Origin of the sequence: Reyranella sp. (assembly GCF_004297405.1) — a bacterium.
Classification (GTDB): Bacteria; Pseudomonadota; Alphaproteobacteria; order Reyranellales; family Reyranellaceae; genus Reyranella.
In genome coordinates this window covers 341,757-399,427 of the sequence record NZ_SCVC01000012.1, presented here as the reverse complement: position 1 = coordinate 399,427, position 57,671 = coordinate 341,757, and the positions used below count along the sequence as shown (strand labels likewise).

Here is a 57,671-nt window from a genome sequence, read left to right as displayed (position 1 = left end):
GTGATGATGACAGCGGAAGCCTCGTAGTAGATGTTGGCCGTGCCGTCCGGCAGCACGCCCGGCGCGAAGGTCGCAACGACGGAATAGGCCCAGGCCGCAGTCGAACCGACGACGACCAGCGAATTCATGTCGGGGGTAAGGCGGACAAGCGCCGGTATGCCCTTCTTGTAGAAGCGCAGGCCGGGACCAAACTGGACGATGGTCGCCAGGACGAAGAAGGCGATGTAGAGCGATTGATCATCGACATTCGCCATCAGCCAATGGTGCAGCGGCGGGAAAACGTGGGAACCCATTTCCAGCACGAAGATCGGCAGCGTCAGTACGGCGGCGATACGAAAGTCGCGCTTGAGGGTGGCGTACTCACGGTTGCGGGCGTCCTCGCGACCGTCGGTTCCTGACGAAGTCGCCGTTGCCTCGGCGCGACGCGGCTTATAACCGGCCTTGCGGATGGCGGCGTCGATCGTCGCGCGTGGCGTGGAACCTGCCAGCAGTTCGACGGTCGCGCGTTCGGTGGCGAGATTGACCGAGGCGGACTTCACACCCGGAATCGCGGCAATCGCCTTTTCGACACGGGTCACACATGACGCGCAGGTCATGCCCTCGATATCGATTTCGATCTTCTCGACGGGCACGTCGTAGCCGACGCTGCGGATCGCAGCGATGATCCCATCGGAATCGATGGCGCCGCTGAAGGTGATGTCGGCGCTCTCGGTGGCGAGGTTGACCGTGGCGGCTGTAACGCCCGGCACGGCCGCGATCGCCTTCTCGACACGGCGCACGCAGGATGCGCAGGTCATGCCCTCGATCGGGAAGTTTTGTCTGGCGGTTGCCGATGGTATTTGGGGCACGACATTCATCGTTCCTGTCCTCTGTTCGAATTTGATGAACGGAGGCTAGGGCTTCCAGTCACTGGAAGGTCAACAGGAGTTCGGAGAAGGATTGCGAGGGCAATACGTCGCTTGACCTTCCACTGGCGGGAACGCGCAGCTTCAGGAAACGGCGCTTGTGCCGGTGCCAATCCAGGAGTTTCCAATGTTGAAGTTGAACGTACCCGATATGACCTGCGGTCACTGCGCCGGGGTCATCACCAAGGCCATCCGGAGCGTCGACGCAGGCGCCAAGGTCGATATCGACCTCAAGATTCAGACCGTGACCATCGAGACCAAAGCGGACGGTTCAGCCTTTGCGAAGGCACTCGACGCTGCTGGCTATCCGGCGATGGTCAGCTCCGCGCAATAGATTTCAACCAAGTATGTTGACGAAGCGAGGTTACATCTGCCTCGTTAACGAAAGAAGCTAAGGGGCTCCGCCGTGCTAGCGGCGGAGCCCCTTCGATCGTCCTTTTCTACTGGCCGGGGTGAAGGCCCGGCGCCTCCTGGCCTGTGCGTGCCACATATTCCGTGTAGCCACCGCCATACTGATGAACGCCGTCGGGCGTCAGTTCCAGGACACGATTTGAGAGCGCGGCCAGGAAGTGGCGGTCATGCGACACGAACAGCATGGTACCTTCGAATTCCGCCAGGGCAGCGACCAGCATCTCCTTGGTGGCCATGTCCAGATGGTTCGTCGGCTCGTCGAGGACCAGGAAGTTCGGCGGATCGAACAGCATCTTGGCCATGACCAAACGCGCCTTCTCGCCGCCGGACAGCACACGACAAGGCTTCTCGACATCGTCGCCGGAGAAGCCGAAGCAGCCGGCCAGCGACTTCAGCGCGCCCGTCCCTGCCTGCGGGAACGACCCGTCCAGCGACTCGAAAACCGTATCGTCGCCGTCCAGCAGGTCCATGGAGTGCTGGGCGAAATAGCCCATCTTGACGCTGGCGCCGACGTTAACGGCGCCCTGATCGGGCTCGGTCGCGCCCGCCACCAGCTTCAGCAAGGTGGATTTCCCCGCGCCGTTGGCGCCGAGCACGCACCAGCGTTCCAGGCGACGCAGCCGGAAATCGAGCCCCTCATAGATCGGCTGGGTGCCATAGCCCTTGTGAACGTTCTTGAAGCTCACCACGTCGTCGCCCGAGCGCGGCGGCGCGCGGAACTCGAACTGGACGGACTGGCGACGCCGGGGCGGCTCCACCTTCTCGATCTTGTCCAGCTTCTTCACCCGGCTCTGGACCTGGGCGGCATGAGAGGCCCGCGCCTTGAAGCGCTCGATGAACTTCATCTCCTTGGCGAGCATCGCCTGCTGGCGCTCGTACTGCGCCTGGCGCTGCCGCTCCCCGACCGCGCGCTGCTGTTCGTAGAAGTCGAAGTTGCCCGAATAGGTGGTGAGCGACCCGCCGTCGATCTCCACGACCTTGCCGACGATGCGGTTCATGAACTCGCGGTCATGCGAGGTCATCAGCAACGCGCCTTCGTATCTCTTGAGGAAATCCTCCAGCCAGATCAGGCTTTCGAGATCGAGATGGTTGCTCGGCTCGTCCAGCAGCATGCCGTCGGGCCGCATCAGCAGGATGCGGGCGAGCGCCACGCGCATCTTCCAGCCGCCGGAGAGCAGGCCGACATCGCCGTCCATGCGTTCCTGGCTGAAGCTCAGGCCCGCCAGCACCTCGCGCGCCCGGGCGTCCAGCGCATAGCCGTCCAGCTCCTCGAAGCGCCCCTGCACCTCGCCATAGCGCTCGACGAGGGCGTCCATGTCGTCGGCCTGCGCCGGATCGGCCATCGCCGCCTCGAGCCGGGCGATCTCGACGGCCAGCTCGCTCACCGGCCCGACGCCATCCATCACCGCCGCGACCGCGCTCTTGCCCGACATCTCGCCGACGTCCTGGCTGAAATAGCCGATCGTCATGCCGGGATCGATCGTCACCTGGCCATCGTCGGGCTGCTCCTGGCCGGCGATCATCCGGAAAAGCGTCGTCTTGCCGGCGCCATTGGGCCCGACCAGCCCCGCCTTCTCCCCCTTCTGGATGCCCATCGACGCGTCGATGAACAGGATCTGATGGCCGTTCTGCTTGCTGATGTTATCGAGACGAATCATGGGCGCTGTGCTGGCCGGAAAGATCCGGCAACGCAAGCGACAGGCGGATCACGGCGTTGCGGCTGATTGTCCCCTCCACTCCCTACGCGATGGTGCCGTGCGGAGGGTTATTCGAGTCCAGCGCCGACAGCTCGGCGCCCAAGCACTGTCGACTAGCGGACGCGCTTGAGGTTGCTACTATCTCTCACGAGATCGAGAGATAAGATGGCCAAAAGTAAAACGCCAAAAGCTCAAGGGATAAAACCCCGTCCCGTGCGGTTACACCCAGCGGCCCAAAGTATGCGCCGCGAAATCAGCTGGCTAGCCGAGCAGCGACGCAGAAGTAACGAACAAACTTCCGAACGCTTCCTCAGACGAGTCATCGGCATCGTAGAAAAAGAAGGCTTCGTCGCCCTTCCTGGACCAAAGCCGTTTGATTTTACGTTTAACTCTCAGATCAAACAGTCGCGCTCCATTTCGACACTGGTGGGACAAGCTGAACAGCGGTTCGATCAAATGAACGACGGCTTCTTGAGTTATTCAGAGGTAGATGGCGGCCGCCTTGTTCTTCTCGTAGATGAGCGATTTTCGTCCAGATTTCTTTCCCGGGTCGGTGAAAATGAAGGCGTATTCGCGATAACCACACCGTCACTTCGCCAGTGGCTACTCACACTTAAAATACCGCTAAGCCCAAGACCAAAGCGCACTTCTGAGCAGCAAACTCCTCGAGAAGCGACGAGCACGACCCGTAGCCTCACAATCCGACGCGCCATTCGGACAAACACCGATCAAATCATCGTCTCTACCGAGGCGATAGCGCGGACCGTTGATGAAAAGCTGAAGCAGCTTCGCGATTACAAACCTAACTCTCCGGAGGCGACAGCCACGCGTAATGTAGAGATCTCCGAGTATGAGGCATTGAAGGCGAAGGTTGTCGCGCTTCAAGCTGAGGTTGCTAAGTTCCGAGTGAAAAAGACGACTGTCGCAAAGGCTGAGAAAGCTGCGCGTACATTTGGCGACACCGTTCATGATTGGTGGCAGAAGGACCATGCTCGCGTCCTCGGCAACGCCGCTGATGGCATAATCTCCAGTGGCAAAGTTGGTGTTCTATTAAGTGCGGTCGGGCTTTGCCAGCTTATGAACATCCACTCAGAAGTCCTCTATGCCGCAGCAGGCGCAATCTTGGGCGGTCGCGATGTGGCTTCAGCAATCACGAAAGCATGGCGGCACAAATGATCGGATAGCTTTCACGGCATGTGCCACTAGCCATCCTTGTCACTTTGAGCAAAGGATTTGCGCATTTGAGGCGATTTGACGTTCAGCGCGCAGAGTATTCAAGGATGTAGACAGCTACGCATGCAACAGGCCCCTTGCATCTGCGCCCGATCATGTGACGCCCGCCGAGCTGACTCAGTTGCCTTCGAATAGCTCCAACGTCTCTTCGTCTCGTCTTTGGGACAAGCTTTCACCCAAGTTTAGGCATGGATGCTTAACCCGAGTCAGCCCTTGCGCGCCTTCAAAATGGGCCCAGCCGCGATTTGGCATGTGGACGCTGATGATTTCAGCACCGCATTCAGGGCAAGGATGTCTATAGCGCCGGCTTTTCTTTTCTTGATCGTCCAGGAGTATCCAACACTCGCGCACGTGTGTGACGTGTCCTGACGGAAGGCGACGACTATGAAAGCGTCTCTTTATCCATCGGCTACTCATCGGAACTCCCGTGATCACACCGATCCTCTCAAAGACCAGAAACGCTATAGTCTTTAATGATCCTTCACTACACTCAAGATGATATTTCCGTGCTCACTCCCACTCAATCGTCCCGGGCGGCTTGCTCGTGATGTCGTACGTCACGCGGTTGACGCCTCGCACCTCGTTGATGATGCGGTTGGCGACGCGGCCGAGGAAGGCGTGGTCGAAGGGGTAGTAGTCGGCGGTCATGCCGTCGGTCGAGGTGACCGCTCTTAGGGCACAGGCCTGGTCGTAGGTGCGGCCGTCACCCATCACGCCGACGGTGCGCACCGGAAGCAGCACGGCGAAGGCCTGCCAGATCTCGTCGTAGAGGCCGGCCTTGCGGATCTCGTCGAGATAGACGGCATCGACCTTGCGGAGGAGATCGAGCTTGTCCTTCGTGATGTCGCCGGGGATGCGGATGGCAAGGCCAGGACCGGGGAACGGATGGCGGTTCACCAGGTCGGCCGGCAGGCCGAGTTCGCGGCCGAGCGCCCTCACCTCGTCCTTGAACAGTTCACGCAGCGGTTCCACCAGCTTCATGTTCATGCGCGCCGGCAGGCCGCCGACATTGTGGTGGCTCTTGATCGTCACCGACGGGCCGCCGGTGAAGGACACCGATTCGATCACGTCGGGATAGAGCGTGCCCTGCGCCAGGAACTCGGCGCCGCCGATCTTCTTCGCCTCGGCCTCGAACACGTCGATGAACAGCGCGCCGATCGTCTTGCGCTTCTTCTCCGGGTCGGTGACGCCTTCGAGCGCCTTCAGGAATTCCTTCGAGGCGTCGGCGTGGATCAGCGGGATGTTGTAGTGGTCGCGGAACAGGCGCACAACCTCCTCGCCCTCGTTGAGGCGCAGCAGGCCGTGGTCGACGAACACGCACTGGAGCTGATCGCCGATCGCCTCGTGCAGCAGCACGGCGACCACCGAGGAGTCGACGCCGCCCGACAGGCCGCAGATCACCTTGCCCTTGCCCACCTGGGCGCGGACCTGCGCGATGGCGCGCTCGCGGAAGGCCGCCATCGTCCAGTCGCCCTTGGCGCCGGCGATGTTCAGCGCGAAGTTGCGCAGCAGCTTGGCGCCGTCGGGTGTGTGCACGACCTCGGGATGGAACTGCACGCCGTAATAGCCGCGGCTCTCGTCGGCGATGGCGGCGAAGGGCGCATTCTCGCTGGTGGCGACGACCGAGAAGCCGGCCGGCAGCTTGGTCACGCGATCGCCATGGCTCATCCAGACCTGCTTGCGGTCGCCCGGCTGCCAGACGCCGTCGAACAGGCGGGTCGAGGCCTTGATCTCGACCTCGGCGCGACCGAACTCGCGATGGTGGCCGCCTTCGACCGAGCCGCCCAGCTCCTTGGCCATGGTCTGCTCGCCGTAGCAGATGCCGAGGACCGGCACCTTGGCGGTGAAGATGGCGGGATGGGCGGTCGGCGACTGGCCCTCGGTGACCGAGGCCGGGCCGCCCGACAGGATGATCCCTCGGGGATCGAAGGCTTTGATTTTCGCGTCGTCGACTGCCTGGAAAGGCAGGATTTCGCAGTAAACCCCGGCCTCACGCACGCGCCGGGCAATCAGCTGGGTAACCTGGGAACCGAAATCAACGATCAGCAAACGGTCGGTCATGGGGCGATATAAGCGTCAGGGCTCGCCGCAGCAACCATTTGTCGGTGTGGATGGTTCAGCCTTCTTCGGCCAGCCTGCGGCGCACCAGCGGCACATCGAGATTGCGCCAGGCAAAGGCGATTTCCTCGACATCGACCCCGGCCAGGGTGTCGGTGCGCTCGCCCACCCGCTCGCCGCCCAGCCCCTCGTAGAAGAAGCGTGTCGAATTCTCGGCCAGCATCCACAGCACGGCGGTATCGCAGCGGTCGGCCTTGAGCTGGCGGAACAGGGCGCCGAGCAACTGCCGGCCGAGGCCGAGGTTCTGGAAATCGGGCTCGACGTAGAGCGTATAGACCTCGCCGACCTTGATCTCGCGGCCGTCGAGCCCCTCGGGCGGATCGCGCACCGGGCCGCAGCTGCCGAAACCCACGACGCCTGCGTCCTGGTCGTCGGCCACGAAGACGCCGCGCGCCTCGCCGGGATCAGCCAGGAGCTGCGACCACCAGGCCGACTGACGCACATCCGACATGGCCACCAGCATTGCGTCCGGCAGCAGGCCGGCATAGGTCGCCTGCCAGGTCTCGACATGGACCCGTCCGATCGCCGCGGCGTCATCGCGCGCCGCGCGGCGAATGCGGATCACGCGCCCTCCTCGACGCCGGTTGCCTGCTGGATCGGCTCTTCCGGCGGCGGCTCGTTCTCGGATGTTGCTTCCTGCGATGCGGCTTCCTTCACAGGCTCCTTGCGGACCAGCGTCGCGGCAAAGAAGCCGTCGGTGCCATGCTTCAGCGGCGACAGCCGAAGAAAGCGCGCGCCCTCGAGGTCACCCGGCGGCTCGGTTGACAGCACGTCGCGCCAGATCGCCGTCACCGGCACCACCTCGAAATCGCTGTGGCGTTCGAGGAAGGCATCGATCTGGTGTTCGTTCTCCGCCGGCAGCACCGAGCACGTCGCGTAGATCAGCCCGCCGCCCGGCTTCACCAACCGGGCCGCAGCATCGAGGATCGCCGCTTGCTTGGGCAGCAGTTCCTCCAGATCCTTGGGCTGTAAGGTCCAGCGCCCGTCGGGATTGCGCCGCCACGTGCCTGTTCCGGTGCAGGGCGCATCGACCAGCACGCGATCGAAGGCGCCGCCCTGGCGCTTCAGCCACTTGCGATTGTCCGCATCGATGGCGCGGCGTTCGACATTGTGGGCGCCGGCGCGACGCAGGCGTTGCGCCGAGCGATCGAGCCGCGTCTCCAGCACGTCCATGGCGACGACGCGGCCCTTGTTGTTCATGCCGGCCGCCATGGCCAGCGTCTTGCCACCGGCGCCGGCGCAATAGTCGGCGATCTGCATGCCGGGCTTGGCATCGACCAGCGCCGCGACGAGCTGCGAGCCCTCGTCCTGAATTTCGACCAGACCGTTCTGGAAGGCATCGCCCGCAACGACCGAGAGGCGCTTGCGCAGCCGCAGCCCGTTGGCTGCATAACGCATCGGCTCGGTATCGATGCCTTCGCGCGCCAGGGCCTCGCGGGCCTCCTCGACGCTCGCCTTGAGACGATTGACGCGCAGGTCGACCGGCGGCGGCGTCTCCAGAGCGGCGATCTCGCGGCCCCAGGCGTCGCCATAGGCTTCCTTGAGATGCGGCGCCACCCACTCCTGCACATTGAGCCGCACCCAATCGGGCTGCTCGGGGTGAGGCAGCGAATGGCCTTCCATCTGGCGCAACGCGCGATATTCCGCTTCGTCGAGCATCGAGGGCCGATAGCGGCCGCCATCGAAGATCGCCTCGAGGTCGCGCATGCCCATGCCCTCGACCAGCATCAGGTCGGCCGCGACGATGGCACGGCCGCCGCGATCGGGATGGCGCGTGCGGTCGAGCCACCAGGTGAGCTGGCCGTAGCGGCGCAGGATGCCCCACGCGCGTTCGGACACGGCACGCCGGTCGCCGCCGCCGATGAAACGGCGCGCACGGAAGAAAGCGTTGGCGACGAGATCGGCCGGTCGCTCGGACCGGCTGACGATTTCGTCCAGGAGTTCTATGGTGGCGGCAACCCGCGCGCCCGGTGTCACGTCAGTTTTTCCTTTCAAAGCATGCCGCTACGATGAATACGCCCGACGCGCAACGTCCCCACCCGCCGCAGCCGGCGCCACCCACAACGCCACGGGCTCGTTCCAGCCTGCCGGGCCGGATCACTATGGTCCTGGTGGCAGTCCTGGTGGGCTTTGGCCTGCTCGAACTGGGCCTGCGCGCCTGGTACTGGGACTACCTCTTCTCCTGGCCGAACTTCGTGCTCGATGCGCGCACGGTCCTGGCCGGCCGTGACTCCAACCGCTACGTCCAAGACGACCGGCTGGGCTACCTGCCGCGTGTGGGTTACGCCGCACCGGGCATCACCATCGAAGCCAGTGGCCTGCGCAGCACCGGCGCCCCGCCCGCCGGCTCCCCGGCGCCGATCCTCGCGGTGGGCGACTCCTTCACCTTCGGCGACGAGGTGAGCGACGGCGAAACCTGGCCAGCGCAACTTCAGCGCCTCACCGGGCGGCCGGTGCTGAATGCCGGCGTGAGCGGCTACGGCTTCGACCAGATCGTCCTTCGGGCGGAAGCGCTGGTGCCCTTCTATCGGCCGGAAGCTGTGGTCGTGGCCTTCATCGCGGACGATATCCGCCGCACCGAGATGCGCCGCCTGTGGAGCGCCGACAAGCCCTACTTCGATCTCGACGGCAGCTCGGCCGCCTTGCGCAACGTGCCGGTGCCGCCGCGCGCCGATCCGCGGACCACGCTCACCTTCTGGCAAGGGACCCTGGGCTATTCGCTGCTGTTCGACTTCGTGCTGCGCCGCCTCGACCTGCTGCACGACTGGTTCGGAGACCATATCCGCGTGCATCCTGCCGGCACCGGCGAGCGCATCGCCTGTGCCCTGACGCAACGGCTCGCCGAGTTGCAGAAGACGAACAGCACACCGGTGCTGCTGGTTGCCGAATACGATCCCGTCGTGTGGGATGATCCGGCCTTCGCCACCGAACAGCGCCGGCTCACCTCCGGTTTGCTGGCCTGCGCGCGCAAGAACGGGCTGGCGACGCTCGATAGCTACGACGCGATGGCAGCCACGCCGAACCCGCGCCAGCTCTATGTGCTGTGGCACATGAACGAGGCCGGCAATACCCTGATCGCCCAGGCGATCAGGAATGCGCTCGACAAAGTCTCAAGTCACATGCCGCCGCGGTAGTTCGGCGCCTCGCGCATGATCTCGACATCGTGCACGTGGCTCTCGCGCAAGCCCGAGCCGGTGATGCGCAGAAACTGAGAGTTCCGTTGCATGTCCTTGATGGTGCCGTTGCCGGTGTAGCCCATCGCCGCGCGCAGGCCGCCGACGAGCTGGTGCAGGATGTTGCCGACGGGGCCCTTATAAGGCACGCGGCCTTCGATGCCTTCGGGCACCAGCTTCAAGGTACTCTGCACTTCCTGCTGGAAGTAGCGGTCCGCCGAGCCGCGAGCCATCGCGCCGATCGAACCCATGCCGCGGTACGACTTGTAGGAGCGGCCCTGGTAGAGCAGCACCTCGCCCGGCGCCTCGTCCGTACCAGCCAGCAGCGAGCCGATCATGGCGCAGTCGGCGCCCGCCGCGATCGCCTTGGCGAGGTCGCCGGAGTACTTGATGCCGCCGTCGCCGATCGCCGGGACACCTGCGGCATGGCAAGCCTCGGCCGCCTCGAAGATCGCCGTGAGCTGCGGCACGCCGACACCCGCCACCATACGCGTCGTGCAGATCGAGCCCGGGCCGATGCCAATCTTGACAGCGTCAGCACCGGCGTCGATCAGCGCCTGCGCGCCCTCGCGGGTGGCGACATTGCCGGCCATGATCTGCGTGTAGTTGCTGAGCTTCTTGACCCTGGTCACGGCTTCGAGCACGCCACGCGAATGGCCGTGCGCGGTGTCGACCACGATCACGTCGACCTCGGCATCGATCAGGAGCTGGGCGCGACGCAGCCCGTCCTCGCCGACGCCGGTCGCGGCGGCGGTACGCAGGCGGCCCTTCTCGTCCTTGCTGGCGCCGGGGAACTTGTTGGCCTTCTCGATGTCCTTGACGGTGATCAGGCCGATGCAGCGGTAGGCATCGTCCACCACCAGGAGCTTCTCGATCCGGTATTGATGCAGCAGGCGCTTGGCCTCTTCCTTGGTGGCGCCCTCGCGGACCGTGACCAGCTTGTCTTTGGTCATCAGCGCATGGACCGGCGTGTTGCTGTCGGTCGCGAAGCGCACGTCGCGGTTGGTCAGGATGCCCGCCAGCTTGCCGCTGCCCCGCTCGACCACGGGGATGCCCGAGATCTGATGGGTTTCCATTAATGTCAGTGCGTCGGCCAGCTTCTGCTCGGGATGGATGGTGACGGGGTTCACCACCATGCCGCTTTCGAACTTCTTGACCTTGCGCACCTCGTTGGCCTGCGCTTCGGCCTCGAGGTTCTTGTGGATGACGCCGATGCCACCAGCCTGCGCCATGGCGATGGCCATGCCGGCCTCGGTGACAGTGTCCATCGCCGCCGACATCAGCGGGATGTTGAGTTCGATGGTCCGGGTGAGGCGTGTCCGCGTATCGGTTTGGCCCGGCAAGACAGCCGAGGCGGCAGGCTTCAGGAGGACGTCATCGAAGGTGAGCGCTTCCTGGATCTGCATGCCAACCTCCGAAAGGAGAAAAGAAAACGGCGGCCCTCGGGAGAGGACCGCCGGGTTGGCGAGCCTTTATACACACCGCCGCGCCCAAGCCAAGCCCGGTGGCGCGGGGCCGTTATGCACAGGAAACCCTACGCCGGGCCGGTCTATTGGCCTTCGAAAGTTACGAAGCCTTGCTGCAATCGAAGGTAATCTTGCGCGGCGGGCTGGCGAAGACTGGCGGCATCGGCCCCATTTCCGGCACCGGCTTCGGCCATTCGCCGCTCGCCAGCTTCTTTTCGATCAAAGGCACGAGCTGCAGAAACACGATCCACGCCCGCAGCTTCACACCGGCTGGCGTGTTGTGGAAGGCGTCGCTGAACAGCTCCGGATCACGCGGCATGTAACGCGCCACGTCGATGAACGGCAGGTTGTGCGCCTCGGCGTACTTCTTGAACACGCGGTTCTCGAAATTCGTCATGCGCTCCAGATCGCCATAGCGATACGGATACATGCGGACGTTCAGCCCCTCGATCAGCGGCTTGTGCCGGTTGGCGTCGAGCTGCAGGCCATCCTGCGCCAGCCAGTGGAACGACGACACCGCGAGTTCGCCGCCGACCTTGTCGATATCCGTCCGGATCGACTCGAGGTCGTGCAGGATCGTGTTCAGGTTGACCGGAAGATCGGTCCGCGAGAGGTCGGGATTGGCCTCGTCGAGGCCCTTCGGCCAGGTGAGTTCATAGTCGGGTTTCGGCCATTCGCCGCCATCGGTGATCGCCTCCAGGCGACGCACCAGTGCCGAATGGTTGGCGGCGTCGCGCATCCAGCGCGCCAACTTGCTGGCCGGTTGCGGCACGCCCTTGGGCACGTCCTTCACGACGGTCGAAAGGTCGAGCTGATTGCCGCCCTCGTAGTAGACGACGAGGTCGGGATGCAGCGCGGCTACTTCCGTGTTCACGACGGCCGCGATGTCTGTCGAGTTGAGACTTTCGCGTCCTGCATTCAGGACCTCGAACTTGACGTCGAGCTTCTTCGCCGCCGCCCAGTGGTTCAGCCAGTTGCCGATATACTCGGCGCCCGAATAGGGATAGCCATGCACCTCCGCCGTCGTCGACGCGCCGACGAAGACGATACGGATGGTCTTGGGCGAGCGCGCATACGGCACTGGCGGTCCCCGCCAGCCGAACTCGTTGGTAACGAGGCCGCGCGGCGTCGTGGTGTTGGGCAGATAGCGGAAGACCGGCCGCGACTTGCCGTCGGGTGGATCGTAGATCCAGAGCTGCCCCGGCGCGCCCTTGAGATATTTGTGCTTGCAGACATCATCGCCGACGAACACCGAGTTCCAGGCCTTGAACATGTCCCAGTCCTGGAAGGGATTATCGGTCTTCGAGCCACCTTTAGCCGCGCCGCTCACGATCGCCTTTTCGAGGTCGTACCATTCCTTGGGCGGCTTGGTTCGGTTGGGAAGCTCCGGCGGGTTCAGGGCGAAAAGCTCGCGGGTGGCACCATCAGCGCGCGGCAGGTTGCCGAGATGGTTGGCCGTCGTATCAGTGCCTTCGGTGCCACCGACCGGAGGAAGATCGGCCGCGAACCACGGAAGGCCGTCGATCATCCTGGTCGCCAGCTCGGCTAGCGCCACACATACCACGACCGACACCGCGGCCAGCACCACATTACCCAGAAACTTCTTCATTCCTAACGCCCGACAGGAAATTGCAGCGGCCTTCTATACTGCGGTGACAGACCCCGATCCCCCGGGCAATCAGCCGCGGAACCCCGTCCCGATGACGTACATTTCCGCTGAATCGGCGCGGCTGGCCTCGGGCTTCACATGGCGGACCTTGGCGAAATCCTTCTTCAGCAGGTCGAGCAGAGTCCGCTCGGTGCCGCCGCGCAGCACCTTGGCGACGAAGGTGCCACCGGGCTTCAGGATCTGGCGCGCAAAGTCATGAGCGGCTTCGGCCAGACCCATGATGCGCAGATGATCGACCTGCGTTTCGCCGGTAGCGGAAGCGGCCATGTCGCTCAACACGACATCGGCTGGCCCGCCCAGCAGCGCCGTCAGCTCGGCCGGTGCATCCTCGTCGTAGAAATCCTTGGCCAGCACCGTGGCGCCGGCGATCGGCTCGACGGGCGTGATGTCGATGCCGACCACGACGCCGACGCCCTTCCCGGCTTTCGCCCCTGCCTTCACACGCTCGACGGCGACCTGGGTCCAGCCACCGGGGGCCGCGCCAAGATCGACGACGCGGGCGCCGGGCTTCAGGAACCGGAACTGATCGTCGAGCTGCAGGAGCTTGAAGGCCGCACGCGAGCGATAGCCGCGTTTCTTGGCTTCGGCGACATAGGGATCGTTGAGCTGGCGCTGCAGCCAGCGCTGCGAGGAGACGGTGCGGCCGCGCGCCGTCTTCACGCGCACCGTGGCGCGCCGGCCGGTTGGGCGGCTGCCGCTGGGATCGCGGGACATGATCAGTTTTCCCGTCGGCAGAGAGGATCGGCCTCGCGATCGGCCTGACGCATCAGGTCCATCAGCACGCCCTCGCGCAGACCGCGGTCGGCCACGCGCACCGTCGGCGTGGCCCATTGCCGGCACACGGCTTCGAGGATCGCCCCGCCAGCCAACGCGAGGTCGGCGCGATCGTCGCCAATGCAGGGCAAATGGGTAAGCTGGTCCACCGACATCACCGAAAGCTCGTCACAAATACGCAGGATCTGGTCGCGGCCGATGCGCGAGCCGTCGACCATCGTACGATTATAGCGCTTCAGGCCGAGATGATGCGCGCTCACCGTCGTCACAGTCCCCGAGGCCCCGACCATCTGGACCTCACCCCGGGCGATGGCGGGACCGATCTGGTGCTTGGCGCAGAACGGCCGCAGGTCGGCGCGAATGCGCTCGACCATGTCGTCGTAGCAGGCGCGGGTCAGCGGCCGCTCACGCGGCTGGCCGCTGGTGCAGGATTCGGTGAGGGTCACGACGCCCCACGGCACCGATGTCATGCCGATCAGCTCGGTCGTAACGCCGCCCTGCCGGTCGTTGCGTGGCTTCACGCGGACCCAGCTCACCTCGGTCGACCCGCCGCCGATATCGACCAGCAGGCCGTAGGGAATCTCAGGATCAAGGAGGTTTTCGCAGCTTGCCAGCGCCAATCGTGCTTCTTCGGCTGGCGCAATGACCTCGAAGCGCAGCCCTGTACGCTCCTTCACCATGCCCAGGAAGTCCTCGCCGTTGCAGGCGCGGCGGCAGGCCTCGGTGGCGATATGGCGCGCGCGCGTCACGCTGTTGCGGTCGATTTTGGCCGCGCAAACGCCCAGCGCATGCAGTGTGCGCTCGATGGCATCGCCACACAGCGTTCCGTTCAGCGCCACCCCCTCGCCCAGCCGAACCGGGCGGGAATAGGCATCGATCACCTCGAAACCCTCGACCGATGCCCTGGCCACCAGAAGCCGGCAATTATTGGTGCCGAGATCTATGGCGGCAAAAGTGTGCGCGAACCGACCGCTGTGCCAGCCTCCCTTTGGCTTGGAATCCCCGGCCATTTAAAACTCTTTCCTTGGCCGGATGGTAACTTATGAAACGGCCTGGGGCGAGCGCCGCTTGCCAATTCGGTTGGTCATCGCTAAATCGTGCGCCCGACCTGCCCGTCGCCGGGCCGTTGGGGGATAGTTTAACGGTAGAACAACCGGCTCTGACCCGGTTAGTCTAGGTTCGAATCCTGGTCCCCCAGCCACTCTCCAGAAACGCTGATTTTATTGTCTTTTTTCGGCGTGTTCTACGATTTGTTCTACGCTTGACACGTTGATGCAGGGGGTCTGAATCGGGTCTGCGCACCCATGCCGACCGATCCTACTCCTCGCCTTCTGCACATCTTCGGGGATGAAAGCTCCCACAGAGGCAACCACAGGTTCCTCGTCTGGGACGGTCAGTTGCGAGCGCGACAAGGTCCCTCTGATCGTCGAGGAAATCGAGAATGCCAAGCAGGGCAAATCGATGGAGTGGCACTGGAGTGAGTTCAGTTACCCGGAGCTGTATCCCGGCCTGATCGACACGATATTCCGGTGTCGCAAGGAGCACGGCCTGAGATTCCGCTGTCTCGTGGTGAACACGCGACATACCCGGCACAAGGAATACAGCAACAACGACCCCGATCTCGGCTTGGAGAAGTACGTCCATCGCCACCTGATGACCTATGCCAACGATCAGAAGCTCCCTGCTCAGTTTTACGTCCAGCTAGACAAGAGGACGGAGAAGTACTCAGCGGCTTCTCAAAGGTACTCGCTCAACAACGCGGATCGTCGAGACAACAAGCGGAACTACGATCTATTCGCCGAAGCGATAGACGTACACTCTCATACGAGCCCTATGGTGCAGGTCGCGGACGTTCTCTCCGGGGCGGTCGCCTACGTGAAGAACGAGCGCTACCTCGCGCAAGTCGTTGGCCCCAAGAAACTGGCTGTAGCTGAACGGGTCGCGAAGCTTGCGAACATCCCGATTTTCGGTCTGGCCAGGGAAGTGGGCGTCCAACGAGGCGAGCTTCGGTCTCTGGCATTCGCGACGAATCCGTATGTCAGCTCGAGCTTCATCATCTGGAACCTGCATCTTCGGGCCAAGGAGGAAGCCGCGCTCAGGGCTCTCAGCAAGGAGCAACTTGGTCGGTACTCGCGAGACACCACCTATGGCGATTTGCGAGATGAAGGCTATCGAATCGTTGTTGAATGTGCCCGGTGCGATCAGAGCATTCCGGACTATATGGCCGTTCGCCCGGACAACGGGGCCAAGCTCATCTCAAGCAAGTCCGCTCGTTGTCGCTTGTGCGGGAATAGAGGGATCGTTCACCTCAAGCCGATGAAGAGACGCCCCCGGTGATCGTCTACCAGTCTCGAACGCGCGGCCTGCCCTACCGCACGCACCTAACCGGCAGCCTGCGAATTTTGCCCGATTTCCATGCATCCGTGCGACATCGAACGCGCTCATCCCTCGTGCAATCGATTGCACTAGGCCGCTCGCGGTAGGAATGCCCTACCAGGTCATGCGGAAGCCTGCGGAGATCGCGTGGGTGTCGTCGCGGCCGGTGATCTCGCCGTCGTAGCGGGCGTAGATCGAGGTCGAAGCCCCGATCTGCGCGTTGAGGCCGAGACCGACCACCGCCGCGTCGCGCAGGGGCTGGGCGCCGTAGACGGTGAAGGCCGCCGTCGGTGCCCCGGCGAAGGCCGCCGTCATCGGCCGCGCCGTGTCGGCATATTCATGGGCCCAGCCCAGCCGGATCGTGACCCCCAGCGGGCGCTCCATCCCTACCGGGATATTGGCGCCGAGATCGGCACCAATGATCGTGCGCACCGACGTCGTGTTCTGCTGCACCACGCTGAGGTTCAGCGACTGGGCGCCGGACTCGTTGAAGGCATTCTGCGACACCGCCACCGTCTGGAAGCGCACGAACGGCGTCAGCGTCGCCTGCGCCGCTTCGAGCAGGCTCACCCGGTAGCCCGCCTCGATCTGACCCAGGAACTGGTTGGCCCCGGTCTGGCCGCTGGCGATGCGGGTGGCCAGGCCGGGGATCGCCATGACCCGCTGCAGGCGGTTGTCGCTGTAGGCGTAGCCCGCCAGCGCGTCGACGTAGAGACCGCCCTGATTGAACGAGGCATAGAGCGCGGCGCTGTAATTGTCGGCATTGCCGTTGCCCATGAAGCCGTTCACCCACTGCCGGCCGCTCGAGTAGCCGACGGCCAGGCCCACCAGGAAGCGCGGGTCGAGGCGATAGTCGACACCCACGGCGGCGCCGCCGAGATTGTAGGTGAGCGTGCCGGCGTTGGTGTTGCCGCCGACGCTGCCGAAGCCGCCGAGGCCGCTGATCCAGGCGCCCCACTTCGGCAGGTCCTGGGTGTCGCAGACGATCACGCAGGCCTCGGCCAGGGCCACGCGCGTGGCGCCGGCACTATTGCCATTGCGCGCCTGCGCCACCTGCTGGCCGAGCGCGTTCATGAACACCAGCGAGGCGCCGACGTTCACCGTGCCGAATCCGGTATAGGGCTGGCCGCTGATCGTGTTCAGTGCCGCGGGACCCTGTTGCGTATCGAGAGATGCCAGCGCCGTCAGCACCGTTGCGAAATCCCCGGTCGCCGTCGGCGAGGCGGTGTCGAGGGCCGTACCGACGGCGAACTGATTGCGGGTCTGTGCGCCCGAGGCGAAGGCGCTCGCTGCCTGCTCCAGCAGCAGATAGACGTTGTTGGCGTCGTAGCTCAGCGTCGGCGTCAGGAAGGCGAGATTGCTGGTCACACCGCTGTAGGTGCCGGTGAGACCGCCCGTGGCCGTGACGATGGTGTAGGTCGTGTTGCGCTGATAGGTGCCCGATGCCGCCAGCACCTGCACCGTGGCGCCGCCGCCGATCGTGGCCGTGCCGCTAGCCACGATCTTGTCGCTCTGGCCGCTGCTGTTGACCTCGACCTGATAGACACCGCCGGTCTGGCTGAAATTGCCGGTGACGTTCAGCGTGCCGATCGAGTTGCCCGGCGCCAGCGTGCCGCCGTTGCTGGCGAACTGGCCGATGATGGTGCCGCTGCCGCCGACCATGCCGCCCGGCCCGACCACGACGCTGCTGGTCAGGCTGCCGTTCACCGTCAGCAGGCCGGCCGACACCGTCGTGCCGCCGCCCACGACGTTGTTGCCCGTGAGGATGAGTTGTCCGGCGCCGGTCTTGGTCAGGCTACCGGTGCCCGTGATCGCGCCGGCATAGGTCCCATTGGTCGCTTGGTCGAACACCAGGGCGGCATTGTTCACGATGTTGCCCTGCAGGCTGCTCGCATTGCCTTGCAGGGTCCCGCCGTTGATCGTGGTGCCGCCCGTATAGGCATTGGTGCCGCTCAGGATCAGCAGACCCGTTGTCGACACGTTGAGGCTGCCGGTGCCGATCATGTTGCCGGCGTAGCTGCCACTGGCGCCGGTGAAGACGACGGCGGCATTGTTGACGATGTTGCCCTGCAGGCTGGTCGTCGTGCCCGTCAGTGTGCCGCCCGACACCGTCGTGCCACCGCTGTAGCTGTTGGCGCCGGTCAGCGTCAGGTTCCCGGCCCCGCTCTTGGTCAAGCCGCCGGTGCCCGACAGGATGCCGGCATAGGTGCCGTCGGTGCTCTGGCTGAACACCACCGCAGCATTGTTGACGATGTTGCCCTGCAGGCTGGTCGTGTTGCCGGTCAGCCTGCCGCCCGACACCGTCGTGCCACCGCCGTAGCTGTTGGCGCCGGTCAGCGTCACGTTGCCGAAGCCGGTCTTGGTCAGGCCGCCCGTGCCCGACAGGGTGCCGGCATAAGTGCCGTTCGTGTCCTGGTCGAACACCACCGCGGCGTTGTTCAGGATGTTGCCCTGCAGGTTGGTCGTCTCGCCCGTGAGCGTGCCGCCCGACACCGTCGTGCCACCCGTGTAGGTGTTCGTGCCGGTCAGGGTCAGGTTGCCCGAGCCTGCCTTGGTCAGACTGCCCGTCCCCGACAGGACGCTGCCATAGCTGCCGTCCGTGCTCTGGTCGAACACGACAGCGGCGTTGTTGACGATGTTGCGCTGCAGGCTCGACGTCGTGCCCTGCAGGATGCCGGCCGTCACCGTCGTGCCGCCGGTGTAGCTGTTGGTGCCCGTGAGGATGAGTGTCCCGGTGCCTGTCTTGGTCAACCCACCCGTGCCGGAGATCGCGCCCTGCAGTGTGAGCGTATTGCCGTTGGTGTCGAACGTCCCGCCGGGTGTCGTCAGCGTGATCGGCCGTGCGATGGTGAAGCTCGCCGTCGCCTGGATCGTGCCGCCGACCACGGTCAGCGTCGTGCCGGCCGCCCCGAAGGCGCTGTCGGAACCCGCCTGCACCGTGCCGCCGCTGATCGCCGTGCCGCCGGTATAGCTGCCGCTGCCCGTGAGCGTCACCGTACCGGGCCCCATATAGGAGATGCTGCCGCTGCCGCTGATGTTGCCCGCGAAGACGACATTGTCGGAGCGGTTGAAGGCCAGCACGCCGTTGTTGATCACGTCGCCTGCGATCATGCCGGTGGTGCCGCCATTGCCGAGCTGCAGGATGCCGCCCGTAATGATCGTGCCGCCGGTGTAGGTGTTGTTCGCCGTCAGGATCAGGGTCCCGGCGCCCGTCTTGGTCAGGTTACCCGTACCCGACATCACCCCGGCATAGGTGCCGCTGGTCGTCTGGTCGAACACCACCGCAGAGTTGTTGACGATGTCGCCCTGCAGGCTCGTCGTGTTGCCGGTCAGGATGCCGGCCGACACGGTCGTGCCACCGCTGTAGCTGTTCGTGCCGGTAAGAGTGAGGTTGCCACCCCCTGTCAGGGTCAGCGCGCCACTGCCCGACATGTTGCCGGCGTAGGTGCCGTTGCTGCTCTGGTTGAACACCACGCTGGCATTGTTCTCGATGTTGCCCTGCAGGCTCGTCGTCGTGCCCTGCAAGGTGCCGCCCCACACCGTCGTGCCGCCGGTATAGGTGTTGGCGCCCGTCAACGTGAGCGTGCCGCTGCCCTGCTTGACCAGCGAACCGCCCCTGCCGCCGTTAAACCCATCGTCGGCGATCACGCCGGCGAAGGTCGTGCTGTTGGCCGTGCCGACCGTCAGGCTGTTGCCACCCAGAAAAATGGTCGAGCCGGCATCGCCGTTCAGGTCCTGGATTGTACGGGCACCATTGGCGCCGGAGATGTCGAAGCTCGCGCCGATCCCTGTGAGAGAGACGCCGCTCGACGCGGCAATGCTGCCGTCGTCGTAGAGCATGAGCGTCGCGCCTGCCCCGATCGTCGTCGCGCCGGCATAGCTGTTGACCCCGGCCAACGCTTGCGTGGCATTGGCCGCGAGCGCGAGGCCGCCGTTGCCCGAGATGATGCCCTTGAAGGCGCCGCTGCTACCGGTGACGGTGAGCGTCTGGCTGCCCAGCACGACGCGGCCGACGCCAGCGCTGGTCGTGTCGTACAAGCCACCGACCGTGGCGCCGCCGGTGGTGCCCGAGATATCGAAGGTCGCCTCGCCGGCGGTGCTCGGCGAGAAGGCCACGTAGCGCGTGTCGGTGATCGAGCCCGCCCCCGTCAGCACCAGGCTCGCCCCCTGGTAGATCCGCGTGATGCCACCGTAGGTCGACATGCCCGACAGCGTCAGGGTGCCCTCGATGATCGTCAGCGCGCCGCGCGTGACGCCGGCGCCGGCATCGACCATCGACCCGGAGAAGGTGCCCGTGGCGGTGCCCACCACCAGCTGGTTGCTGCCGAGCCTCACCGTGCCGCCGCCGGCCAGGTCGGTGACCAGGTTTTCCAGATTGTCGCTGCCGCTGATGTCGAAGGTGGCGCCGCTTGCCACCGTGAGGCTCGAGGAGCCGATGCCGCCCGAACCCACGATCGCGAGCGTGCCGGCGTTGATCGTCGTCGCTCCGCTGTAGTTGCCGTAGCTCGCGAGCGTCAGCGTGCCGCTGCCCTGCTTGGTCAACCCGCCAGTGCCGGAGATGCTGCCGGCGAAGCTCGTGCTGTTGGCCGTGCCGAACGTCAGAATGTTGTTGCCCAGCACGACGGACGTGCCGTCAACACCGGTGAAATCCTGGATCGTCTGGTCGCCGTTCGCACCGGAGAGGTCGAAGGTTGCTCCGCTCGCCGTGAGCGCGACGCCGCTCGACGTCGCGATGCTGCCGGCGCCCACCAGCGCCAGCGTGCCGGCGTTGACCGTCGTCGCGCCGGAGTAGCCATTGACGTCGGCGAGCTCCAGCGTACCCGAGCCCGTCTTCGTCAGCCCGCCCGTACCGGAGATTGCGCCGAGCACGGTCAGCGTGTTGCCGTTGGTGTCGAACGTGCCCCCGGGCGTTGTCAGTGTGATCGGCCGCGACATGGTGAAGGTCGCCGTCGCCTGGACCGTACCGCCGACTATGGTCAGCCCCGTACCTGCCGCACCGAAGGCGCTGTCGGAGCCGGCCAGCACCGTACCGCCGGTGATCGCCGTTCCGCCCGTGTAGGTGCTGGCCCCCGTCAGGGTCACCGTGCCGGAGCCCATGTAGGCGACGCTGCCGCTGCCGCTGATATCACCTGCGAAGGTGATGTTGTCGGAGCGATTGAAGGCCAGCACGCCGTCGTTGACCACGTTGCCCGCGAGCATGCCGGTGGTGCCGCCGTTGCCGAGCTGCAGGATGCCGTCGGAAATCGTCGTGCCGCCGCCGTACGTGTTGTTCTGCGTCAGAATCAGCGTGCCGCCGCCCGCCTTGGTCAGACCGCCGCCGCCGCCGATGACACTGTTCTGCGTGAAGGTTGTGCCCGTCGCGACATCGAACGTGCCGCCGCCCGTGCTCAGGGTCGTCGCGCGGGACATCGCGATGTTCGCGGTCGTCTGCAGGGTGCCGCCAGCAAGGGTCAGCGCGCCACCGGCTGCACCGAGATTGGTGTCCTGCGAGATCGAGAGCGCGCCGCCGTTGACCGTCGTGCCGCCGCCATAGGTGTTAGTGCCCGACAAGATCAGCGTGCCGCCGCCGGTCTTGGTCAGCGACCCTGTTCCCGACATCGCCCCTGCAAAGGTGCCGCTGGTCGCCTGGTCGAATACCACCGCGGCGTTGTTCTCGATATCACCCCGCAAGCTGGTCGTGTTGCCCTGCAACGTGCCGGCACTCACCGTCGTACCGCCGGTGTAGTCGTTGGTGCCGGTCAGGATCAGCGTGCCGCTGCCCGTCTTGGTCAGACCGCCGCCGCCGGAGATGTTGCCCGCGAAGGTCGTGCTGTTGGCCGTCCCAACCGTCAGGCTGTTGCCGCCCAGCACGATGAACGTGCCGGCGACACCGGTGAGATCCTTGATCGTGCGGTTGCCGTTGGCACCGGAGATGTCGAACGTCGTGCCGATGGCCGCCAGGTTGACGCCGCTCGACGCGGCGATGCTGCCATTGCCCGAAAGCGCCAGAGTGCCGGCGTCGATCACGGTCGCTCCGGCATACCCGTTCGTGCCGCTCAGCGTCAGCGTGCCGGCGCCCAGCTTGGTGAGCCCCCCTGCACCGCCGATGTCCGAGGCAATGGTCGCGGCGAAGCCATTGGTGTCGACCGTGCCGCCACCGGCACCGAGCGTTACGGCGCGCGAGGCCGCCAGATTGAAGCCCGCCATGAACCGCAACGTCGCGCCATCGATCGTCAAGCCACCGCTGGCAGCGCCGAGGTTGGCGTCGGCCGAAACGGCAAGCACGCCGGCATTGATCGTTGTGCCGCCTCCATGGGTGTTGGTGCCGCCCAGCACCAGCGTGCCGGCGCCGGTCTTGGTCAGTCCGCCGCTGCCGGCGATGCCTCCGTTCTGCGTCAGTGTCGTACCCGTCACGACATCGAACGTGCCGCCACCCGCGTTCAAGGTCACCGCACGGGACGTCGTGATATCCGCGGTCGTCCGCAAGGTGCCGCCGCCGAAGGTCAAGGTGCTGCCGGTCGTGCCGAGATTGCCATGCGATGATATCGAGATCGTGCCCTCGTTTATCACGGTGCCGTATCCGTAAGTGTTGGCACCACTCAAGGTAAGGGTCCCGCTGCCCGTCTTGATCAGGGCGGCTGCACCCTCGATGACACCTGCGAAGCTGGTGTCGTTGGCCGTCCCGACGGTCAGGTCGTTGCTGCCGAGCGAAACCAACGTACCGGCGACACCGCTCAGATCCTTGATCGTGCGGCTGCCGCTGGCTCCCGAGAAATCGAGTATCGCGCCGGCTCCGTTGAGCACGACCCCGCTCGACGAAGCGATGCTGCCGCCGAGCCTGACGTCGAGCACCGCGCCCGCCCCGATCGTCGTCATGCCGGCATAGGTGTTGACGCCGCTCAGCAGTTGCCGGGCATTGTCGGCAAGCACCAACCCGCCGCTGCCCGAGATAACGCCTCTGAAGTCCTCCGCGAGGTTGCGGGAAATGGTAAGCGTGCGATCGCCGAGCACTACGGCACCATCGCCGCTCGCGTCGCGTAGGCCGCCGACCGTCGCGCCGGCGGCCGTTTGCGCGATGTCGATGGTCGCGCGGCCCAATGTGTTCGGCAGGAACTCGACATAGAGCGAACTGGCGATCGAGCCGGTGCCCTTCAGCGCCAGCGTCGCCCCCTGATGGATCTGCGTCTTGCCGCTATAGGTCGAGACGCCGGAGAGCGTCAGCGTGCCGTTGCGGAGTTCGAGCGTCGCGGCGGCGGTACCGTTCATCACGCCCGAGAACTCGCTCGAGGCGCTCATGACCGAGAGCCCGTTGCCGCCGAGTTCTACCGTGCCGGCGCCGGCGAGATTGCGGATGGGGTTGTAGCTGGTTCCAGCGCCGCTGACGTCGAACGTCGCACCGGACGCGACCGTCACGCCGCTCGACGCGAAGAGGTTCCCCGCGCCCGTCAATGCCAACGTACCGCCGGTGATGGTCGTCGCGCCCGTGTAGTCCTGGATCTGCGTGAGGGTCAGCTTGTTGCCGCCGGCCTTGGTCAGCGAACCGCCGAGGCTGGTGCCACCCACGACATCGGTAATGACGCCGGCGAACGTCATCACGTTGCCCGCGCCCACCGTCAGGGTATGGGCGCCCAGCACCACCTTCGTGCCGGCAACGCCGCTCAGATCCCCGATCGTCCGGTTGCCGCTGGCGGCGGAAATATCGAAGGTCGCGCCGGCAGCCGTGAGCACGACGATGCCCGACACGATGCTGCCTGCACCGGACAGCGCCAGCGTGCCGCCCTCGATCGTTGTCTGGCCGCCGTAGGTGTTCGCAGCCCCCAGCACAAGCGTGCCCGCGCCGCTCTTGGTCAACCCGTAGGCGCCTCCGATGACCCCGTTCTGGGTGAGCGTCGTTCCCGTTGCGACGTCGAAGAAGCCAGTCAAATTCAGCGTCGTGGCGCGAGACATGGTGATGTCGGCTGTCGTCCGCAGCATGCCGCCGCCAAAAGCGAGAGTGCCGGCGGCCGTGCCGAGATTGGCATTGCTGGAAATGGAGAGGACACCGCCGTTGATCGCCGTGCCGCCGCCGTAGGTGTTCGCGCCACCGAGCGCCAGCGTGCCGTCACCGATCTTGGTAAGGCTGCCGCTTCCACCGATGACGCCGTTCTGGGCCAGCGTTGTGCCGGTCGCGACATCGAAGATGCCGCCCGCATCCAGGGTCGTGGCGCGGGACATGGTGATGTTGGCCGTCGTCCGCAGCACGCCGCCGCCGAAGATCAGTCCGCCGCCAGCGTTACCCAGGTTGTTGTTCGCTGCAATCGAGATCGTGCCGTCGTTGATCGTCGTGCTGCCGTTATAGGTGTTGGCGCCGGATAGCGTCCAGGTGCCCGTCCCTGCCTTTACGATCGATCCGGTGCCGTAAATCGAGCCACCGAAACTCGTCGACAAGTTGTTGCTGCCTACGGTGAGCTGCTGAAAATTGAGGTTCACCTGCCCCTCGGTGCCGGCGATGGAGCCAATACCGCCATTCGTTTGAAGTAACAGTTGGCTCGTTGCGCCGACAAGTGTGAGTTCGGCCTGTCCGCCGGTTCCGGTCACGATGCGCACATCCGAGCCATTGCTCGCCGTTATCTTCGCATTCCCAAATGTCGCGCCGGACCCGTTAACAGCAAGAGTGCTGTTGTCGAGGTTGATGATCGCCGTGCCGGCCGTGGATGAACCTTGGAGGGCAAACATTACGCCACCGGCCAGGGAGAATGTCGCGTTACCAGCAGTCGCAGAATTATTGAAGAAGTAAGTACCACCAGTGAAGGTCTGTACGTTCGAGGAATTGTTGACGATGCCGCTACCGTTGAAGATCATCCCGCCGCTGAAAGTATAGGCTTGGGCCAGACTGTCGAAATGGAACGTATGGACGAAGCCTGCGCCAGAGAGGTCGACGGTCGATGTTCCCGTCGCTCCGAATGTCGCTGTTCCCGTAAAACCGGGTGCCGCCCCTCCCGTCCAGTTGCTCCCGAGAGCGTATTGGCCGGTCGCTCCCAGCCAAGTCTGCGCGGCAGCCCCAAGCGGCGTCAGCGCCGTAGCGCCCAAAAGACACGCAACCGCCATCCGCGCCTTGCGCGCCATATTCACGCTACGCATTTTTCCCACCACTCCCAAACCCACCACAGGTTTGGCGGGGATTTAGCACGTCAACTGTAAAGTGTCTTGTCCAATACAACTAAAGCGCGCTGGCATGAAGCTGGTGTCGATCACCGCTGCATTCGAGCCCGCCGTCGCGCAGACGCGAGGTGCTTACAAGAGCTCGACCTGCGAGGCCGACGTGCGGGATATGCAGATGCCGCGCCGACGTATCGAAGCGCCGGTGAGGTTGACGCCGCCGCTCGACGCTGCAATGCGACAGGAGCCCTGCTCCAGAAAATCCCGCTACAAGGTCTTCAGGTACTCGATCAGGTCGCCACGCTCAGTCGGCGAGAGACCTCGCCCGATGACACCGGGCGGAAGTTTCCTAACGTCCGTTTCGGTTCCCTCGAAGGAATGGCCGCGATTGCTGTTCGCAAGCTCGGTCGTATCGAATGTTGTCAATCCCTGCGCGCAGGGCAGCGACTCCGGTGCAAGTCCAACATCCTTGGGATCGAACTGCCGGCTGCCGACGCAGAATTCCTTAGGCCGCTGCAAATTTACTGCTCGCAGCCGCTCTCTCCCGCTTAATGCCGGTGATAGCGGGCGGTCGCCCAGCTCAAGCTCTACGCCAGGGAACGAGTCATTTAGGAACGGCCGAAGGTGCGTCTGTGCCCCAGCACTTAAACGGCGAGACCAGGACATGCAGGAAGATCGCAGCTAGCCGCCCAGGAAATTGCTGAAGCTAAGGCCTTTCGGCAGGAGTTTGGAGGCCGGAGCCGGTGCAACCGCTATGCCGAAGTGCGCTGCCGAACGCACATCGCCTGGGCTGACGCCAAATTCTCGCCGAAAAACTCGGCTGAAGGTCGATGCATCGGAAAAGCATAGAATCTCAGCTATCTCTTGGATCGCCTGGCTGTTCGAGACGTCCGATAGAAGCACAAAGCTCTCCGCGAGCCGGCATCGCTTGATATAGTTCGCAACGCCACCTGCCTGTTCGAGCACGCGATAGAGCTGCGAGCGCGACATACCTGCTTCACGGCAGAGCCTATCGGGACCGAGCGAAGGCGAGCGGAGGTTCCTGCGAACCACCTGCCGCACCCTTTCCATGAATGTGAGCTGGATCTGGCGAGACGCGGCGGCCATCGCGTCGGGAGTGGGAGCCAGACAAACGCCAAGCATGGCCTGGATCGCAGCTGGAAGCCTCGCAGCATCCTCGGACGAAAGGTGCGGCAGGCTGCGCTTCAACAACATCAAGTAGTCGGCGAGCAATTGGCCGCGTTGTGTATCCAGTGTGCTCGCTACCGCCATGTCGAGTATCGTTGTCACGTCCTTGAACGAGTCCCTCGGCATGTACACCTGCAGGCGTGGCGCCGAAATACTGCGGCCGTCCAAGGCATATCCGAGAGACCACAGGAACGGCACACCTGCATCGGCACTGACGTCCTTCCCGTTTGTTGAAATCGTCATCGGACATTGCCGACAGTAGGAAAGGACCCAATGATCAATCGGACTGCGGCGCACATGCGCCGGTGTGCGAATCGCGCGGGTCGCGGGTCCGGTTGCCAACGTCATGAAGATGTCGCCGACGTTCCACACCGAGTATTCGGCAGCGAAGCCTTCCTGCTCCTCCGTTTCAGGGTGCATGTCGAACGTCGGCTGGAACCACTCAGCCCAAACTCGGGCCTGGTCTCGCACCGGAAAAGGTCGCGTTGAGAACGTCGAAGCTTCCATGACGTCGAGTCGATCTTCTCAGTAGATGCGCAAGCAGTCGCTGAACGTGCAGACCTCTGATCCCAATGGCGGATTCGGCGGGGGCGCAGGCAGGAGGCCCGCATGGGTTGCCGCCCGCACATCGCTCGGGCTGATGCCGAACTCGCGCCGAAACGCTCTGGTGAAGGAGGACGCATCCGAAAAACACAGCATCTCCGCGACCTGGCCAATCGGTAGATCGTTCCGCGCGTCGCTCAGCATCGAGAAGCTTTCCGACAGGCGCCGGCGCAGAATGTAGTGGGCCACACCGCCCTCACTCTCCAGCAGTCGGTAAAGTTGCGACCGCGACGTACCTGCTTCGCGGCACAATTTCGCCAGCCCCAGCGACGGCGAGCGCAAGTTCCTGCGGACGGTTCGCCGGACTCTCTCCATCAACGTGAGCCTGATCTGATCGCTGGCCGCCGACCGACTCTCGGCGGTCGGGGTGAGACACGCCAGCAGCATCGCCTGCACGGCATTGGCCAGGCGACTCGCAGCGTCATCGTCCAGCGTGGGCATGCTCTGCTCGAGCAGGCGGATGTAGTCGACGAGCAGCCTTGCGGCCGGCGATGTCAAGGCGAAGCCCCTGGCCGCATCAACGACAGGTGCGATGGCCTGGAAGTTGTCGCGCGCCAGGATGAGCTGGAGCCGGCTGTCCTCCCGTCTGCGATTGATGCTGATCTCTTCGCCAAAGGAGAAGATGAACGGCGTGCCTGGCGCTGCCTCGAACGTGGTGCCACACGTTGCGACGTCGCGCACGCTCTGCTTGCTGAGCGTGATCACCCAATGATCGACCGAGTTGTGACGGATGGTGGATTTCGTCCTGTTCGCGGTACTCGCGGGGGAAGTAACTTGGCTGAGTGTTAGTCCGGGAACGGTCCAGGTCGAATTGGTCGCGATGAAATCGTCGTTGCTAGGCTGCTTCGGCGTGACGTCGAAGATCGTGTCGTACCACGCTTGCCAAGCTTCCAATTGCCGTGCCTTAGGCAACTGTTGCGTCGCAAAGTGATGAGCGAACATGTCGAGCCTCGTTGAGATACGACAACCACAAGGTGTCAATGGCAGGCACCGTACGCAAGGAAAAGTGGCCCTAGGGGCCGCAGGAATGCGTCCATGCATACTTTGGGACGCTAGGCACGGTCTGGGACGAAAAGCACAGTCGTGGCGAGGCAGTTCCTGCTATGCCGATGATCTTATCGGGTTGCGGAGAGACGGACGGTGACTGAACTCGATTCCTTGCAATGCGCATGTTGCAGCCCGGTTCTGAAGAAACTGTCAGACCGTCTCTCCGGCCTCGGGCGCCGCCATTTTCTCACCGCGACCGCAGCAACCCTAGCGAGCGCCGGTCTTCCAGTAACAGTTCGGTCACAGCCTTCGGGTTCGACCGGCAAGGTGGTCTTTCGTCAGGCACGCCTGTTCGACGGCAAGTCTTCCTCGTTGCGCGACAACGTCCAGGTGATCGTCGAGGGCACGAAGATCACGGCCATCGACGCAGCCAACAACCCGCCGCCTGCGGGCGCGACAGTGATCGACTGCGGCGGCCGGGTCGTCATGCCGGGCCTGATTGATGCCCATTGGCACGCGCTGTTCGCGGCGCTGCCGGCCGCGGTGCTAACGACGGCGGATCCCGGCTACATCTTCAGCGCCGCAACGGCCGAAGCCGAGCGCACCCTGCTGCGCGGCTTCACGACGATCAGGGACGTCGGCGGTCCGACCTTCTCCTTCAAGCAGGCGATCGACGACGGGTTGATCGCGGGGCCGCGGATCTATCCATCAGGCGCGATGATCACCAGCTCGGGAGGCCATGGCGACCTGCGCATGCTGTCCGAGCTGCCGAGGACCACAGGCCAGCTCAGCACCGTGGAGAAGTTGGGCGGCGCCATGATCGTGGACAGTGTGGGCGAGATCCAGATGCGTACGCGCGAGCAATTGATGCAGGGTGCCTCGCAGATCAAGGTGGTCGCGGGCGGCGGCGTGTCCTCGCCGCGCAGTCCGCTCGACATGACGACATTCAGCGAGGCCGAGTTGCACGCTGCCGTCGGCGTCGCCAGGGACTGGAACACCTACGTCACGATGCATGCCTACGCGCCGCACACGATTCAGCGGGCCATCGCCGCCGGCGCGGCGTGCATCGAGCACGCACATCTCATGGACGACGAGACCGCGCGGCTGATGGCCGACAAGCAGGTCTGGCTGAGCACCCAACCGTTCCTCAGCGCCGACGACGCGGTCCCCTTGACGGGCCCCAGCCGCGACAGGCTCCTTCAGGTCATCGCCGGCACGAACTCCGTCTACACGCTGGCACGCAAGCACGGAATCAAGACGGCCTGGGGATCGGACATGCTGTTCTCGCCGGCGATAACCGCCCGCCAGGGCGTCATGCTCACGCATCTCGCGCGCTGGTACAGCAACGCCGAGATCCTGAAGATGGCAACGTCAACCAATGCCGAACTGCTGGCGCTGTCGAACCTGCGCAATCCCTATCCAGGGCGACTGGGCATCGTCGAACCCGGGGCTCTCGCCGATCTGCTGCTGGTCGACGGCAACCCGCTCGAGGACATCCGCCTGATCGAGACTCCCGCGAAGAACCTGCGCGTCATCATGAAGAACGGCAGGATCCACAAAAACACGCTCGGATCGTAGCCTCCACCATCTCGTCGTCGGGCCTCAGCCCATCGGCCCAACGACATAGGCGCCGGTCGCGATGAGCCGGTCGCCCTCGAGGCGGTCGAGAATTGGGACGCTCGGAACAGCATCGGGATTCCTGGCCGATGCGCGGATCGGCGTGCATTTTAGGATGCGCGAATGACCGCCACCGACATGCAGGCCGATGCCAATTCCCTCGGGGACCCGCTACGCGCGAAATCTGGATGGGTGATCGCGCTGAGCGTCATCTATGTGTTCGCCGGCCTCGTCGCGCTTTCCAGCGTCGCCTTCGCGGCAACCGTAACCGTCTTCATGGTCGGCATCATGATGGTCGTCAGCGGTGTCGCCGAGGTGATCAGCGCCTTCCAAGTAAGACCCTGGAGCCGGGCCCTACTCTGGGTCCTGATCGGCGGCTTGTACATCGCGGCGGGGATCCTTGCCTTCGAGAATCCCATGCTTACGGCAAAGTTCCTGACCCTCCTGCTCGGCCTGTCGCTCGCTGCGTCAGGTATTGCGAGAGTCGTCCTTGCGGCGACCATGAAGGCGAGCTCCTCGCGGTACGCTGTGATGATATCTGCCCTGCTGACGATCGCCATCGGCGTGGTGATCCTCCTGCATTGGCCTGTCGCGAGTCTCCTGATCCTCGGTGTCTTTCTCGGCGTGGACCTCATCTCGGCAGGTGTCAGCTGGGTCACAGTAGGCTTGGGATTGAAGGCGCGACCCTAGCGGACAAGCGTCGCGTCGGAGGCGCCACCGTCTCGACCGGTCGTATCGTAAAACCTGGAGGTGACAAATGAGCGGTATTCAAAACTCTCTCCCGAAGGTCCTCATCGGCGTTGTCGCTCTGACGATGACGTCGGCGGCCCTGGCACAGACGCAGCGCAGCAGCGTCGATGCAGCCGCCTCGAGCGGCGTGCCGGAGTTTCGTGACCCCAAGACCGGTCAGGTCTGGACGCCAGAAACGGTCGGCCAGGACGGCAGGCCGCTCACTGGCCCGGATGACAAGGCCTTCGATCCCAGCGCGCAGAGCGTGCCAGCCAAGACCGCCGAGCAGCGCGTGCGTGGCAGGCCAGTCGGATCGGTGCCGATCACGGCCGGGCCGACAGTCCCCATCGTCGTCATGGACAACGCCTCGCTCAGGGTCGTGCCGGGCCAGCGCTGGCGGGCCGTGTTGTACCTGGACAACAACAGCGGCAATCCGGTCGAGCCGGTGATCGACTGTCGTTTCACTAACGGCAGCAACACCGTGATGAATACCCGCGCGCTCGTTCAGCAGACCGGCGCCGGCGTGCGCCAGGGCCTCGCCATCTACGGTCCGAGGTCGGACGTCTTCGTCGACCGTGTGTCGTGCAGTGTGGCGTCGCCGTAAGCCCTGACAGAGGCCGCCCGCGCATCCGCCCACTCAGGTGTCAGCGGTGCGCGGGTTGCCATGGCTCTGCGATGCCTTGCTCGATGCGCTCGAGAAGATACGGGAAGAATGGATTGGATGACATGCGCAGCAGCGCATCGAGATTCAAGATCAGCACACCAAGTTCACCTCGGGGGGCGATCTCGCCGAGATGGACACCGAAGAACTCCTCCGCCTTGTCGGGCTGCATGCCGTAGAGCGAATCGCTCATCGGAAACGGCAAGGCGACATGCGACAGCGAGAAGATGCCGGGCGGAAAGGCCAGCGCGAGCGGCCGTGTGCTCTCGGTCACTGCACCGGCCTCGGTCACACGCTCGACGACGTCGTAGGTGTCGGGTGCGGCATTGGTGATGATCACTGTCCGGAACTGCCGCGGCGGATCGGCTAGGATGCGCGAGAGGACCGTCTCAGCCGCGTTGCGCAGGAGCGGACTCACGATGGCTGCGCGGTTGAGGTCGAACAAGACGAGTTCGCTGCCGTTGGACGGCAGATGGGCGTAGAGCGCCGAAAGGATCGCCCGCGTACTGACCGTGAAGTCGACGACTGACTGAAAGGTCAGAATAGGCGGTAGGCGATCGAGCCCGCCCTCGCGCGCAGCGCGGGCGATGCGGTCCTGCAGGGCGGCCGTCAAGCGGTACGATTGGCGGGCGCCGTTGACGGGAAAGGAATTGTACTTGAAGGGGTTGAACTCAGGCACGATGCCGAGCCAGGCAGCCTTGGCAAAGGCCGGTAGCACGGCGGGCACGGCGGCGATGCCGGCGAAGCGAGCGAAGCTCGTGATGCCGATCATGGGCGATATCAGGACGAGGCGGTCAGGTCGTGCTAGCCGGTCGTCCTTTAGGGCATCGAGAGTATAATTCATCGCCAGCGCGCCGCCGTTGGAGAAGCCCACGACGTGCAGTGGCTTCGAGGGTCCGGCGCGCCGGCGGGCCTCGCGTACGGCGAGCCGCGTGGCGGCGGCCCAATCCTCCCATTCGACGTCGGTCAAAGCGGCCGGGACGGTGCCATGGGCTGGCATCCTGATCGCCACTGCTACAAAACCCAGCTCGCGATAGCGGCGCGCGATGTGACGGAGACTGTACGGAGAATCGGTCAGGCCGTGCAGCAGGACAACCGCTCCGACCGGAGCCCCGTCGGGTTCAAGGATGTAGGAGCGATTCCAGTCATGGGTGAAGTTGCCGGGATAGATCGGACTTCCCGCGTAGAAACGATTGCCCAATGCATGATCCTGGGCATCGATCTTGTCGACGACCTCACGGCGCAATTCACGGAAGATCGCCTCTTCGGACCGGATGTAGGTGGACCAGTCGGCCTTGTCGATCTCGGCCGCATGCAGATCGCGCGGTACATATGTGTGCCACGGCTCTAGTGGCGGTCCGCGCTGCGAATCCCACGCCCGCATGACCAGCAGCGCCGTCGCGGCCACGATCAGCAACACCAACACCCGCTTCACGAGCCTGAACAGCTTAGAGGTCATTGCTCTCACATCGACGCACCGTCGTAGGCCGTCCTAACCGGTGCCTACCACGGCCTGTCACATTCTCGCTCTGGCCGATGGCGTCGGCGCTAGCACAGACGATCTCATGGGTCAGACAACTGGCTCGACCGCGCCGCTAAGATCCATGATACCGAGTTCCACGATGACCTGGGGCTGACGCTTCTTGACCTCGGCACGGAACATCCGCAGCGCTTCGCTGTTCATCTGCGTTTCGTAGGCCTTGTCGGTCTTGATCCGGTCCCCGTAGGCCACCGCAGCAGCACCGCAATCACGATGGGTGATGCCCACGACGCGCTTGACGTTGTGCAGCTTCACCGAGATATCGAGATTGTCCCAGAATGTCTTGTGCCAGTCCGAGAAGACAGGCGCTACGACGCCGATCGGGCCGCCGGCAATGTTGAACTGGCTGTACTGGTTCTGCCAGCCTCGGCCCGCCATGTACGCCCAAGTGTTGGTGGTGAAACGCGGATCGATGCACTTCACCAGCATCGCTTCGTAGCCCTGGTCGATGGCAAGCGCTGGCCGGACTGCGCTGGCGGCTGCAGCACCAACGGCCAGCCCAAACAGACCTCGGCGGGAAAACCCCTGCATGCACGAACACTGGGAATGGTGACGCATGTTGATGGTCCTTTTCGTTGCCTTGACCCTGCTCTGCGTCATGTTCCTTATGACGCCGCATGGAGCGTGGCGGCATCAGCCGCCGGCTGCTGATCTCATCGTACAGCCAAGTCTTTCCTGGACATCAGCTTGGGGTCCCAAGGCTATTCTCAGCGTCCCAATCCGAAGGACGCCGCAGCGAAATTCCGTGAAGAGCCCCGCAACCAGTGATAAATGCAGCGAGCACGCTGGAGGGAACGACATGCGTTGGCTTCACCTGACCGTTGTCATAGTGTTCGCTGTGGTCATCCTCGCCTTCGTTTGGCAGAACTTCGAGTTCGTCGTGGTGTCGTTTCTTGGTTTCCACGTTCGAACGCCTTTGGCCGTAATGATCGGGCTCGCCTATCTCCTGGGAATGGCAACAGGCGGAAGCCTTTGGGCATTGTTGAGACGATCGATTCACGGATCAAAGTTCACGGAGCTCAGGTGATACGTCCGGAGCGCACGAGATACGCAGACGAGCTTCCGACAAGGGCGACGACACGGGAAGTTCGATGACAATTGAGGGTCGGTGACCCTCGCCCCGGCCTGGACTCTGTTCGCCATCGCGCTTTTACGTCGAGGATTGGCTGCGCGACCGGGTACGCGTTTCCGCAGGTGAATAGCATTGCGGCGCGCGGTGTTTTGGGACACTCGAAACAGTTCGGGGACGGGCCGTCAATCAAGATGCCGCCGACTGCTCCTAGAATGCGGGCGTGAGTCCGTCGGTCGACCAGAAACTCTCGCTGCACGCCCTCATCGCCCTGGTCGTAGGGTCGATGGTCGGAGCAGGCATCTTCGCGCTGCCATCGGCCTTTGGACGCGCCACGGGCGGCTTTGGCGCGCTGATCGCCTGGACCATCGCCGGCATCGGCATGCTGATGCTTGCCTTCGTGTTCCAGAGCCTGGCACGGCGCAAACCGGAGCTCGACGCCGGCGTCTATGCCTATGCCAAGGCGGGCTTCGGCAATTATCCAGGCTTTGCCTCGGCCGCGGGCTACTGGTTCGGCGCCTGCCTCGCAGACACCGCCTGTCTGATCCTGATCAAGGCGACGCTGGGCCTGTTCTTTCCGGTCTTTGGTGACGGCACCACGCCGACCGCCATCGTCTCGGCGTCGATCCTGCTGTGGACCGTACATTTTATCGTGCTGCGCGGCATCAAGCAGGCGACGACGATCAACACCATCGCGACATTCGCCAAGATCGTGCCGATCGGCCTTTTCATTGTCGTCGCCGTCGCCGCATTCAGATCGGATGTCTTCGTGCTGAACTTCTGGGGCGACGAGGAGCCGACCTTCGGCAACGTGGCGGACCAGGCGCGCAACTCGATGCTCGTGACGGTCTTCCTGTTCGTCGGCATCGAAGGCGCCAGCGTCTATTCGCGCTATGCGAAGAGACGGGAGGATGTCGGTATTGCGACGGTGCTGGGCTTCCTCGGCGTGCTCTGTCTGCTGATCCTGGTGACGATGCTGTCATTCGGCGTGTTGGCGCGTTCGGACTTGGCGGCGCTGCCCTCTCCTTCGATGGCCGGCGTTCTGGAAGCCATCGTCGGTCCATGGGGCAAGATCTTCATCAGCATCGGGCTCCTCATCTCCGTCCTCGGCAATTACTTGTCGTGGTCTCTGCTTGCCGCCGAGGTCATGTTCTCGGCCGCGCAAAACGGCACCATGCCGTCCTTCCTGGCGCGCGAGAATGAAAGCAGGGTGCCGGCCGCCTCCCTGTGGCTCACCAACACTGTCATCCAGACCTTTCTGATCTTTTCTTGGTTCGCAGAGTACGCCTTCACCATGGCTCTCAAGATGACGAGCGCCATGACGCTGCTTCCCTACCTGTTCGTTGCGGCCTACGGGCTCAAGCTCACCTGGACCGGCGAGACCTACGAAGGCGATGGAAGGGCACGCAAGATCGACTGGGTGTGCGCTGCCATCGCCACCGCCTACACTGCAGGCATGTTGTGCGCCGGCGGGACCAAGTTTCTCTTGCTGTCTGCCCTGCTGTACGCGCCAGTCACCATCCTGTTCGTCATCGCCAGGCGCGAGCAGGGCAAGCCTGTGTTCACGCGCATCGAGTGGCTCCTGTTCGGCCTGGTCGTCAGCGTGGCGATCGGCGGGCTGTACAGTCTCACCTCGGGTGACATTTCGATTTAAGTTTGCCGCGAAGGGATAGCCGATGCCCGTGCAGCCTTCTTCCGCCGACGCGGGTGCCGGGGCGCTGTCCGGCTCCCCTGCCGATTACAGAATCCGTGATGATTTCGTCAAGAAGATCACAGAGACGATCCCGCAGGGCTCGTTGGCCCTGTGCATCCTGTTCCGGAGCGTGGCGGAAGACAAAGTCATTCCCGAGCTCGAGCCCTACAAGCCTCGAGTGCTCAAGACATCACTGTCGAACGAGCAAGAGCCGAAGTTGAAGGCCGCGCTCAGCAAGCTAACTTCGTAGAACGGCGCGCGTCCAAATAGAACCGCATTAGCGGTTCCATTTGGATGGAAACGCATTGTTTCAGGTTCCTCCCTCTTCGGCATCGCGCATCGACGCCGAGGCGACTCGGGATTCTTCTCTACCGCCGCTGTCCCAGAAACATCATGAGGAACTGGAACAGGTTCACGAAGTCGAGATAGAGGCTCAGCGCGCCGAACACGGCGATCTTCTCGGCTGCCTCGCTGCCCCAGGCCTGGGCATACTGCTCTTTGATCTTCTGGGTGTCGTAAGCGATCAGGCCGGAGAAGATCAGCACGCCTGCCAGCGAAACGATGAAGCTCATCGCGCCCGACGGGAAGAACATGTTCACGAGGCTGGCCAGGATCAGGCCGATCAACCCCATGAAGAGGAACTTGCCGAATGCCGTCAGGTCGCGCTTCGTGGTGTAGCCGTAAAGGCTCAGAGCGCCAAAGGCGGCAGCCGTGATGAAGAAGGTACGCGCGACCGAGGCCCCGGTGTAGCGGAACAACAGCAGCGACAGGCTCACGCCCATCAGCGCTGTGACCGCCCAGTAGACTGCCTGCACACTGCGCACGCTCATCTGGGCAGCACGGAAACCTGTCAGGAGCAACAAGCCAAGCGGCGCGAAAATCGCGATCCAGCCCAAGGTGTTCAGACCGACGACGGAACCCGCCTCGATCTGAAAGAACAGGCCTGCCAACTCGGGCGAACTGAACAGGCCGAAGGCGACGATGCCCGACAGAGCGAGCCCCGAAGCCATGTAGTTGTAGACGCGCACCATATGGGCGCGCAGGCCGGCGTCGAACGACGCCTGCTCAGCAGCGGTGCCAGGGCGGCTGACGGTACCGAAATTCGGATTAACCATTGGTTCCAGTCTCCATAAAGGGCGGCACTAGCCGCAAAGCCAATCGTCGAAGCTGCCGTTACCGAGCTCCATTGCCTTGCTCAGCCGAAGCTCGACGCGTCGACACAGCGCAGGACCTCAGTGATGTTGCCGACTGCCAGTGTGTTCGGAACGTGGGACAGGAGGACAAAGCTCTCGGAAGGCCGGCGGCGTTTGCGGCGTTTGATGTAGTCAGCCCCGCCGCCCTCGCGCTTGATTATGCATTAGAGCTGGGAGCTCGTCATGGCCGTTTCGCGACAGAGATTGGGATAGAGGGAACACTCTCGGGATTTTGCGCCGATGTGCTCGCTCCCATCCTCCATAGAATGATCATGTTGGACAGGTCGGTACGCGGCCTCCAAGGCATGGAGAGCATGTCGTTCTTCGGAGACACGGCGCTTGCAGTCCTGTTTGCGAATACCTTCATGATGTTCCTCGTCGCACTGTGGCTGTGGCTGTGGCTGCTCATCACCACCGCAGCCGACCTCCTTAGCCGAAAGGACATATCCGGTTTCCGCAAAGCTCTATGGGCCATCCTGGTTCTCGCCCTGCCCTACGTGGGGATCTTCGCCTACATCCTGACGCAAGGGACCGGCATGGCGGAGCGCAGGTGTGCCAAAGCGTGGGAAGCGCGCGAGGAGCTGCGCGCGATGGCAAGCTTCAGCGCGGCCGACGAGCTGGTGAAACTCGACCGGCTCAAGTCCCGCAACGCACTCTCCGAACAGGAGTACCTGACGCTCAGAGAGCGGTTGCTGGCGTGAAACAACCAATGACAGGTCAGCCGTAGCGCACGGGCTCCGCTTCGGTGGATCCAGACCAGGGCCCGAATGGAGACAGACCATGATTCGCAAGTATTCAATGTCAACTCTCGTCGTGGGCGGCGCACTCTTGGCGGCCAGCGGTGCCTACGCTCAGATGGCAACGACCTTGGAGCAGGCCGAGCTTGCCGGACTTACGCCCGCGAAGCGGACTGAAGTCATGGAGCGTGCCAAACAGCCAGGCCAAACCGTGTACGAAGTGCTGCAGACGATGCTGTTGAACAACATCAAGTCGAAGATTCCGGCCAGTCGCATTGTGGCGCTCGACTTCAATCGTGGCATCAGCATCGTCGAAATGCAGAGCGGTGGATTGGCTGCAGTCAACTTCGACACCACCACTCTGGCGCTCAAGTAGGAACTTCGGTCGGCATCGGGCGGGCGTCGCCTGCCGTGCCTTCGTTCGACCGTCGACTATGAGTTACCGTGCCAGAACATCGTGCCTTCGAATGGAATCCGTCGAAGGCGCGATGCTCCAGCCGGCTTGAGGTGAGCGACTTCAAAGGCGGTCAGAATCACCACTTTCTCTTCCAGTTGACATCAGGTCGCCGCGACGAGAGCGCCATCGCATCCGACTATCCCGTCAGAACACTCATGCGAGGGCCCCGGGCGCGCAACGCGACGGCGACATAGGCGCAGCCGGCAAAAAGAAGAGATATCCCGCCAACCGTAGCCGGCGTGAAAGAGTGATCGTACGGAAGCTTCATCACCAGCAACCCAGCCGCCAGAAGAGCGATGCAGCCTGATGCCAGGAACCAGAACCAGCCCTTCAACGATCGTACTTTCGCTGCAAAGGCAATCTGCGTCAGGCCGTGCACTGAGAAGACTATCGCCATCAGGAGCGTGATGGTCACGATGCCGGCAAAGGGGTCCAGGCGAATGAGAACGCCGCCGATCGCAGCCAGCAGGCCCAACGCAAGATGCCAGACGAACAGGGATTCGCGCCGCATCTTTGCCGACTGCGTAATCTGGACGATTCCAACGAACATGAGGACCAGGCCGAGGACTTCGTTCGGCGCAAGCGACGATACCGCCGGGACGGCGATTGCCACGCCGCCCGCGACGATCAACAACCCGCCGACCAGGATGAACAACAGCCAATGGGAACGAAACGACGCTGCGATGAACCCTCGGTCATCGTCTCGGTCTTTGCCTGAATTCATGTCATCGCTCCCGAAGCCCGCTAAGTAACTGTTTCCGGTCCGGGCATGAGGCACGGGTCGCTGATGGTAGTGCCAGTCAGGCGCTCGTGGAATACCGATCGTGGACGGCAAGCATCAGCGCAGCGACGGCGATCAGGTAGAGCACGCCGTCGATGTCGATGCGCCGAACAGGACGCGGTCTTGCTCAACACGACCTTGCAGCAGCAGATTGGTGGTGCGCTCTCCGCCTCCGAAACTGCCTCGGAGCACGCATTCGACAGTCCTCCTAGTAGTCAACCGCCTCTCGTATGATCGGACAGGTCATGCAATGCCCGCCGCCGCGGCCGCGCCCCAACTCGGCGCCGACAATGGTGATCACCTCGATGCCCGCCCTGCGCAACAGCGTATTTGTATAGGTGTTGCGATCATAGGCGAAGACGACGCCGGGGGCGGCACAGACCAGGTTGGCACCACTGTCCCACTGGGTACGCTCGCGCATATAGGCCGTCCCGCCGGTCTCGACGACCCGCATCTTCTTGACGCCCAGCGCTTCGGCCACGGTCTCGACGAAAGGCTTGGTGTCCTTGCGCAATTCGATGCCGCTTGGCGTGTCGGCCGGGCGATATGAATAGGCCTGGATGTTGTAGACGATGTCCGGATAGAGCAGCACGCAGTCACGGTCGGCAAAGGTGAACACCGTATCGAGGTGCATCGCCGCACGTAGCTTGGGCATGGCCGCGACAATGACGCGCTCGGCCGCGCCCTGCTTGAACAGGGCCTGCGCGAGCTGGCTGATGCCCTGGCGCGAGGTCCGCTCGCTCATGCCGATCAGCACGATGCCCTTGCCGATCGGCATGACATCGCCGCCTTCGACCGTGGCAAGGCCATGATCCACCGTCGGATCGCCCCACCAGACGTTGACCTTGCCCGCGAAGTCGGGATGGAACTTGTAGATAGCGGCGGCGAGGATCGACTCCTCGTGGCGCGCGGGCCAGAATAATGAGTTGATCGAGACGCCGCCGTAGATCCAACACGTCGTGTCGCGGGTATAGAGCGTGTTGGGAAGCGGCGGCAACAGATACTCGGTGACGCCAGCGGCGTCCTTGACGAGCTTCAGCATCTCGCCACCGTGGGTCTCGGGGAATTCTTCAGTCGACAAGCCGCCTATCAGCGTCTCGGCAAGATCTCGCGGCTTGAGACCATCGAGATAGCTCTTGATCTCGTCGACCAGGCCCAGCCCGACCTGATTGGGCACGATCTGGTTCTCGATGATCCATTTCCTGGCTTCGGGAATCGCCACGGTCTCGGCGAGCAGATTGTGCATCTCGACGACGTCGATGCCGCGATCGCGCATCTTCTGCATGAAATCGAAGTGATCGCGCTTGGCGTTGTCGACCCACAGAACGTCATCGAACAGCAACTGATCGCAGTTCGATGGCGTCAGTCGCTGGTGCGCCCGTCCCGGCGCACAGACCATGACCTTGTGAAGCTTGCCCACCTCGGAATGGACGCCGAAGGTCTTCTGCCCTGCCTGTGCCATGTCATGCTCCGCTGACTAGATGGTGATGTAGCCGGTCGCCAGCCACCAGATGCCGACCACAGCGCCGATGGTTGCGAAGATGAAGATGATCCACTCGGAGACGCCGGTGAAAACCGGCTTGCCCTGCTCGCGGCGCGCCCAGAAATAGAGCGCGGTTCCGGGGGCATAGAGGACCGCAGACAGCACGATGAACTTCAGACCGCCGGCGTAGAGCAGGAAGATCGTGTAGATCGTGGCAATCGCTGCGATGATCAGGTCGCGCCGACGTTCCTCGGGGCGCACCTCGTAGGTCTCGCCGCGTCGCGTGAGCATCAGGCCATATGCTGCCACGAACAGGAAGGGGATCAGGGCCATCGCGCTGGTCAGGTTGAGCATCAGCGTGAAGGCGTCGCGCGACCAGTAGGTCGTGATGACGATCAGCTGAATGACAATGTTGGTCGCCCATAGCGCAGTCGACGGCACCTTGTTGGCGTTCTCGTGGGCGAACACGGCCGGCATATCCTTCGTCTTCGCGGCCGTGAACAGCACTTCCGCGCAGATCAGCGACCAGGCGAGATAGGCGCCCAGCACGGATATCAGCAGACCGACGCTTATGAAGATGGCGCCCCAATGGCCGACCACGGCTTCCAGCACCTGCGCCATGGAAGGCTGCCGCATGCCGGCAATTTCAGCGCGCTGCAGCACCGCATAGGGCAGCAGGGTCACCAGGACCATCAGCGACGTGACGATGACGAATCCCATGATCGTCGCCCGGCCGACATGGGCGCGTTTCTTGGCGAAACGAGAATATACGCTCGCCCCCTCGATGCCGAGGAAGACGAAAACGGTCACGAACATCGTAGCGCGCACCTGCTCGAATACACCCTCGGTGAGGTCGCCGCCGTAGAGATTGTAGCTGAAGAGATCGAGCTTGAAGGCGAAGAACAGGATCAGGATGAAGACCAGGATCGGCACGACCTTGGCGACGGTGACGATGCTGTTGATGACGGCCGCCTGCTGGGTGCCGCGCAGGATCATGAAATGGAATAGCCAGATACCGATCGAGGCGACGATGATCGCCGCCGCCGTGTTGCCGTCGCCGAACACTGGAAAGAACGCGCCCAGTGTCGATTTGATCAGCACCCAGTACGAGACGTTGCCGATGCAGCTTCCGATCCAATACCCGAAGGCCGACAGGAAGCCGGGATAGTCGCCGAAACCCGCCTTGGCATAGGCGAACACGCCGGCGTCGAGATCGGGCTTGCGCTCGGCCAGCGCCTGGAAGACGCGAGCCAGCATGTACATTCCGGTTCCGGCAATGAGCCAGGCGATGATTGCGCCGATCGGCCCGGTCGCACCGGCAAACGTGCGCGGGAGCGAGAAGATGCCCGCACCGACCATGCCGCCCACGACCATCATGGTCAGGGCAAACAGAGAAAGCTTCTGGATGGATGGCGGCGCAGCTGCGCGATCGTCGTTTGCCTGTTCTGCCATCAAAACCTCCAGCCCATCTTCAGGGCGATGCCGACGTGCCACACCTCGAAGTTGGCAGCCGGCAGGTTGGACCAGTTCTTCTCGTAGGCGACCTGAAAGTCGAGCGCCGGGCGCCCCAGCCACATGGCCGTGCGATCCGACCCGAACCACGATTCGGGCAGCACGAACTCGAGAGTGACGATCGGCTCGATGAGCCAATCCTCCTGGCTGAAGCCGTAGTACGAATCGAAGGCGCGACGCTCCGCGAGGATGCCGGCACTCAGGTTCCAATGGGGCGAGATCGCGAATGTAGCAGACGGGACCAGATAGGCGGCCCATGAGCCTGGTGGCGGATCCCTGAAGCGTCTTTGGATGACGGCAGTCATGCCGAACGACCAGACGGTTTCGGCGAGGGTGTTTCCGGAGAAGGCTACCCGCCGGAAGTTGGCGTCATAGTTGAACGTCTTGTTGACACCGAAGTTCAGGTCCTGCCGGGTCGCGAACCAGCTCTTGTAGAATGGCGCAAAGTCCCACCTCGGGGCATATGAGACGTACGGCGAGTACGCTTGGTCGTTGTTGGGATCGACGTATTGCAGCCGCCCCGATGCAGTTATCTTGTCGAAGTCGAGACTTGACGCTTGCGTGAACCGATCGACCTCGGCGCGAGTATTGGCCGTGAACTTGAACGGCAGATCGAAGACCGGAGTCGCCCATGACATGCCGAGGATCGGGCTGAACTCAGCAGAGTTTGTTCCACCGCTGGGCAGCGCCTCGGCGTTGGAGTTGAAGAACATGGGAACCAGGCCGTTGACGGTGAACTGCGAGCGGCGCACCTGCTGCTCCAGCCCCGGAGTGGTGGCGAAGAGGTTGGTCGGTGGGGACGGCGTGTAGCGGTTCGGCGTGCCGAACATGGCGTCGTAGCGCGCCGAGTTGGCATCCTCATGCTGGTCTCTGACTTGCGCGGCAAGCGGCACCGTCGCCAGACTCGCGGCGACAAACAAAAGAACCGGAAGAAGAGCACTTGTTGCCATCCGGCAACGAAGCCCCTTCATGTCCGCGAACCTTGTCTCCCCTGAAGCCCCTGCTCTCATGGCCACCTGCCAGGACGACATGCCTGGAGTTGCGTCGGTCAACGCATCCTAGTGGCCGGAAAGCCTATCTTCCTTAGCGTCTCGTCCCTAGGTCATACGCCATGTCCCAAAGACGGTGCAGGCACTCGCGAAGTCACGCGAGGAGCGGAACACCGAAGATCGAGAATTGGGACATGGAGAATAGTTGCAGGATTCCAAGCCAATGTGCGCCGAAGCGCAGGTTGTAGAATGGCTTGGCACGGCTTGCCGCAGCACCTGTTCCGATGATCTTGCCGGGGCGGTGTCCAGCGCCAGCCCTGAGCGTGCCGGACGCCGGGCGGCTGTCGAACTGACGATCGCCAACATCGGCCGCTTTGAGGGAGAAAGAAGATGATGTTTTCGGGAGAATCCACGTTCGCCAATTTCCTGGCCGACGCGTTTGCCGTATTCGTGTTCATCCTGTGGTTCTGGCTGTTCATAACTGCGGCGAGCGATCTGTTCCGCAGACAGGACGTTTCCGGCTTCGGCAAGGTGCTCTGGATCATCCTTCTCATCGTGCTGCCCTACATCGGCATCTTCGCGTACATTCTGACACAAGGGGGCGGAATGGCGGAACGCAATCGCGCCCAAGCCCGGCAAGTGAGAGACGAGCTGCGCCAGATCGTGGGCTTCAGTCCTGCAGATGAGCTTGCCAAGCTCGAACGGTTGAAATCGGAAAAGACGATCTCCGACCAGGAGTATGCGCGCCTCAGAGCGCGGGTTCTGCAGTAGCGTCTTCGGCACAAAGGGGAGATTGCGGCACAGCGGTCGTGCAAGCCGCTGGCCCGACGTCACGGTAGAAAGCTCTCGGCGTCATGTTCGTGTCCGACGCACCCAGAAGCGCGCCTTCCGCCTCGACCAGAAACGGGACGTCCGGACCAGTGGTGGGACGGCGTGCCGATGTGCACCGACGGACCATCCGTAGAATGCAGGACCGGGAGCGTCGACAAGGTGAAAACGTCCAACTGTGGCGACAAGCAGAAACGGGCCCGTCGAGCTCACCTGAGCCGGCGGGAAGTGGAATGGCGATCGCCATCGGTGGTAATCGCAGAGCACCGATCGCGAGCACGAATTCGCATGCTGCAACGAACACGGATGCCACTCCCGGCGACAATACGCTCAACGACGGCTTTCCTGCAGGTTTCACAGGGAGCGCGGCCGTTTGGTTTTCTCACTTGGAGGTGGTGACATGAAGAGGCGTGCGATCTTGGCTGGCGGCGCATCCGCCGCTGCTGGCTTCTCGGTTCAGCCGGCGCTTTCGCAATCGACGAGCACTCCCGCCAAGCCCCTGACGGCGACTGAACTGGAATCTGCCGCCGCACAACTGCGGTCCCGTTTCTCGCGGGATTTCGATCCCGCTTACGTCGAGAATGCGATCCTCCCCTTCTTCATGGTCAGCGTCTACAACGGGGAACGCCCCATGCTGCCCATGATCGACGTGACCCTCACCAAGGAGAACGCGCTGCCGGCGCATCTGTGGGGGTTGATCAGCAAGAGCTGGAGACCTGCGCCCGAGAAGGGCGTGACGGTATTCCTGCAGGCACTGGAAAAACGCGGCCCGGACAATCGCCGTAAGCGCATCTACATGAGTGGCGTCACCCCGGATCTCTATCAAGGGATGTACAGTGGCAAAGTGACGAAATTCTTCGAGACTCTCTTGGGGAGTGCCAACGCCGGCAAACCACTGATGCGGCGCTATCTCGACACATTCTGGGACATGTATTGGGATTTGCATCTTGGCGTCAAAGGAGATGCGATCCCGGCGCAGGTGCGCAAGATCGGCATGAGTTTCAACACCGTTCTCGCCTATCTGAATCCGACGGACAGAATCGTCTACGACAACTATATGATCGTTCGGGAGAATCTCGATTTCCTGAAGTCCTGGATCGAGGCGCGGCTCGCCGATATCGAAACAGGCAAGACGCCCGCTCCAGAAAAGACATTTGCCTGGTACTGGATCAAGAACGGCAAAGACGACGACAATTTCCAACATAAGGACGTCGTCTTCGAATGCTTCCACAATTTCGTCGCGTTCAGCCAGTGGGGCAACTCGCTTTACAATATCATGCTCAAGTTGGGCGCGGCGACCGGCGATCCGCAGGTCCGGGATTGGTTCAGAAAAACCATGGAGAGCGGGTTCGACAGCGCCGGCGGCTCGCCCTACACGCCGCTCACACGCTTCGTCATGGAACTCTTTCGTGTCATTTCGCCCAACAGCGGCAGCATCTCGTCGCTCCAGGAAACTTCGTCACCGGCGTTCAAGAGGTCCGGCTATATCATCAGCCCCCATACCTCGACGAGCTTCGACGCCGTTCATTGGAAAAATCCCGACGAATTCGATCCGTCGCGCTACGAGAATGTCCCGACGAGTGCCCAGGTGGATGAACAGTGGGCCGAGCGGATCGGCATGGCACGCTGCCCCTTCGGCAAGGCGACTTTCGACGTGAAGGACGGGAGAAAGGTTTCACTGCACAACAGTGCTGTCGGGACCGTCTTCGGCGTAGCCGACGGCAAGCCGCTGCCCGTCTGCGACTATGCCGGTTTCGCCCCGTTCGGCTTCGGTTATCGTCGCTGCCCGGGGGAGCAACTCACCATCAAGGTTTTCGAGGACTTCCTCAGAACGACGTGGAAGAACGGAATTGACTTCGTAAAGCTCGACGTCGCCGATCCGGAAGTGTTGCCGATCGGGCCGACGACAGTCATCCGCGACGATATCGGATTCACGCGGCGGGCTTAGGGATGCGTTGTCCCAATGACCGGCACTGGTTGGAAGACTCCCGCGACGGCTTCTTCCAATTGGCCGGGCGGGCATTAACCGGTTTCGCATCCTGGCGGTGATCGACGACTTCAACAGCGGGTGCTTGGCCGCCGTGTCCGAGGTCTCGCTGTCGGGCCTGCGCGACGAGTGCCTCACCGAAGACGTCTTCACCACGCTTGCCTAGGCTCGGTGAATCATTGATGCCTGCCGCATCGACTACAGCACCGTAAGGCCTCACGGCCGGTCGCCTCCGGCGGTGGTCGGCACAACGCGCAAACGCCCCGTTGAACCATCATCCACGAGAGCAAAAGCGGCGTCCACCAAATCACCAGGAAGCAGTTACGCCGCGAGAGGCGTCTCGGATTTCTTGGGGAACGCTCAATGACGGCCGGTTATCGTTAGGGCACTGCACTCTGACTGAATCGATGTATCGGCGTATGCGCTGCCTAGACTAAAATGGGGCTGGAACGATAGAGAGGGTAAAGTCCGGTCGGCAAATGACGTAAAAATTGAAGACCGAGCTGGGCAGAAGCGATTGCGTCCGGCATCTCCCAGGCCGGGTGTCACTATGCAGGAGGCCATGGATGCGGGAGGCGCCGACCTGGTATGCGCGTAAGTACAGCTCCGTCGTGGCCCGCTCCTGCGAATCCGACCCCGACGCCGAGTTCCATATCCAGCAGATCGGCGCGCAACGCCATGCATCGCGTCTAGCGACCATCGACTATGGTGACGCGTTCGTCCTCGACTTGCGGGACAAAGGCGGCATCGCAATGTCAGGGGCGATCAACGACGATGCGTTGACGGCGGTGTTCATCTGGGGCGAAGGCGCCACCTTCAACGGGCAACGGACTGAAATCCCGCAGTTGCGGATCATCGGTCCGGGAACGGAGTTCAAGCTGGAGATGCCCGGCAGCTATCGCCTCATGCGGATCGGTCTGCGCGCCTCCACACTCGATTCATTGCGTGCGGTGTCTACTTCCAACCAGCACCAACGAACCTGGCTGATGCCCGGGGTGCACGAGCGGCGCTTCACTCCGCAGACCGAACTGGCGCTTCAGCAGAGGCTGCTGCGAACAGTAGGGTTTGCGGAAGCTGCCGCGCAGCGCGGCTACGATCTCAGTGCCGGCCTCGCGGTCGCGGCGAGCGAGGCGGGTGCCGCGCTCGCACAGGCGCTCTCCCGCACAGAAGGGCCGTCCGCCCGCAGTCTCGGTTCCGGCGACCGACGCGACATCGTCGATGCCACTCTCGCCATCCTCGAGGCGAAGCCGCACGGCCCGGTTTCAGTCAGTGCCGTCTGCGAGGTGCTGGGCGTCGGCGAGCGAACGCTGGAGCGCGCTTTCCAGGAGCGCCTGGGACTCAGTCCTCGCGCCTATGAGCGGGAGCGGCGGTTACGGGCGGCGCACGGCCTCATCCTGACGGAGGGTGATCGCCTCTCGATTACCGATATCGCCATGAGCTTCGGTTTCTGGCACCTCGGCCGCTTCGCCGGGGCCTATGCGGCGCTCTTCGGATGCTCGCCCAGCGAGACGCGGCGGCGCATCTGGGGGGAGCGCGCCGCGGAACTGATGGATGTCGTCGACTCTGCTGCCTGAGGATAGCTCGTACCGACACGCACCTTCTGCGCCAAGATTCACCGAAAGAACAAAAAGCGGCGCGTCGGAATCCTAGCGATAGCAACTCTGGCGTGTCGGAAAGTGGATAGAGATTGGCTGTCCCACGAGGGACTTTGGCGATCCGACCTCACTGCTGCCGCCCGTTTCAGAACGACTTTGGCTCTCGGGTGTTCATTGGATGAGAAATTGAAAGGCACGCGCCCCCGGCAAGAGGCCGCCGCTAGTCCGGGGGGCCGGAACCGGAGTTGGCCGGAAGTGCCGGGAGAGCAGAATCATGTTCGATCAACCGCCGACCCCCATGGTCGAGCCATCCGAAAATACAAACAGCAACGAACGGTTGCGCTATGCTATTGAAAGGGACACGTCTTCCGTCCAGCCCGCTGAGCAGTTCGAACTCTTCCGCAACTGGCATACGGGCATTGCCGAAGTTTGGCCTTTCCAAGCAGAAACCCCTTCATTTCCCGCACATCAGACGGTGTGGAATCTTGGAAATTTGACGTTCACCCATGTGAAGGCGCCGGATGCCCCCTATGGTTGGCGGCATTTGAGCAAACCAATGACAGACAATTGGTGTCTGCATTTGCCGCTGCCAAAGTCTCCGCCTCTTGGAGAGAATTTGGAGGTCGGAGACTTAGGGTTGCGGTCTTTCACGGATCCGTTCGAGTGCGTATCGGAGAGGACCGATCACCTCGCTCTGTGCATACCTCGCAATCTCCATTTCCTCCAATCATCCAGGATTGAAGTCCACGAGACCTCGAAACGATTCCTGACGGATTACATGCTTCTCTTGCATCGTTCGCTCCCCGATCTGAGGAACGCCGATGTACCGCATATCGCCGCGGCGACCACCAGCTTGCTCGCCGCATGTCTGACGCCGTCACGCGACCATATCGCCGAGGCGCAGCGCCCGATCGAAGCCTCCATCATGAATCGCGCTTCTCGAACCGTTGCGAAACATTTGGCAAACCCCAAGTTGGCGCCGGATTGGCTCTGTCGTGAGCTTGGCGTGTCCCGTTCCAGCCTGTACCGAATTTTCGAACCGGTCGGCGGCGTTTCGACCTATATCCGTCGCGAGCGATTGCGCAAGACGCGCGATGCGCTGGTGGACAGTTCGGACGGACGATCGATCTCCACCATTGCCGAGCAATGGGGCTTCATGGACCCCTCCACATACAGCCGCATGTTCAAGAAGGAGTTTGGCATTTCGCCAAGCGAAGCGCGCGCGGAAGGCTGGCTGGGCGTCCAATGCGTGCGGCCGACTGATGGAGCGCACATCCTTCGCAATCTCTTGCTCGGCAACTCTTAGAGGCGGCCCTCGGAACGGGCATGGCGTGATAGGAAGCGGCGCTGCGATTTCACGCCGAAATCGCCTATGCAGGCGCGGAGCCATACTTTGCACTCGTCCGAAAGGCGTTGGGTGACCTTGTTGACGGCGAGCACTTCTTCGTTCGATGCCGTCGCCGCGGACATCGCCTACGAGGTGCGCTGCGACTTGGGCTGGCCTCGAGTGGTCCGAGGTCACACCGAGCTGATGGATCAATTCCTGGGAGATATTGGCAGCATCCGGCTGCGGTCCGCAGACGGGTTGATCGTCAACAAGGCGGACAACGGCCGCGTCGTGGAGATCGAGTATGGCGTCCACGGGACGATCCTTGCGACGGGCTCCAAGTACGAAAATCGATTTTGCTCGATCATCGAGCTTGAGAACCGAAAGATCGTGCGCTGAGGAGATTGTACGGACTCGTATGCCACCTGGAACTCACTGACGGCAAAGGGCTAGCGATCGCCCGGGGTATGAAGCCCCTGAGGCGAGGTTCTTGGAAGGCGGGTCTTAGTCGCCGTTGCAGGGGGACCAGCTGCGGCTGCGCAGCAAGAGTTGAACGTCAGGCGACGTTCAACGCCGTGCCGCTAGCGTTCTTTGCTATGGGGAATGCGGCGCCTTATTCCAGGCGCACGCCGGCGGCCCGAACGACCGAACCCCAGGACGCCAGTTCCTGCCTGATCAGCGCGGCCAGCTCTTGTGGGCTGCTCGTTTCGACGCTCGCTCCCTGCGCGACGAAGTCAGCCTGCACGTCGGGCATGGCCATCACTTCGCGCAGGGCGGCATTGAGCCGGGCCACGACGGGGGCAGGCATATCCGGCGGCGCCAACACGAATATACTGGTGACCGAATTGAACCCGGGCAGCGTCTCACTGATGGCGGGCACCTCGGGCGCCGCCGGCGAGCGCTTGGCCGAGGTCACCCCAAGCAACCTGAGCTTCCCGCTCCTGGCCAACGCTAGGGCCGGCGGCAGGCTGACGAAGCAGATGGGGATCTGCCCACTGACCAGGTCGGCCAGCGCCGGCGCTCCGCCCTTATAGGGCACGTGGACGATGTCGACGCCGGCCACCTTCTTGAACATCTCGCCGCTCAGGTGCGCGATATTGCCGACACCGGGCGAGGCATAGCTGTACTTGCCGGGATGAGCCTTCAGCACATCGATGAGTTCGCGGGTGTTCGCGGCGGGGAATGCCGGGTTCACCACGAGCGAATACGGCAGATTGCCCAGAGCGCCGATCGGCGTGAGCGTACCGGGGTCGTAGCCGATCTTCTCGTAGATGGCGGGCGCCACCAGGACAGCTGACTCGGCGAAGAGCAGCGTGTAGCCGTCCGCCGGCGCACTGGCCAGGCTGGCGGCGGCGATGGTGGAGCCCGCACCGGGGCGGTTCTCCACGACCACCGGCTGGCCGAGCATCGGACTGAGCTTGTTGCCGACGATGCGGGCCAACACGTCGGCGCCACCGCCGGGCGGATAGCCCACCAGAAGCTTGATGGCGCGCGACGGGTAGGCTCCCGCCTGCGCGAACCCGCTCCGGGGCGCGGCAAGCCCCACGCCCAGGATAGACAATGCGAGTCGGCGGCCCAGTTTTCGGCGACCGAGTTTCATGTCTTCGATGCTCATGCGATGTGACCTCGAATCAGCGCGCTGGAACGGTCTCAGGCGGCGTTTGGCGGGAAGTAGCGGAATTGGATGCTGCGATCCTTCTCGATCTGCCGGATGAGGTCGATCTCCCACGTGAGATAGTCCGTCATCGATTTGCGCAGGTCGTCATAGTCGTAGGGGCTGTACCAGACGTCGTCGGTTGCCGAGGTCATGTTCTCGAGCCCGCTGGTCAGCGGCAGGCCGGCGGCGACCCAGGCCGACGTGCCGCCCTCGAGCAGGGACACGGAGAGGCGCGTCGCGGCAGTGGCGTCGGCGGCTGCGATGGCAGCGAAGGCGCCATCGTCCGACGTCAGCACCAGCCTCGTATCCTTCGATGCCTTGGCGGTCACCTGCGCCAGCCCCTCCTCCAGCCGCGAGCGCACCGCGAACCAGGCGCCCGGGATATGGCGGGAACGAAACCGCAGGCTGCTGGCAAGGTCGACCACCACCGCCTCGCCGGCCTTGAGCAAGCGGTCGAGTTCGAGAACATTGATCCGCTCCACCCCGATGGCGGCGGCCGGGGCTAAAAGCTCGACCGTCTCGACGCCCTTCTCCAGCGCGCCCCCGCAGGCGCCGAGGCCGCCGGTCAGGACAAACACCTCAGCCCATCCGAGTTGGACCAGCCAGGACGCCGTCATGCGTGCACGCACGCCGTTGTCGTCGCACAACACGATGCGGGCGCCGCGCGTGCCCACATAGTGGTCGGTCGATTGGACCAGCTGGCCGCCGGGCGCGCTCCGCGTGCCGGGGATATGTCCGGCCTCGTATTCCTCGGGGCTGCGCACATCGAAGACGTAGAGCGACCGCGCCGCCTCGGCCTGCAGTTGGCGCAGACGGGCGGCGTCGATCTCGCGCACGCCGAAGCGCCGCGACACGCGCATCGAGGCTTCGATGGCCCTCGCCAGGCCCCTGGGCGTGGGCGGCGGCGCTACCGCGCGACTGCCGCGGGCCATGGTCTCGCCGCTCAAATGCCAGCCCGCCGTACCGTTGCGGACGCAGACCACCGGATTCCTGATGCCGGCATTGATCAGCGACTGCGCGCCTATGATGCCGCGCGTCCGACCCGCGCAATTCACCACGATGGTGGTCTCCTCGCGCTCGACGAGGTCGAAGGCGCGATGCACCAGCTCGGCGCCAGGACAGTCGATGCCGCCGGGCAGGCTGTAACTGTGGAATTCCGAGTACGGCCGGCTGTCCAGGATCAACATATCCTTTCCCTGATCGATCCAGCGCCGCAGTTCGGCAGCATCGATGGCAGGTGTCCCGTAGCGATGCTCGACGAATTCGCCGAAGGCCTTGCTCGGCACGTAGATGCCGGCGAACGCCTCCAGCCCCGCATCGCGCCACCCCTGCAGGCCATCCCGCAGGATGGAGATATCGGTATAGCCCCAACGCGCCATGCGCCGGGCCGCGCGCTCAGCCAACCCCTCGTCGCGCTGGTCCATGAGGACGATGCGGGTCGTGCGACGTGGCACGAGGGCCGCCAGCCGCGTTTCCAAATGGCTGAAAGGCGCCGACACGATCATCAGCGGATGACCCGTGTTGAACAGGCCTTCCTCGCGGACGTCCAGGAAGGCGAATTCCGAACCGTCACCCAGCAGGGCGTGGACGCCGGCAGCGTCAACCCGCGGCCAAGACGAGCGCTCTGACGTATCGGGATGGTCTTTGACAGCGTTCATCGGGCGGCAAGCCTCGTTCAGGGAAGGATCGCCCCAAAATCTGGTCGCCGCCGATGCATAAGGAAAATATAAATATAATATAAACTGATTTGAAAAAGATATGAACCTGACCGTTCGACAGCTGCGCGCCTTCACGCTCGGAGCACAATTCGCCTCGTTTTCCGAGGCGGCCGCCCGCATGGGCATCACGCAACCCGGCTATTCGCTGCTGATCCGCCAACTAGAGGAGGAGTTGGGCCTGTCGCTGTTCCGGCGCACCACGCGCCGGGTCGAGCTCACCGAAGCGGGCCGCGAGATTCTGCAGAGCGCTCAGCGCACGCTCCAGCAGTTGGACGAGACCCGCCGCCGCGCTGAAGACTTTCGCGATGTCCGTCAGGGCACACTCAGTCTCGCGTTCGTTCCGTCGGTGGGCTGCAGCCTGCTGCCGCCGACACTGTCGCGGTTCGCCGAAGCCTATCCAGGCATCAAGCTCGTATTCCATGAAGCGCAGGCCGTCGGGTTCGCCGAGCACGTGCGCAGCGGTCAGGCCGAGATCGGCCTGGGCCTCCTGCTGCAGCCCGACGAACAGCTCGCCTTCGAGCCGCTGATGCGCGACCGCCTAGTGGCGCTGCTGCACACGCGGCATCCGCTCGCCTCGCGCGCCACCGTGACGTGGAAGGCGCTGACGCGCTTCAGCTCCATCTCGGTGACCACCCAGTCGAGCGTACGCGTGCATGCCGATCGGGCGGCGGCCGAGGCCGGCGTCGAGGTTGAGCCAACCTATGTCCTGGACTCACTCACCACCGCCGTCGGCCTGGTACGTGCAGGCCTGGGCTATGCCGTGCTGCCGAGCCTGGCGCTGCGCAGCATGGACTTAGGCGGCGCAGTAGCTCGCGTGGTGGAGCAGCCGCGAGCCTGGCGTGACATCGGTCTGCTTACGCGTCGACAGTTCAGTCTGTCGCCGGCGGCCATGGCATTCGCAGCCATTGCGCGAGCCGTCGCGCCGGCGTTTCCGGCCTTCGGCAACACGGCGGGGCGGCCCCACCCCTAACAGACTACGGGAACCACTCTCGTGAGCGCGTGGCAGCGCTTTGACCGGTCGACAGGATACCTACATGAGCTCGGCGTTGATCCACGGCGACCGCGGCGCCCCTGCTGAAAAGAAGCCGGAGCCCGAGGGCTCCGGCTAGCCCAGGGAGGAAACGCCAGAAGCGTTTTGCCATCGCTTGCCAGGCTGTTCGCCTAGCTCCGCCGATGGCTGCGGACTTGGATGTTCGGCGCTACGACGGCAGGAGCAGCTCATGCTGGCAGAGATTCAGGGACGCGCCTCGATAGGGACGTTGCACGGCGATCGGATTAGAAAGAACTGCTCGATGCGGCCCTAGAAGACAACTTCCTGGAAAGCGATCCGATTGCCTATGTGCAGGACAATACCCGCGAAGGAAAAAATCGGCATCTGACTTCCATGAACATCAGCAATAGGAAGGCCTTAGATCCTTCTTCAACTTCGCCTGAGATCAGTTTCCCTCGATACCACAAGAAGGTCCACCTGAGCGACCAGTTGTTGCATGACCGATACAGCCTAGCGTCAACACGCTGAACGACTTTCGAACAACAGGGTATTGAGCAAGTACGCCGATCTGACGCTTTGGAAAACGTGAATCAGCGCGACACAGCCAACGAACGCCTTATGTGGCCCTTTAACTCTCGGGCAACTCCAACAAGATCGACTTTGCCCGCGTCCTGTAGCCACTGCGCTCGTGCGCCACGCAGGGCGGCTAGCGTAAGTGTCGCCTCCGCCAAGATATCGATGTCCTGGCGGATTTCACCCTGCTCGATGCCAGTTCTGATCTGGGCGGCAATACCATCCACCGACAACCGGTTGAATTTGCGGAGAATGCCTCGAAACTCCGATTGCTGCGTCAGCGCCTCTTTCTGGATCAACGACAAGGCCCGCGCGGCGCGTACATCATTCACCGACAGGTAGACATCGATGGCCGCCAGCAACCGATCAAGGCCAGCAGGGGGAAGCGCGGCTTCCGATAGAGTTTGCTGAAACCGGCGGTGAATTTCGGCCGTTACCGCTTTGAGCAGGCCTTCCTTGGTCTTGTAGTGGTGTGCCGTGAGGCCACTGCTGTAACCGGCCGCTTCCCCGACATCGCCAAGGGTCGTTCCCTTGATACCTCGCTCGGCGATAAGGCGAATCGCAGCATCCAAGAGCCGCTGCTCTGCCTCTTCACGGCGAGCGACTTGGGTTCTGCCCGATGTCTGGGGCAGCTTCTTCGGCCGCCGAACGGGCGTGGCTGGGCCGGGCCTCGACTTTGCGTGAGACATACTGCGGTAAGAACTATTGGATTGCTCCCAAAGGAACAACCGATTTTGCCCTTCCCAAACCACAACTGATCCAACGAGATCGCTGGATCAACCCTCAGATCCGAGCGCGGACAGCCTCATATTCTCCGACGAGGCGAGCGACCAGCGCAGCCGTGTCGACGATGCCATCGACACCCGACACCGAATGCCCTGCGCTCCATATGTCCGCCCATCGCTTCGGCCGCTCCTGCCCGCCCGACCCGCCGCCATACTGCTGCTTGGCACGCTCCATGCTGACCTGTTCGTCCAGCTTCACCGGATCGAGCCCGGCGGCTTCGATGGACGGTCGCAGCATGCTGGCATCGAGTCCCGTGAACGCCTTGGTCAGCATCACGTCGTCCAGGGTCGACGCGACCAGCATCTCTTTGTAACGGGAGATGGCGCGGCTTTCCGTGGTCGCGATGAAGCGTGTGCCCATGTAGGCCAGGTCGCAGCCCAACGCGCGGGCGGCGTGTAGTGACGCCCCATCGCTGATGCCCCCCGCCAACACGATCGGACCATCGAAAATCGCCCGCACGGCACGTACGAAGGCGAAAGGATTTGCCCAACCCGTTTGGCCGCCAGCACCGGCTGTCAGCAGAATGAGGCCATCGGCACCCGCTTCGATCGCCTTTTCAGCATGGCGCAACGAGGCAATGTCAGCGAAGACCTGCGCTCCGATCTCGTGCAAAGGCCCTACTGCTGCCACTGGCGAGCCGACACTGGTAATGACCAGCTCAACCTTGTGGCGCACCAAGCAGGCAAGATCCTCCTTGAAGCGGGGTTGGCGGATGATGAGGTTCGGACAGTAGGGCGCAGCCGGCGTTTCGACAGCTCCCAATGAGCCTTCGATCTGGGTCAGCCATTGGTCGAGTTCCTCGACGGTACGGGCGTTCGCTGTCGGGAAGGCTCCGATGACACCGCTGCGGCAAGCGGCAATCACCAGCTCCGGGCCGGACACGCGCAACATCGGCGCGGCGATAACCGGCAGCCGCAATCGCCGCAGGATCGCTTCCGGTAGTGGCTTCCCACGACGATCTCCGGACATGCTCAACGGCCCTTCCAGACCGGCTTCCGCTTTTCAGCGAAAGCTTTCAGCCCTTCTCGACGGTCTTCCGAGTCGAGAGCCCGCTGCGCGATCGGCATCTGCTTCGCCCAGCCCTCCTCGTCTTGCCAATTGAGCGATTGGAAGACGATCTCCTTGCTCGCGGCCAAAGCTGTCGGACCATTCACCAGCAACGTCTCGGCGAGCTTGATCGCCTCTTCCAGCGCCTTGCCCGGCTCGGCGAGCCGGTTGACGACGCCATGGCGCTCAAAGAAGGCCGCCTCCTTGAACGAACCGGTAAGCGCCAGCTCCATCGCCAGATGATAAGGCATGCGCCGCGGCAGGCGGAAAAGGCCACCTCCGATGGCCACCACATTATGCCGGACTTCAGGCAGTCCGAGCTTGGCATCGCGTGCCGCCACGATCAGGTCGCAAGCCAGACACATCTCGAAGCCGCCGCCGACGGCATAGCCTTCGACTGCTGCAATGACAGGTTTGCGCGGTGGCCGCTTCATGATGCCGAAGCCGCCACGTGCGATCTTGGCGCGCGGGCCGCCCTTGGCCACCGCCTTGAGATCGGCGCCGGCCGAGAAGTTGCCGCCGGCGCCGGTGATGATGCCGACGAAAAGCTCGTCTTCGTTGTCGAGAAGGTCCATCGCCGCCGACATCGCGATCGAGGATTCGTCATCGAAAGCGTTCTTGGCTTCGGGTCGATTGATCGTGACGACCAGGATGGGGCCACGGCGTTCGGTCAATACTCGCTGAGAGGGATCCGACATTCATTCCTCCTTTACAGACCGAACGTGAAGCCGCCGTTGACGCCGTACGTCTGCCCCGTCACCCAGCTGCTGGCGTCGGATGCGAGGAACAGAACCATGTTGGCAATATCGGTGGGCTGGCCCGGTCGCCGAATGACGTAGTTGTTCATCATCTTCTTGTATCGCTCCGGGTCGGCCTTGAGACGCGCCTCGATAGCGGGCGTCAGCGTTGCAGCGATCGCCACGCAGTTGGCGGTGATTTGGTATCGCCCCAATGTCCGCGCCGTTGCGCGCATGAACCCCGCAGCGCCCGCCTTGGCCCCGGCATAGACCTCGAGGCCCGAGTCGCCGTAGCGGCTCGCCTCGGAGATGATGGTGATGATACGGCCTGCCGCGCCGCGCTCGATCATGCTTGGAATGCACGCGCTCGTGCAGTTGACCACACCGTAGAAGTTGACGCCGATAAAGCTGTTCCAGGCGTCCGGGCCGGTCTCCCAGAAAGGTTTGCGCGTATCGGCATGCGGGGTTGCTCCGGCATTGCCAGCATTGTTGACGAGGACGCCCACCTTGCCGAACTTCTCTTCGGTCTTGGCTACAGCCGCTTTCACGCTTTCCAGATTGGTGACATCGGCCTGCACCGCCAGCGCCTTGCCGCCAGCAGCATGAATCTCCTCGACGACCTTTTCGGCGCGCTCGAGCACAAAGTCGTTCACGGCGACGCCACCGGCATTGTGAGCCGCCAGATGCAGCGCGATCTGCCGCCCTACGCCCTGCCCCGCTCCCGTCACGAAGGCGACTCGGCCGCCCAGATCCAGAATATCGCTCATACGCGTCGTTCCCTTCCTCTCCAGTACGGCTCTCTCAATTCCCGCTTCAGCAGCTTGCCCATGGTATTGCGCGGCAGCTCGGCGACGATCTCGACCGATTTCGGACGCTTGTAGGAAGCAAGATGCAGCTTGGCGTGTTCGACGATCTCCTCCGGAGCAGCGCTGGCGCCGGGTCTCAGCTCGACGAAGGCCTTCACCTGCTCGCCAAACTCGTCGTCGGGAATGCCGATCACGGCGACGTCCAGCACGGCTGGATGACGCAGCAGGCCGGCCTCGATTTCAGCGGGATAGAGATTCACACCGCCGGAGATAATCATGTCCTTGGCGCGGTCGGTGATGAAGAGATAACCCTCTTCATCCAGTCGACCGACATCGCCGACGCGGAAAAAGCCTTCGCCGTCCAACGTATCGGAGTCCAGCGGCTTCCCATTCAGATACTGAGCGATGGTGGCAGGCGTACGGACCCAGATCTCGCCCACTGAGTCTGCGGGCAGATCGACTCCATTCTCGTCGCGTATGCGGATGTCGACATGCTTGTGAGCCAAGCCACTCGATCCCGGCTTCAAGCGATGCATGCCCGGCGCCAGATGAGTGATCATGCCGGTTTCGGTCGCACCATATCCTTCGCCGAGCTTGCCTGCGCCGAAATAACTATCGATCCAGTCCTTGAGTGCCGGCGGAACGGGGGCCGCACCCACTCCCAACACGCGCAACGACGAGACGTCGTACTTGTTTAGCTCCTGCTGAGGAAGAGCAGCGATCCGCTTGTACATAGTCGGCACGCCTGTCCAGACCGTCACCTTGTGCGTGTCGACGAGACTGAGCGTCGTCGCTGGATCGAAACGGCGCAGGAGGACAATGCAATTGCCCAGTCGAAGGGCGCCCCACAGAGCCGCAGGACCTGCGCCATGATGCATCGGCAGCGTCAACATCACGACATCGCCCGAACGCTGCGGCCGCTTGCTGGCGACGTCCTGCAGATATTCCGCCGCCCTGCGATCCGTCTTCGCGACTTCACGCGTGTTCATGACCACGCCTTTGGGCAGGCCGGTCGTTCCCGATGTATAGATCACAAGCGGCGGATCGCCGGCTGAGAAACGGGGGACCGGTGGCTCGTCGATCAAGCTCTGAAACGAAACGAAACCTTCGGCCGGCGTGTCAATCGACACGGCAAGCTTGATGTTCATTCCCTCGAATGCCGGCTTCAGAAGGGTCGGATCCGGATCGTCACAGATGAATACCGTGGCGCCGCTATTACCGAGCACGTACTGGGTTTCGGCCGCCGTCAACCGCCAGTTCAACGCCAGGAGCGAACAGCCGAGCTTGGCGAGTGCGGACGAAAGAATAGCCCAATCAAGCCTGATCTGGGTCCGCAACACGACAATGTCGCCACGCCGTACGCCATGTCGCTCCAATCCCGCCGCCACGCGGTCCGCCGCCTCATTCCAGGCGGCGTAGGTCAAGGACCGATCGCCCTCGA

General features: G+C 63.3%; 44 protein-coding genes and 1 tRNA gene (2 of these 45 cut by a window edge). 19 read left to right on the top strand and 26 right to left on the bottom strand.

The window, feature by feature from the left end; all coding sequences use genetic code 11:
- Window positions 1-857 carry the beginning of a heavy metal translocating P-type ATPase gene (locus EPO50_RS11630; protein WP_296344108.1) on the bottom strand. It extends 1,678 nt beyond the left edge of the window, so only the first 857 of its 2,535 coding nucleotides appear in the window; the start codon lies at window positions 855-857; its stop codon lies off the left edge, out of view.
- 175 nt (window positions 858-1,032) lie between these two features.
- Here EPO50_RS11630 and EPO50_RS11625 point away from each other — a divergent pair, with 175 nt between their 5' ends.
- Window positions 1,033-1,239 (top strand): heavy-metal-associated domain-containing protein, encoded by a 207-nt coding sequence (locus EPO50_RS11625; protein ID WP_296344106.1) that lies wholly within the window; start codon window positions 1,033-1,035, stop codon window positions 1,237-1,239.
- 106 nt (window positions 1,240-1,345) lie between these two features.
- Here the strand turns inward: EPO50_RS11625 and EPO50_RS11620 are convergent, their stop codons facing one another.
- On the bottom strand, window positions 1,346-2,974 hold the full coding sequence (locus EPO50_RS11620; protein WP_296344105.1) for an ABC-F family ATP-binding cassette domain-containing protein: 1,629 nt from the start codon (window positions 2,972-2,974) through the stop codon (window positions 1,346-1,348).
- A 204-nt stretch (window positions 2,975-3,178) separates the two neighbouring features.
- Here EPO50_RS11620 and EPO50_RS11615 point away from each other — a divergent pair, with 204 nt between their 5' ends.
- Window positions 3,179-4,189 (top strand): hypothetical protein, encoded by a 1,011-nt coding sequence (locus EPO50_RS11615; protein WP_296344103.1) that lies wholly within the window; start codon window positions 3,179-3,181, stop codon window positions 4,187-4,189.
- Window positions 4,190-4,756: 567 nt separating this feature from the next.
- On the opposite strand, the gene guaA is transcribed toward EPO50_RS11615, so the two are convergent.
- The 3 genes from guaA to EPO50_RS11600 are packed head-to-tail and all read right to left on the bottom strand — an operon-like array spanning window position 4,757 to window position 8,341.
- On the bottom strand, window positions 4,757-6,307 hold the full coding sequence (gene guaA, locus EPO50_RS11610) for a glutamine-hydrolyzing GMP synthase (protein ID WP_296344101.1): 1,551 nt from the start codon (window positions 6,305-6,307) through the stop codon (window positions 4,757-4,759).
- Window positions 6,308-6,362: 55 nt separating this feature from the next.
- A complete protein-coding gene (locus EPO50_RS11605; RefSeq protein WP_296344099.1) occupies window positions 6,363-6,929 on the bottom strand; it encodes a GNAT family N-acetyltransferase in 567 nt (188 codons plus the stop codon).
- On the bottom strand, window positions 6,926-8,341 hold the full coding sequence (locus tag EPO50_RS11600; protein WP_296344097.1) for an RsmB/NOP family class I SAM-dependent RNA methyltransferase: 1,416 nt from the start codon (window positions 8,339-8,341) through the stop codon (window positions 6,926-6,928). Before EPO50_RS11600 ends, EPO50_RS11605 begins: the two co-directional genes overlap by 4 nt.
- Before the next feature lie 32 nt (window positions 8,342-8,373).
- On the opposite strand from EPO50_RS11600, the gene EPO50_RS11595 reads away from it, so the two are divergent.
- Entirely contained in the window at window positions 8,374-9,498 is a 1,125-nt protein-coding gene (locus EPO50_RS11595; protein WP_296344096.1) for a GDSL-type esterase/lipase family protein, read from the top strand.
- Here the strand turns inward: EPO50_RS11595 and guaB are convergent.
- The 4 genes from guaB to EPO50_RS11575 form a co-directional block, all read right to left on the bottom strand.
- Window positions 9,480-10,943 (bottom strand): IMP dehydrogenase, encoded by a 1,464-nt coding sequence (gene guaB / locus EPO50_RS11590; RefSeq protein ID WP_296344094.1) that lies wholly within the window; start codon window positions 10,941-10,943, stop codon window positions 9,480-9,482. The genes EPO50_RS11595 and guaB overlap by 19 nt on opposite strands.
- 160 nt (window positions 10,944-11,103) lie before the next feature.
- Window positions 11,104-12,612, bottom strand: coding sequence for a GDSL-type esterase/lipase family protein (locus tag EPO50_RS11585; protein ID WP_296344092.1), 1,509 nt, complete (start codon window positions 12,610-12,612; stop codon window positions 11,104-11,106).
- Window positions 12,613-12,681: 69 nt separating this feature from the next.
- Window positions 12,682-13,386 carry an RlmE family RNA methyltransferase gene (locus tag EPO50_RS11580; protein ID WP_296344089.1) on the bottom strand — a complete coding sequence of 235 codons (705 nt, stop codon included), beginning with the start codon at window positions 13,384-13,386 and terminating at the stop codon, window positions 12,682-12,684.
- Window positions 13,387-13,388: 2 nt separating this feature from the next.
- Window positions 13,389-14,456, bottom strand: a complete 1,068-nt coding sequence (locus EPO50_RS11575; RefSeq protein WP_296344087.1) for a Ppx/GppA phosphatase family protein — start codon at window positions 14,454-14,456, stop codon at window positions 13,389-13,391.
- 117 nt (window positions 14,457-14,573) lie between these two features.
- Between EPO50_RS11575 and EPO50_RS11570 the strand changes: the two genes are divergently transcribed.
- Together EPO50_RS11570 and EPO50_RS11565 are read left to right on the top strand one after the other, a co-directional pair.
- Window positions 14,574-14,647 (top strand) — tRNA-Gln (locus tag EPO50_RS11570).
- 146 nt (window positions 14,648-14,793) lie between these two features.
- Window positions 14,794-15,783 carry a DUF3800 domain-containing protein gene (locus EPO50_RS11565; RefSeq protein ID WP_296344085.1) on the top strand — a complete coding sequence of 330 codons (990 nt, stop codon included), beginning with the start codon at window positions 14,794-14,796 and terminating at the stop codon, window positions 15,781-15,783.
- Window positions 15,784-15,936: 153 nt separating this feature from the next.
- On the opposite strand, the gene EPO50_RS11560 is transcribed toward EPO50_RS11565, so the two are convergent.
- The 3 genes from EPO50_RS11560 to EPO50_RS11550 all read right to left on the bottom strand — a co-directional run bounded on the left by EPO50_RS11560 (window position 15,937) and on the right by EPO50_RS11550 (window position 27,672).
- The gene (locus tag EPO50_RS11560; protein WP_296344083.1) at window positions 15,937-24,921 is read right to left on the bottom strand and encodes an autotransporter-associated beta strand repeat-containing protein; all 8,985 of its coding nucleotides are present in this window, start codon (window positions 24,919-24,921) and stop codon (window positions 15,937-15,939) included.
- A gap of 699 nt (window positions 24,922-25,620) precedes the next feature.
- The gene (locus EPO50_RS11555; protein ID WP_296344079.1) at window positions 25,621-26,634 is read right to left on the bottom strand and encodes a helix-turn-helix domain-containing protein; all 1,014 of its coding nucleotides are present in this window, start codon (window positions 26,632-26,634) and stop codon (window positions 25,621-25,623) included.
- A gap of 18 nt (window positions 26,635-26,652) precedes the next feature.
- Window positions 26,653-27,672 (bottom strand): helix-turn-helix domain-containing protein, encoded by a 1,020-nt coding sequence (locus tag EPO50_RS11550; RefSeq protein ID WP_296344077.1) that lies wholly within the window; start codon window positions 27,670-27,672, stop codon window positions 26,653-26,655.
- A 198-nt stretch (window positions 27,673-27,870) separates the two neighbouring features.
- On the opposite strand from EPO50_RS11550, the gene EPO50_RS11545 reads away from it, so the two are divergent.
- The 3 genes from EPO50_RS11545 (at window position 27,871) to EPO50_RS11535 (ending at window position 30,667) form a co-directional block, all read left to right on the top strand.
- A complete protein-coding gene (locus EPO50_RS11545) occupies window positions 27,871-29,295 on the top strand; it encodes an amidohydrolase family protein (protein WP_296344076.1) in 1,425 nt (474 codons plus the stop codon).
- Between the two features lie 162 nt (window positions 29,296-29,457).
- Window positions 29,458-30,024: an HdeD family acid-resistance protein gene (locus tag EPO50_RS11540; RefSeq protein WP_296344074.1), complete on the top strand. Its 567-nt coding sequence runs from the start codon at window positions 29,458-29,460 to the stop codon at window positions 30,022-30,024.
- A 67-nt stretch (window positions 30,025-30,091) separates the two neighbouring features.
- Window positions 30,092-30,667, top strand: a complete 576-nt coding sequence (locus tag EPO50_RS11535) for a hypothetical protein (protein ID WP_296344072.1) — start codon at window positions 30,092-30,094, stop codon at window positions 30,665-30,667.
- Window positions 30,668-30,707: 40 nt separating this feature from the next.
- Here EPO50_RS11535 and EPO50_RS11530 read toward each other — a convergent pair whose 3' ends face one another.
- Both EPO50_RS11530 and EPO50_RS11525 read right to left on the bottom strand, forming a co-directional pair.
- Window positions 30,708-32,183, bottom strand: a complete 1,476-nt coding sequence (locus EPO50_RS11530; RefSeq protein WP_296344071.1) for a carboxylesterase — start codon at window positions 32,181-32,183, stop codon at window positions 30,708-30,710.
- Window positions 32,184-32,294: 111 nt separating this feature from the next.
- Window positions 32,295-32,795: a carbonic anhydrase gene (locus tag EPO50_RS11525; RefSeq protein WP_296344069.1), complete on the bottom strand. Its 501-nt coding sequence runs from the start codon at window positions 32,793-32,795 to the stop codon at window positions 32,295-32,297.
- Window positions 32,796-33,556: 761 nt separating this feature from the next.
- On the opposite strand from EPO50_RS11525, the gene EPO50_RS11520 reads away from it, so the two are divergent.
- Both EPO50_RS11520 and EPO50_RS11515 read left to right on the top strand, forming a co-directional pair.
- Window positions 33,557-34,987 carry a basic amino acid/polyamine antiporter gene (locus tag EPO50_RS11520; protein WP_296344067.1) on the top strand — a complete coding sequence of 477 codons (1,431 nt, stop codon included), beginning with the start codon at window positions 33,557-33,559 and terminating at the stop codon, window positions 34,985-34,987.
- A 22-nt stretch (window positions 34,988-35,009) separates the two neighbouring features.
- Window positions 35,010-35,276: a DUF1269 domain-containing protein gene (locus EPO50_RS11515; RefSeq protein WP_296344064.1), complete on the top strand. Its 267-nt coding sequence runs from the start codon at window positions 35,010-35,012 to the stop codon at window positions 35,274-35,276.
- A gap of 118 nt (window positions 35,277-35,394) precedes the next feature.
- Here EPO50_RS11515 and EPO50_RS11510 read toward each other — a convergent pair whose 3' ends face one another.
- Window positions 35,395-36,141, bottom strand: a complete 747-nt coding sequence (locus tag EPO50_RS11510; protein WP_296344062.1) for a Bax inhibitor-1/YccA family protein — start codon at window positions 36,139-36,141, stop codon at window positions 35,395-35,397.
- A 344-nt stretch (window positions 36,142-36,485) separates the two neighbouring features.
- On the opposite strand from EPO50_RS11510, the gene EPO50_RS11505 reads away from it, so the two are divergent.
- Together EPO50_RS11505 and EPO50_RS11500 are read left to right on the top strand one after the other, a co-directional pair.
- On the top strand, window positions 36,486-36,920 hold the full coding sequence (locus tag EPO50_RS11505; protein ID WP_296344060.1) for a PLDc N-terminal domain-containing protein: 435 nt from the start codon (window positions 36,486-36,488) through the stop codon (window positions 36,918-36,920).
- A 79-nt stretch (window positions 36,921-36,999) separates the two neighbouring features.
- Window positions 37,000-37,332, top strand: a complete 333-nt coding sequence (locus EPO50_RS11500) for a hypothetical protein (protein WP_296344058.1) — start codon at window positions 37,000-37,002, stop codon at window positions 37,330-37,332.
- Window positions 37,333-37,549: 217 nt separating this feature from the next.
- Here the strand turns inward: EPO50_RS11500 and EPO50_RS11495 are convergent, their stop codons facing one another.
- The 4 genes from EPO50_RS11495 to EPO50_RS11480 form a co-directional block, all read right to left on the bottom strand.
- Window positions 37,550-38,191 carry an HdeD family acid-resistance protein gene (locus tag EPO50_RS11495; protein ID WP_296344056.1) on the bottom strand — a complete coding sequence of 214 codons (642 nt, stop codon included), beginning with the start codon at window positions 38,189-38,191 and terminating at the stop codon, window positions 37,550-37,552.
- A gap of 211 nt (window positions 38,192-38,402) precedes the next feature.
- Window positions 38,403-39,656 (bottom strand): arginine deiminase, encoded by a 1,254-nt coding sequence (arcA, locus tag EPO50_RS11490; protein ID WP_296344054.1) that lies wholly within the window; start codon window positions 39,654-39,656, stop codon window positions 38,403-38,405.
- 15 nt (window positions 39,657-39,671) lie between these two features.
- Window positions 39,672-41,129 (bottom strand): basic amino acid/polyamine antiporter, encoded by a 1,458-nt coding sequence (locus EPO50_RS11485; protein ID WP_296344052.1) that lies wholly within the window; start codon window positions 41,127-41,129, stop codon window positions 39,672-39,674.
- A complete protein-coding gene (locus tag EPO50_RS11480; protein ID WP_296344050.1) occupies window positions 41,129-42,160 on the bottom strand; it encodes a hypothetical protein in 1,032 nt (343 codons plus the stop codon). Before EPO50_RS11480 ends, EPO50_RS11485 begins: the two co-directional genes overlap by 1 nt.
- Window positions 42,161-42,568: 408 nt before the next feature.
- Between EPO50_RS11480 and EPO50_RS11475 the strand changes: the two genes are divergently transcribed.
- The 6 genes from EPO50_RS11475 to EPO50_RS11450 all read left to right on the top strand — a co-directional run bounded on the left by EPO50_RS11475 (window position 42,569) and on the right by EPO50_RS11450 (window position 48,314).
- Complete coding sequence (locus EPO50_RS11475; protein WP_296344048.1) at window positions 42,569-42,949, top strand: PLDc N-terminal domain-containing protein; 381 nt, start codon at window positions 42,569-42,571, stop codon at window positions 42,947-42,949.
- A gap of 290 nt (window positions 42,950-43,239) precedes the next feature.
- Complete coding sequence (locus EPO50_RS11470) at window positions 43,240-43,410, top strand: hypothetical protein (RefSeq protein ID WP_296344047.1); 171 nt, start codon at window positions 43,240-43,242, stop codon at window positions 43,408-43,410.
- Window positions 43,407-44,954: a hypothetical protein gene (locus tag EPO50_RS11465; protein WP_296344045.1), complete on the top strand. Its 1,548-nt coding sequence runs from the start codon at window positions 43,407-43,409 to the stop codon at window positions 44,952-44,954. The genes EPO50_RS11470 and EPO50_RS11465 overlap by 4 nt, the downstream gene beginning before the upstream one ends.
- A 605-nt stretch (window positions 44,955-45,559) precedes the next feature.
- Entirely contained in the window at window positions 45,560-46,567 is a 1,008-nt protein-coding gene (locus EPO50_RS11460; protein WP_296344042.1) for a helix-turn-helix domain-containing protein, read from the top strand.
- A gap of 295 nt (window positions 46,568-46,862) precedes the next feature.
- Window positions 46,863-47,894, top strand: a complete 1,032-nt coding sequence (locus EPO50_RS11455) for a helix-turn-helix domain-containing protein (protein ID WP_296344040.1) — start codon at window positions 46,863-46,865, stop codon at window positions 47,892-47,894.
- 66 nt (window positions 47,895-47,960) lie between these two features.
- A complete protein-coding gene (locus EPO50_RS11450) occupies window positions 47,961-48,314 on the top strand; it encodes a nuclear transport factor 2 family protein (RefSeq protein WP_296344038.1) in 354 nt (117 codons plus the stop codon).
- Between the two features lie 214 nt (window positions 48,315-48,528).
- Here EPO50_RS11450 and EPO50_RS11445 read toward each other — a convergent pair whose 3' ends face one another.
- The gene (locus tag EPO50_RS11445) at window positions 48,529-49,530 is read right to left on the bottom strand and encodes a tripartite tricarboxylate transporter substrate binding protein (RefSeq protein WP_296344036.1); all 1,002 of its coding nucleotides are present in this window, start codon (window positions 49,528-49,530) and stop codon (window positions 48,529-48,531) included.
- Between the two features lie 35 nt (window positions 49,531-49,565).
- On the bottom strand, window positions 49,566-51,230 hold the full coding sequence (locus EPO50_RS11440) for a rhodanese-like domain-containing protein (RefSeq protein WP_296344034.1): 1,665 nt from the start codon (window positions 51,228-51,230) through the stop codon (window positions 49,566-49,568).
- A gap of 100 nt (window positions 51,231-51,330) precedes the next feature.
- Between EPO50_RS11440 and EPO50_RS11435 the strand changes: the two genes are divergently transcribed.
- On the top strand, window positions 51,331-52,260 hold the full coding sequence (locus EPO50_RS11435) for a LysR family transcriptional regulator (protein ID WP_296344032.1): 930 nt from the start codon (window positions 51,331-51,333) through the stop codon (window positions 52,258-52,260).
- Between the two features lie 611 nt (window positions 52,261-52,871).
- Here the strand turns inward: EPO50_RS11435 and EPO50_RS11430 are convergent.
- The 5 genes from EPO50_RS11430 to EPO50_RS11410 form a co-directional block, all read right to left on the bottom strand.
- Window positions 52,872-53,426 carry a TetR/AcrR family transcriptional regulator gene (locus tag EPO50_RS11430; protein WP_296344030.1) on the bottom strand — a complete coding sequence of 185 codons (555 nt, stop codon included), beginning with the start codon at window positions 53,424-53,426 and terminating at the stop codon, window positions 52,872-52,874.
- A 211-nt stretch (window positions 53,427-53,637) separates the two neighbouring features.
- Complete coding sequence (locus EPO50_RS11425) at window positions 53,638-54,609, bottom strand: nitronate monooxygenase family protein (RefSeq protein WP_296344028.1); 972 nt, start codon at window positions 54,607-54,609, stop codon at window positions 53,638-53,640.
- Between the two features lie 2 nt (window positions 54,610-54,611).
- On the bottom strand, window positions 54,612-55,385 hold the full coding sequence (locus EPO50_RS11420) for a crotonase/enoyl-CoA hydratase family protein (protein ID WP_296344026.1): 774 nt from the start codon (window positions 55,383-55,385) through the stop codon (window positions 54,612-54,614).
- Window positions 55,386-55,396: 11 nt separating this feature from the next.
- Entirely contained in the window at window positions 55,397-56,191 is a 795-nt protein-coding gene (locus EPO50_RS11415) for an SDR family oxidoreductase (protein ID WP_296344024.1), read from the bottom strand.
- Window positions 56,188-57,671, bottom strand: the 3' portion of a protein-coding gene (locus tag EPO50_RS11410) for a class I adenylate-forming enzyme family protein (protein ID WP_296344022.1). The gene runs 67 nt beyond the window's last position; only the last 1,484 of its 1,551 coding nucleotides appear in the window; the start codon falls outside the window, past its right edge; it ends in the stop codon at window positions 56,188-56,190. The genes EPO50_RS11415 and EPO50_RS11410 overlap by 4 nt, the downstream gene beginning before the upstream one ends.

Coding starts and splice junctions, on each gene's coding strand:
- EPO50_RS11420 (WP_296344026.1), bottom strand. CDS start 55,385: ATGTCGGATCCCTCTCAGCGAGTATTGACCGAACGCCGTGGCCCCATC.
- EPO50_RS11575 (WP_296344087.1), bottom strand. CDS start 14,456: ATGGCCGGGGATTCCAAGCCAAAGGGAGGCTGGCACAGCGGTCGGTTC.
- EPO50_RS11540 (WP_296344074.1), top strand. CDS start 29,458: ATGACCGCCACCGACATGCAGGCCGATGCCAATTCCCTCGGGGACCCG.
- EPO50_RS11535 (WP_296344072.1), top strand. CDS start 30,092: ATGAGCGGTATTCAAAACTCTCTCCCGAAGGTCCTCATCGGCGTTGTC.
- EPO50_RS11525 (WP_296344069.1), bottom strand. CDS start 32,795: ATGCAGGGGTTTTCCCGCCGAGGTCTGTTTGGGCTGGCCGTTGGTGCT.
- EPO50_RS11560 (WP_296344083.1), bottom strand. CDS start 24,921: ATGCGTAGCGTGAATATGGCGCGCAAGGCGCGGATGGCGGTTGCGTGT.
- EPO50_RS11615 (WP_296344103.1), top strand. CDS start 3,179: ATGGCCAAAAGTAAAACGCCAAAAGCTCAAGGGATAAAACCCCGTCCC.
- EPO50_RS11580 (WP_296344089.1), bottom strand. CDS start 13,386: ATGTCCCGCGATCCCAGCGGCAGCCGCCCAACCGGCCGGCGCGCCACG.
- EPO50_RS11470 (WP_296344047.1), top strand. CDS start 43,240: ATGGCGATCGCCATCGGTGGTAATCGCAGAGCACCGATCGCGAGCACG.
- EPO50_RS11505 (WP_296344060.1), top strand. CDS start 36,486: ATGATCATGTTGGACAGGTCGGTACGCGGCCTCCAAGGCATGGAGAGC.
- EPO50_RS11625 (WP_296344106.1), top strand. CDS start 1,033: ATGTTGAAGTTGAACGTACCCGATATGACCTGCGGTCACTGCGCCGGG.
- guaA (WP_296344101.1), bottom strand. CDS start 6,307: ATGACCGACCGTTTGCTGATCGTTGATTTCGGTTCCCAGGTTACCCAG.
- EPO50_RS11480 (WP_296344050.1), bottom strand. CDS start 42,160: ATGAAGGGGCTTCGTTGCCGGATGGCAACAAGTGCTCTTCTTCCGGTT.
- EPO50_RS11565 (WP_296344085.1), top strand. CDS start 14,794: ATGAAAGCTCCCACAGAGGCAACCACAGGTTCCTCGTCTGGGACGGTC.
- EPO50_RS11515 (WP_296344064.1), top strand. CDS start 35,010: ATGCCCGTGCAGCCTTCTTCCGCCGACGCGGGTGCCGGGGCGCTGTCC.
- EPO50_RS11450 (WP_296344038.1), top strand. CDS start 47,961: ATGCAGGCGCGGAGCCATACTTTGCACTCGTCCGAAAGGCGTTGGGTG.
- EPO50_RS11555 (WP_296344079.1), bottom strand. CDS start 26,634: ATGGAAGCTTCGACGTTCTCAACGCGACCTTTTCCGGTGCGAGACCAG.
- EPO50_RS11455 (WP_296344040.1), top strand. CDS start 46,863: ATGTTCGATCAACCGCCGACCCCCATGGTCGAGCCATCCGAAAATACA.
- EPO50_RS11620 (WP_296344105.1), bottom strand. CDS start 2,974: ATGATTCGTCTCGATAACATCAGCAAGCAGAACGGCCATCAGATCCTG.
- EPO50_RS11585 (WP_296344092.1), bottom strand. CDS start 12,612: ATGAAGAAGTTTCTGGGTAATGTGGTGCTGGCCGCGGTGTCGGTCGTG.
- EPO50_RS11415 (WP_296344024.1), bottom strand. CDS start 56,191: ATGAGCGATATTCTGGATCTGGGCGGCCGAGTCGCCTTCGTGACGGGA.
- EPO50_RS11530 (WP_296344071.1), bottom strand. CDS start 32,183: ATGACCTCTAAGCTGTTCAGGCTCGTGAAGCGGGTGTTGGTGTTGCTG.
- guaB (WP_296344094.1), bottom strand. CDS start 10,943: ATGCAGATCCAGGAAGCGCTCACCTTCGATGACGTCCTCCTGAAGCCT.
- EPO50_RS11500 (WP_296344058.1), top strand. CDS start 37,000: ATGATTCGCAAGTATTCAATGTCAACTCTCGTCGTGGGCGGCGCACTC.
- EPO50_RS11445 (WP_296344036.1), bottom strand. CDS start 49,530: ATGAGCATCGAAGACATGAAACTCGGTCGCCGAAAACTGGGCCGCCGA.
- arcA (WP_296344054.1), bottom strand. CDS start 39,656: ATGGCACAGGCAGGGCAGAAGACCTTCGGCGTCCATTCCGAGGTGGGC.
- EPO50_RS11435 (WP_296344032.1), top strand. CDS start 51,331: ATGAACCTGACCGTTCGACAGCTGCGCGCCTTCACGCTCGGAGCACAA.
- EPO50_RS11465 (WP_296344045.1), top strand. CDS start 43,407: ATGAAGAGGCGTGCGATCTTGGCTGGCGGCGCATCCGCCGCTGCTGGC.
- EPO50_RS11475 (WP_296344048.1), top strand. CDS start 42,569: ATGATGTTTTCGGGAGAATCCACGTTCGCCAATTTCCTGGCCGACGCG.
- EPO50_RS11460 (WP_296344042.1), top strand. CDS start 45,560: ATGCGGGAGGCGCCGACCTGGTATGCGCGTAAGTACAGCTCCGTCGTG.
- EPO50_RS11425 (WP_296344028.1), bottom strand. CDS start 54,609: ATGTCCGGAGATCGTCGTGGGAAGCCACTACCGGAAGCGATCCTGCGG.
- EPO50_RS11485 (WP_296344052.1), bottom strand. CDS start 41,129: ATGGCAGAACAGGCAAACGACGATCGCGCAGCTGCGCCGCCATCCATC.
- EPO50_RS11440 (WP_296344034.1), bottom strand. CDS start 51,230: ATGAACGCTGTCAAAGACCATCCCGATACGTCAGAGCGCTCGTCTTGG.
- EPO50_RS11510 (WP_296344062.1), bottom strand. CDS start 36,141: ATGGTTAATCCGAATTTCGGTACCGTCAGCCGCCCTGGCACCGCTGCT.
- EPO50_RS11595 (WP_296344096.1), top strand. CDS start 8,374: ATGAATACGCCCGACGCGCAACGTCCCCACCCGCCGCAGCCGGCGCCA.
- EPO50_RS11550 (WP_296344077.1), bottom strand. CDS start 27,672: ATGTTCGCTCATCACTTTGCGACGCAACAGTTGCCTAAGGCACGGCAA.